At 73.4% G+C, this 57,671-nt stretch carries 41 protein-coding genes (2 of these 41 running past the window's edge); 30 read left to right on the forward strand and 11 right to left on the reverse strand.

Annotated features, from left to right (window positions below; translation table 11 throughout):
• Positions 1-1,062: the 5' portion of a kynureninase gene (kynU, locus tag BM064_RS00880; protein WP_092856910.1), read on the reverse strand. 138 nt of this gene lie to the left of the window's left edge; 1,062 of the gene's 1,200 nt are visible here — the first part of the coding sequence; the start codon lies at positions 1,060-1,062; the stop codon falls past the left edge of the window.
• A 372-nt stretch (positions 1,063-1,434) separates the two neighbouring features.
• Between kynU and BM064_RS00885 the strand changes: the two genes are divergently transcribed.
• Both BM064_RS00885 and BM064_RS00890 read left to right on the forward strand, forming a co-directional pair.
• Positions 1,435-1,884: a thiol-disulfide oxidoreductase DCC family protein gene (locus BM064_RS00885; protein WP_092856912.1), complete on the forward strand. Its 450-nt coding sequence runs from the start codon at positions 1,435-1,437 to the stop codon at positions 1,882-1,884.
• Entirely contained in the window at positions 1,881-3,512 is a 1,632-nt protein-coding gene (locus BM064_RS00890; protein WP_092856914.1) for a saccharopine dehydrogenase family protein, read from the forward strand. The genes BM064_RS00885 and BM064_RS00890 overlap by 4 nt, the downstream gene beginning before the upstream one ends.
• Here the strand turns inward: BM064_RS00890 and BM064_RS00895 are convergent.
• Positions 3,437-4,663: an MFS transporter gene (locus BM064_RS00895; RefSeq protein ID WP_092856916.1), complete on the reverse strand. Its 1,227-nt coding sequence runs from the start codon at positions 4,661-4,663 to the stop codon at positions 3,437-3,439. The two genes, BM064_RS00890 and BM064_RS00895, sit on opposite strands and share 76 nt — an antisense overlap.
• 111 nt (positions 4,664-4,774) lie before the next feature.
• Here BM064_RS00895 and BM064_RS00900 point away from each other — a divergent pair, with 111 nt between their 5' ends.
• Both BM064_RS00900 and BM064_RS00905 read left to right on the forward strand, forming a co-directional pair.
• Positions 4,775-6,181: an aminotransferase-like domain-containing protein gene (locus BM064_RS00900; RefSeq protein ID WP_092856918.1), complete on the forward strand. Its 1,407-nt coding sequence runs from the start codon at positions 4,775-4,777 to the stop codon at positions 6,179-6,181.
• Between the two features lie 81 nt (positions 6,182-6,262).
• Positions 6,263-6,841, forward strand: coding sequence for a TetR/AcrR family transcriptional regulator (locus tag BM064_RS00905; protein WP_092856920.1), 579 nt, complete (start codon positions 6,263-6,265; stop codon positions 6,839-6,841).
• Here BM064_RS00905 and BM064_RS00910 read toward each other — a convergent pair.
• Positions 6,814-7,761 (reverse strand): AEC family transporter, encoded by a 948-nt coding sequence (locus BM064_RS00910; RefSeq protein WP_092856922.1) that lies wholly within the window; start codon positions 7,759-7,761, stop codon positions 6,814-6,816. The two genes, BM064_RS00905 and BM064_RS00910, sit on opposite strands and share 28 nt — an antisense overlap.
• 103 nt (positions 7,762-7,864) lie before the next feature.
• Here BM064_RS00910 and BM064_RS00915 point away from each other — a divergent pair, with 103 nt between their 5' ends.
• The 3 genes from BM064_RS00915 (at position 7,865) to BM064_RS00925 (ending at position 17,149) form a co-directional block, all read left to right on the forward strand.
• Entirely contained in the window at positions 7,865-8,746 is an 882-nt protein-coding gene (locus BM064_RS00915) for a LysR family transcriptional regulator (RefSeq protein WP_092856924.1), read from the forward strand.
• A gap of 129 nt (positions 8,747-8,875) precedes the next feature.
• Positions 8,876-9,583 (forward strand): SDR family oxidoreductase, encoded by a 708-nt coding sequence (locus tag BM064_RS00920; RefSeq protein WP_092856926.1) that lies wholly within the window; start codon positions 8,876-8,878, stop codon positions 9,581-9,583.
• 492 nt (positions 9,584-10,075) lie between these two features.
• A complete protein-coding gene (locus BM064_RS00925) occupies positions 10,076-17,149 on the forward strand; it encodes an autotransporter outer membrane beta-barrel domain-containing protein (protein ID WP_092856928.1) in 7,074 nt (2,357 codons plus the stop codon).
• A gap of 127 nt (positions 17,150-17,276) precedes the next feature.
• Here BM064_RS00925 and BM064_RS00930 read toward each other — a convergent pair whose 3' ends face one another.
• Positions 17,277-18,245 (reverse strand): LysR family transcriptional regulator, encoded by a 969-nt coding sequence (locus BM064_RS00930; protein WP_092856930.1) that lies wholly within the window; start codon positions 18,243-18,245, stop codon positions 17,277-17,279.
• Positions 18,246-18,409: 164 nt separating this feature from the next.
• On the opposite strand from BM064_RS00930, the gene chvE reads away from it, so the two are divergent.
• From chvE to BM064_RS00985, 11 genes are all read left to right on the forward strand, one after another.
• Positions 18,410-19,474: a multiple monosaccharide ABC transporter substrate-binding protein gene (chvE, locus tag BM064_RS00935; protein ID WP_092856932.1), complete on the forward strand. Its 1,065-nt coding sequence runs from the start codon at positions 18,410-18,412 to the stop codon at positions 19,472-19,474.
• Between the two features lie 115 nt (positions 19,475-19,589).
• The gene (gene mmsA / locus BM064_RS00940) at positions 19,590-21,122 is read left to right on the forward strand and encodes a multiple monosaccharide ABC transporter ATP-binding protein (RefSeq protein WP_092856934.1); all 1,533 of its coding nucleotides are present in this window, start codon (positions 19,590-19,592) and stop codon (positions 21,120-21,122) included.
• The gene (gene mmsB / locus BM064_RS00945) at positions 21,119-22,363 is read left to right on the forward strand and encodes a multiple monosaccharide ABC transporter permease (RefSeq protein WP_092856936.1); all 1,245 of its coding nucleotides are present in this window, start codon (positions 21,119-21,121) and stop codon (positions 22,361-22,363) included. The genes mmsA and mmsB overlap by 4 nt, the downstream gene beginning before the upstream one ends.
• Positions 22,364-22,365: 2 nt before the next feature.
• On the forward strand, positions 22,366-23,358 hold the full coding sequence (gene araD1 / locus BM064_RS00950) for an AraD1 family protein (protein ID WP_092856938.1): 993 nt from the start codon (positions 22,366-22,368) through the stop codon (positions 23,356-23,358).
• Between the two features lie 11 nt (positions 23,359-23,369).
• Positions 23,370-25,109: an L-arabinonate dehydratase gene (gene araD, locus BM064_RS00955; protein WP_092856940.1), complete on the forward strand. Its 1,740-nt coding sequence runs from the start codon at positions 23,370-23,372 to the stop codon at positions 25,107-25,109.
• Positions 25,096-26,049: a Gfo/Idh/MocA family protein gene (locus BM064_RS00960; RefSeq protein WP_425426134.1), complete on the forward strand. Its 954-nt coding sequence runs from the start codon at positions 25,096-25,098 to the stop codon at positions 26,047-26,049. The genes araD and BM064_RS00960 overlap by 14 nt, the downstream gene beginning before the upstream one ends.
• Positions 26,050-26,193: 144 nt before the next feature.
• Positions 26,194-27,141, forward strand: a complete 948-nt coding sequence (ytfQ, locus tag BM064_RS00965; protein WP_092856944.1) for a galactofuranose ABC transporter, galactofuranose-binding protein YtfQ — start codon at positions 26,194-26,196, stop codon at positions 27,139-27,141.
• 71 nt (positions 27,142-27,212) lie between these two features.
• Positions 27,213-28,730: a sugar ABC transporter ATP-binding protein gene (locus BM064_RS00970; protein WP_092856946.1), complete on the forward strand. Its 1,518-nt coding sequence runs from the start codon at positions 27,213-27,215 to the stop codon at positions 28,728-28,730.
• Positions 28,730-29,764: an ABC transporter permease gene (locus BM064_RS00975; protein ID WP_092856948.1), complete on the forward strand. Its 1,035-nt coding sequence runs from the start codon at positions 28,730-28,732 to the stop codon at positions 29,762-29,764. Before BM064_RS00970 ends, BM064_RS00975 begins: the two co-directional genes overlap by 1 nt.
• Positions 29,761-30,729, forward strand: a complete 969-nt coding sequence (gene yjfF / locus BM064_RS00980) for a galactofuranose ABC transporter, permease protein YjfF (RefSeq protein ID WP_092856950.1) — start codon at positions 29,761-29,763, stop codon at positions 30,727-30,729. Before BM064_RS00975 ends, yjfF begins: the two co-directional genes overlap by 4 nt.
• Positions 30,726-31,568, forward strand: coding sequence for an SMP-30/gluconolactonase/LRE family protein (locus BM064_RS00985; protein ID WP_092856952.1), 843 nt, complete (start codon positions 30,726-30,728; stop codon positions 31,566-31,568). Before yjfF ends, BM064_RS00985 begins: the two co-directional genes overlap by 4 nt.
• A 96-nt stretch (positions 31,569-31,664) precedes the next feature.
• On the opposite strand, the gene BM064_RS00990 is transcribed toward BM064_RS00985, so the two are convergent.
• Complete coding sequence (locus BM064_RS00990) at positions 31,665-31,859, reverse strand: hypothetical protein (RefSeq protein ID WP_092856954.1); 195 nt, start codon at positions 31,857-31,859, stop codon at positions 31,665-31,667.
• A 1,048-nt stretch (positions 31,860-32,907) separates the two neighbouring features.
• Here BM064_RS00990 and BM064_RS00995 point away from each other — a divergent pair.
• Both BM064_RS00995 and BM064_RS01000 read left to right on the forward strand, forming a co-directional pair.
• Positions 32,908-36,948, forward strand: a complete 4,041-nt coding sequence (locus tag BM064_RS00995; protein ID WP_092856955.1) for a hypothetical protein — start codon at positions 32,908-32,910, stop codon at positions 36,946-36,948.
• The gene (locus BM064_RS01000) at positions 36,945-39,437 is read left to right on the forward strand and encodes a hypothetical protein (protein ID WP_092856956.1); all 2,493 of its coding nucleotides are present in this window, start codon (positions 36,945-36,947) and stop codon (positions 39,435-39,437) included. The genes BM064_RS00995 and BM064_RS01000 overlap by 4 nt, the downstream gene beginning before the upstream one ends.
• 49 nt (positions 39,438-39,486) lie before the next feature.
• Here the strand turns inward: BM064_RS01000 and BM064_RS01005 are convergent, their stop codons facing one another.
• Positions 39,487-40,458, reverse strand: coding sequence for a LysR substrate-binding domain-containing protein (locus tag BM064_RS01005; protein WP_092856957.1), 972 nt, complete (start codon positions 40,456-40,458; stop codon positions 39,487-39,489).
• A gap of 99 nt (positions 40,459-40,557) precedes the next feature.
• Between BM064_RS01005 and BM064_RS01010 the strand changes: the two genes are divergently transcribed.
• From BM064_RS01010 to BM064_RS01045, 8 genes are all read left to right on the forward strand, one after another.
• A complete protein-coding gene (locus tag BM064_RS01010) occupies positions 40,558-41,979 on the forward strand; it encodes an amidase (protein WP_218160907.1) in 1,422 nt (473 codons plus the stop codon).
• Between the two features lie 103 nt (positions 41,980-42,082).
• Positions 42,083-43,378 carry an ABC transporter substrate-binding protein gene (locus tag BM064_RS01015; RefSeq protein WP_092856958.1) on the forward strand — a complete coding sequence of 432 codons (1,296 nt, stop codon included), beginning with the start codon at positions 42,083-42,085 and terminating at the stop codon, positions 43,376-43,378.
• Positions 43,375-44,166 carry an ABC transporter ATP-binding protein gene (locus BM064_RS01020; RefSeq protein ID WP_092856959.1) on the forward strand — a complete coding sequence of 264 codons (792 nt, stop codon included), beginning with the start codon at positions 43,375-43,377 and terminating at the stop codon, positions 44,164-44,166. The genes BM064_RS01015 and BM064_RS01020 overlap by 4 nt, the downstream gene beginning before the upstream one ends.
• Positions 44,159-44,890 (forward strand): ABC transporter ATP-binding protein, encoded by a 732-nt coding sequence (locus BM064_RS01025; protein WP_092856960.1) that lies wholly within the window; start codon positions 44,159-44,161, stop codon positions 44,888-44,890. The genes BM064_RS01020 and BM064_RS01025 overlap by 8 nt, the downstream gene beginning before the upstream one ends.
• 3 nt (positions 44,891-44,893) lie before the next feature.
• A complete protein-coding gene (locus BM064_RS01030) occupies positions 44,894-45,781 on the forward strand; it encodes a branched-chain amino acid ABC transporter permease (RefSeq protein WP_092856961.1) in 888 nt (295 codons plus the stop codon).
• Between the two features lie 7 nt (positions 45,782-45,788).
• A complete protein-coding gene (locus BM064_RS01035) occupies positions 45,789-46,838 on the forward strand; it encodes a branched-chain amino acid ABC transporter permease (protein WP_092856963.1) in 1,050 nt (349 codons plus the stop codon).
• A 3-nt stretch (positions 46,839-46,841) separates the two neighbouring features.
• On the forward strand, positions 46,842-48,422 hold the full coding sequence (locus tag BM064_RS01040) for a GMC family oxidoreductase (protein WP_092856965.1): 1,581 nt from the start codon (positions 46,842-46,844) through the stop codon (positions 48,420-48,422).
• 57 nt (positions 48,423-48,479) lie between these two features.
• Entirely contained in the window at positions 48,480-49,583 is a 1,104-nt protein-coding gene (locus tag BM064_RS01045; protein ID WP_092856967.1) for a class II histone deacetylase, read from the forward strand.
• Positions 49,584-49,620: 37 nt separating this feature from the next.
• On the opposite strand, the gene BM064_RS01050 is transcribed toward BM064_RS01045, so the two are convergent.
• The 5 genes from BM064_RS01050 to BM064_RS01070 form a co-directional block, all read right to left on the reverse strand.
• The gene (locus BM064_RS01050; protein ID WP_092856969.1) at positions 49,621-51,309 is read right to left on the reverse strand and encodes a dipeptide ABC transporter ATP-binding protein; all 1,689 of its coding nucleotides are present in this window, start codon (positions 51,307-51,309) and stop codon (positions 49,621-49,623) included.
• Positions 51,310-51,412: 103 nt separating this feature from the next.
• Positions 51,413-52,054, reverse strand: a complete 642-nt coding sequence (locus BM064_RS01055; RefSeq protein ID WP_092856971.1) for a cysteine hydrolase family protein — start codon at positions 52,052-52,054, stop codon at positions 51,413-51,415.
• Positions 52,055-52,065: 11 nt separating this feature from the next.
• On the reverse strand, positions 52,066-53,541 hold the full coding sequence (locus BM064_RS01060; protein ID WP_092856973.1) for an ABC transporter substrate-binding protein: 1,476 nt from the start codon (positions 53,539-53,541) through the stop codon (positions 52,066-52,068).
• A gap of 60 nt (positions 53,542-53,601) precedes the next feature.
• Entirely contained in the window at positions 53,602-54,459 is an 858-nt protein-coding gene (locus BM064_RS01065) for an ABC transporter permease (protein WP_092856975.1), read from the reverse strand.
• On the reverse strand, positions 54,456-55,373 hold the full coding sequence (locus BM064_RS01070; protein ID WP_092856977.1) for an ABC transporter permease: 918 nt from the start codon (positions 55,371-55,373) through the stop codon (positions 54,456-54,458). The genes BM064_RS01065 and BM064_RS01070 overlap by 4 nt, the downstream gene beginning before the upstream one ends.
• Before the next feature lie 774 nt (positions 55,374-56,147).
• Between BM064_RS01070 and BM064_RS01075 the strand changes: the two genes are divergently transcribed.
• Positions 56,148-57,056: an IclR family transcriptional regulator gene (locus BM064_RS01075; protein ID WP_092856979.1), complete on the forward strand. Its 909-nt coding sequence runs from the start codon at positions 56,148-56,150 to the stop codon at positions 57,054-57,056.
• A gap of 59 nt (positions 57,057-57,115) precedes the next feature.
• Positions 57,116-57,671 carry the 5' portion of an NAD(P)H-dependent flavin oxidoreductase gene (locus BM064_RS01080; RefSeq protein WP_092856981.1) on the forward strand. It continues 431 nt past the right edge of the window, so the window shows 556 of its 987 coding nt (coding positions 1-556); it begins with the start codon at positions 57,116-57,118; the stop codon falls past the right edge of the window.

Raw genomic sequence — 57,671 nt, forward strand, 5'->3', positions numbered from 1 at the left:
CGGCGCGCGGAAGTCCCCGATCACGCCGCGCGCGATCAGCGCCTGCATCACCGCATAGCCCTCCGGGTGGCGGAACGAGACCTGGCTGCCCCGCCGCTCCGGGTCGCGCGGGGAGGCGAGGACCAGGTCCTCCCGCCCCTCCAGCGCCGCGACGAAGCCCTCGGAGAGCGCGATCGAGCGGGCGCGCAGGGCGGCGAGGTCGACGCCCTCCCAGACCTCCAGCGCCGCGTCGAGGGCGGAGAGCGAGAGGATCGGGGGCGTGCCCGCCAGCATCCGGTCCATGCCCGTCGCCGGGACGTAGTCGGGGACGAAGTCGAAGGGCGCCGCGTGGCCCATCCAGCCGGCGAGCGCCGGCGCCGCCTCGGCCTGCAGGCGCGGCGCCGCGTAGAGGAAGGCCGGCGCGCCGGGCCCGCCGTTGAGATACTTGTAGCCGCAGCCCACCGCGAAATCGGCCCCCGCCCCGGCGAGGTCCACCGGCAGCGCGCCCGCGGAATGGGCGAGGTCCCAGACCGTCAGCGCCCCGGCCGCCTGCGCCCGGGCGGTCAGCGCGGCCATGTCGTGGCGCCGGCCGGTGCGGTAGTCGACCTCGGTCAGCATCAGGGCCGCCACGTCGGAGTCGAGCGCGTCCTCCACCGTCTCCGGGGCGACGACGCGCAGGACATGGCCCTGGCCGAGCGCCTCGGCCAGCCGCTGGGCGACGTAGAGGTCGGTGGGGAAGTTGCCGGAGTCGGACAGGATCGTCCGCCGCCCCGGCCGCAGGGCGAGCGCCGCCGAGAGCGCCTTGAAAAGGTTGACCGAGGTGGAATCCGCGGCCCGCACCGCGCCCGGCTCGGCCCCGATCAGCCGGGCGATGCGCGCGCCGACGCGGGCGGGCAGGTCGATCCAGCCGGCCTCGTTCCAGCCGCGGATCAGCAGGCCGCCCCATTCCTGCGCCACCACGTGCGCCAGCCGCTCGCGCGCGGCGCGGGGCAGGGGGCCCAGGGAGTTGCCGTCGAGGTAGATCACCCCCTCCGGCAGCTCGAAGAGGGCGCGGGTGCGGGCGAAGGGATCGGGGGCGGTCATCGGCTCGGGCCTCCTGCGCAGGGGCTTCCTTGTTTCCCGCCGGGGCGCAGGGCGCAAGGGGCCGGGCGGGTTCCCGCGCGCCCGGGCGCCGCCGCGTCGCGGGCGAGCCGGCCAAGCGGCCCGCGCGCCCTCGCCCCCCGACCGACCCGAGGCCCGGTCCCGCGACGGGCCCGGATCGGCGCGAGGCCGGCCGCCGAGCCGGACGCGCGGGGACCCGGGCGGGCGCGGGCGTGCAGAGGGCGCTGGGCGCGCGGGCCGCGACGGCGGCGGCGCGTCGTCGGCGGTCCCGCTCGCGAGAGAAGACGGCGCGGGCGCGCGGCCAGCGACGCTCGGTCCATTGCGGCGGCGCCCGGTCTCGGCGAGAGTCGCGCCATGCGCCCGGCTTATTCCTATCGCGACGACCCGGCGGTTCCCGCCTTCGACGACTCCCGCCCCCTCGCGGTGATGGACGCCGAATGCGCCATCTGCAGCTGGGGCGCGCGGATGATCCACCGCCTCGACCGCAGCGGAGAGGCGCGCATCTGCCCGATCCAGACGCCGCTGGGCGCGGCGCTGCTGCGCCACTACGGGATGGTCCCGACGGACCCGGAGAGCTGGCTGTTCCTCGACCGGGGCGAGGCGCATGTCGACTTCGAGGCGGTGCTCCACGCCGGCCGGCGCTTCGGGGGCTGGGGGCGGCTGACCGGCGCCCTGCGCCTCGCCCCCCGGCCGCTGCGCGGCTGGCTCTACAAGCGGGTGGCGCGCAACCGCTACGCGGTGTTCGGGCGGGGCGACATGTGCGCCCTGCCGGACCCCGCCTTCCAGCGGCGGCTGCTGCGGTGAAGGTGCTGGTGCTCGGCGGCTACGGCGTCTTCGGCGCGCGGCTGGCGCGGCTGCTGGTCCGCGACGGGCACGCGGTGACGGTGGCGGGCCGCAGCCTCGCGCCCGCGCAGGCGCTGGCGGCGGAGCTGGGCTGCGCCGCCCTGCGCATGGACCGCGAGGGCGACCTGCGCGAGCTCGACGGCCACGACGTGGTGATCGACGCGGCCGGGCCCTTCCACGCCTACGGCGACGACCCCCTGCGGCTGCCGCGCACCGCGCTGGCCAGGGGGCTGCACTACCTCGACCTCGCCGACGACGCGCGCTTCTGCGCCGGGATCGCGGCGCTCGATGGGCCGGCGCGCGCGGCGGGACGCTGCGCGATCTCGGGCCTGTCCTCGACGCCTGCGCTGTCGAGCGCGGCGGTGCGCGCGCTGGTCGGGCGGGAGACGCCCCGCCTGATCGACTGCGCCATCCTGCCCGGCAACCGCAGCCCGCGGGGCCGCTCGGTGATGCGCTCGATCCTGGCGCAGGCGGGGCGGCCGATGCGGGTGCGCCGGGGCGGCGCCTGGACCGAGGTCCCCGGCTGGTCCGATCCCGCCGACTACCGCCTGCCGGGCGGGCTCGTGCGCCAGGGCTGGCAGATCGAGACGCCGGACCAGGCGCTGTTCCCCGCCCATTTCGGAGCCGAGACGGCGCTGTTCCGCGCGGGGCTCGAACTGGCGGCGATGCGCTACGGCCTCGCCGCCTTCGCGCGCCTGCGCCGGCGCTGGCCGGTCCCGATCTCGTCGCCGCTGCTGGCCGCCTTCAAGGCGGGGGCCGACCTGCTCGCCCCCTTCGGCAGCGGCGTCGGCGGGATGTCGGTCGGCGTCGTCGTGGGGGCCGAGCGGCGGACCTGGGCGCTGCGGGTCGACGACGGGGACGGCCCCTTCATCCCCGCCGTCGCCGCGCGCGCCCTGCTGCGCCGCGCCTCCCTCCCCGTCGGCGCCCGCCCGGCGCTGGAGGCGGTGACGCTGGCCGAGGCCGAGGCCGCGATGGCCGACCTGAGCGTCCGCGTCGAGCGCCGGGTCGAGCCGTTCGCGCCGATCTTCCCCCGGGTTCTGGGCCCGGCCTTCGAGACCCTGCCGCAGGCCGTCCGGGCCACGCACCTGACGGCCGACGTCTCCCGCTGGCGGGGGCGCGCCTCGGTGACCCGGGGCGAGGGGGCGTGGAGCCGGCTGCTCGCCGCCGTCTTCGGCTTTCCCGCCGCCGCCGAGGACGTGCCCGTCGAGGTGGTCAAGACCGCGACGCCGCGGGGCGAGACCTGGCTGCGCCGCTTCGACGGGCGCGGCTTCCGCTCGCATCTCTGCGCCGGAGCGGATGGGATGACCGAGCGCTTCGGCCCCTTCGCCTTCCGCCTCGGCCTGCGGGTGGAGGACGGCGCGCTGCACTACCCGGTGCGCGCGGGGCGGATCGGGCCGCTGCCGCTGCCGGCCGCGCTGCTGCCGGTCTCGGTCGCCCGGGAATACGCCGACGCGGAGGGCTTCCGCTTCGACGTCGAGCTGCGCGCGCCGCTGACCCGTGGGCTGCTGGTGCGCTATCGCGGGCGTCTCGCGCCGGAGGGGGACGCGGCGGCCGGGGCGGCGGCGGCCGGGGCGGCGGCGGAGGTCTGAGCGCGTCGCGCGCGCAGGCGGCCCGCCCGCGCCATCGCGCCCGCCAGCGCCAGCAGGCAGGCGAGCTGCGCGGCGAAGAACACGCCCATCGCGGGGACCAGCCCGATCCGGTCCGCCAGCGCCCCCGCCGCCACCACCGGCGCCGAGAACCCGCAATAGGCGTAGACGAAGAGCCCCGCCGCCGCGCGCGCCCGGTTTTCGGGCGCCAGCGCCGAGACCTCGGAGAGGGCCGCGAGGTAGACGAAGCCGTAGCTCGCCGCGCTGGTCAGCGCCGTGCCCAGCAGGATCAGCGGGACCGAAGCGGTCGCCGCCCCCGCCAGCAGCCCCGCGAAGCCCAGCGGGATCAGCCCCAGCCCGATGCGCAGGGCGCGCGGGTTGCTGGTCCGCCGCGCCAGCGGCTGGCACAGGAAGCCCACGAAGAGCGCGAGGAAGATCACCGGCCCCGACCAGGAGTCCAGCTCCAGCCGCGCCAGCAGCAGCGGCGTCGCGGCGATGGTCATCCCCGTCGAGGCCCAGGCCAGCGCCAGCGCCAGACCGTAGGGCGCGCTCCCCGCCGGGAACACCGGCAGGCGCAGCGGCGAGACCCGGCGCGGCGGCGCGATCCGGGGCAGGCGCAGGCAGGCCAGCGCCAGCGGCGGCGCCGCGATCAGCAGCGCCCAGAAGCTCGCCGGCGCGAAGCTCGGGCCCTGCGCCATCAGGCTGAGACCGGTGGCGAGCGCCCCGCCGCCGAAGCCCAGCGTGGTCGCCGAGGTCACCATCAGCGCCGCGGGCTTCGCGCGGGCCTCGCCCATCAGCTCGGCCATCCAGGCGGTTCCCGCAGGGGTGGCGAGGCCCGTGCCGATCCCCAGCAGGACCCGCGCCGCCGCCAGCTCCGCCCAGCCGGGCGAGAGCGCCAGCAGCAGCGTCGCCGCGAAGCTCAGCAGCAGGGCGCAGACCAGCGGCGCCCGGCGCCCGACCCGGTCCGAGAGCCCGCCGAGCAGGATCAGCGTCGGCATCAGCCCCGCCACATAGGCCGCGAAGGCCAGCGTCGCCGCCCCGGCGCCCAGCCCGGCCTGCGCGAGATAGGCCGGGTAGAGCGGCGCCTGAAGGTTGACCGCGAAGGTCACGGCGAAGAGGCAGAGGGCCAGCAGCGGCGCGTGCAGAGGCGTCATGGAGATCCCGATCCCTGGAAACCGCGCCAGCCATGGCCCGCGCAGGCTGGCGGCGACAGGGACGCTCCAGTACGATCCGACCGGACCGTACTGGAGCCAGGAGCGGTACAGATGGCGACCTCGCCCCTCTCTCGAACCGACGGCCGGACCCTCGTCGAGCAGGTGATGGAGCGGCTGCGCGGCCGCATCGCCGGGCGGCAGGCGGCGCCGGGGGCGCGGCTGCCCTCGATCCGGGGGCTGGCTGCGCAGCTCGGCGTCTCGCGCTCGACGGTGGTCGAGGCTTACGACCGGCTGGTGGCCGAGGGCGTCGTGCAGCCGCGTCGCGGCTCGGGCTTCTACGTGGCCGCGCATCCGCCGCCCTTCGCGCTCGGCGACGGCGGCCCGCCGCTGGCGCGCGAGATCGACCCCCTGCGCATCACCCGCCAGGCGCTCGACGGCCGCCACGTGCGGGCCAACCCGGGCTGCGGCTGGCTGCCGGCGAGCTGGATGCCCCAGGCCGAGATCCGGCGCGCCCTGCGCAGCCTCGCGCGGTCGGGGGAGGCGGCGCTGACCGACTACGCCACCCCGCTGGGCCTGCCGGAGCTCCGCGGCCTGCTGGCCGTGCGCCTCGCCGACGCCGGGGTCGAAGCGCATCCCGACCAGATCATGCTGACCGAGAGCGGCGCCCAGGCGCTGGACCTCGCCTGCCGCCTGCTGCTCGAGCCGGGGGACCGGGTGCTGGTGGACGATCCGTGCTACTTCAACTTCCTGGCCCTGTTCCGCGCCCACCGGGTCGAGGCGATCGGCGTGCCGCGCGGCCCCTCCGGCCCGGACCTCGAGGCCTTCGAGGCGGCGTTGGCGGCGCATCGCCCGCGGCTCTACGTGACCAATTCCGGCCCGCACAACCCGACCGGCGGCGGGCTCTCGCCCGTCGTGTGCCACCGCCTGCTGCGGCTGGCCGAGGCGCATGACCTGCTGATCCTCGAGGACGACGTCTTCGCCGATTTCGAGGAACGGCCGAGCCCGCGCCTCGCGGCCTTCGCGGGGCTGGAGCGGGTGATCCAGATCGGCAGCTTCTCGAAGACGCTGTCGGCCTCGATCCGCTGCGGCTACGTCGCGGCCCGGCCGGACTGGATCGAGGCGCTGGTGGACCTGAAGCTCGCCACCTCCTTCGGCGGCGGGGCGATGTCGGCGGCAGTGGTGCTGCACCTGCTGAAGGAAGGCGCCTACCGGCGGCACGTGCAGGGGATGCGCACCCGGCTCGCGGCCGCGGCCAGCGCGGTCGCGCCGCGCCTCGCGGCGCTGGGGATCGCGCCCGAGCAGGCGCCCGAGCAGGGCCTGTTCCTGTGGCGCCGCCTGCCCGAGGGGGTGGACGGCGCCGCCCTCTCCCGCGCGGCCTGGGAGGAGGGCGTGGTCCTCGCCCCCGGCGACGCCTTCAGCCTGTCGCGCGCCTGCGGGCGCTTCATGCGCTTCAACGTGGCCCAGATGCAGGAACCGGAGGTGTTCGAGATCCTCGGCCGCCTCCTGGCGCGGGCCTGAGCCTTCCTTGGGGGGCGCGATGGCGCCCGCCTCGCTTTTCATGATAGGCGTCATGACCGGGGTCTGGGCAAGGAGACGGCGATGCGGGTGAGCCGGGATCAGGTGGCGAAGAACCGGGCGGCGATCCTTCGGGCGGCCGGGCGGCTGTTCCGCGAGCGAGGCTGCGACGCGGTCTCGGTGGCCGAGGTGATGAAGGCCGCGGGCCTGACCCACGGCGGCTTCTACGGCCATTTCCGCAACAAGGACGACCTGGTCGCCCAGGCCCTGGCCGCCGCCTTCGAGGAGCTGGGGCCCGGTCCCGCGGACCCGGCCGAGAGCGCGGCGCTCTATCTCTCCGACAGCCACCGCGCCGACGTCGCCGGGGGCTGCCCGATCGCGGCGCTGGCGAGCGAGGCCGCGCGCCTGCCCGGCCCGGCGCGCGCCGAGATGACCCGCGCGATGCGCGGGCGGATCGAGCGCATGGCGCAGACCGCGCCCGGCGCCGATGAGCAGGCGCGCCGGCAGGCGGCGGCGGCGCAATGGGCTTCGATGGTCGGGGCGCTGGTCCTGGCCCGGCTGAGCGACGACCCGGCGCTGTCGGACGAGATCCTGGAGGCGGCGCGCGCCCGTTTCGGGCCCGCGGGACCGGCGCCTCAGGGCGTGCCGGCGAAGGCGAGGTAGGCCGAGAGGGTCACGACCGAAAGCGCGGTGGTCGAGAGCACCACGCTGCCGGTCAGGCGCGCCTCGCGGCCGTAGAACTCGGCCAGCATGAAGGGGCCGGTGCCGGTGGGCAGCGCCGCCAGCAGCACCGCCACATGCACCAGCGGCGCGGGCAGGCCCATCAGCGGCCCCGCGATCGCCCAGGTCGCCGCGGGGTGCACCACCAGCTTCATCAGCGCCAGCCGCCCCGCGGTCCCCGGCCGCGCCTCGCCGCCCTTCTCGGCCGCGTCGCCGGCCAGGAACAGCCCCAGCGCGATCAGCGCGCAGGGCGAGGCCGCGCCGCCGAGCAGGTCGAGGAACCGCTCGACCGGCGCCGGCGGATGGAAGCCGGTGGCGAGCGCCGCCGCGCCCAGCGCGGGCGCGATCAGCAGCGGGTTGCGCACCAGCGACTTCAGGGTCCGCCAGGCGACCTCGTGCGGGCGCGCCCGGGCCTGGAGGCTGCATTCGATGAGGACGATCGCCACGGCGAAGAGCCCGCTGACCGTCAGGATCGTGGCCACCAGCGTCGGGCCCATGCCGGTCTCGCCGACCACGGCGAGGATCAGGGGGAAGCCCATGAAGCCGGTGTTGGCGTAGCTCGCGTTCAGCCCGTCGATGGCGGCGTCGGCCAGCCCGCGGCCCTCGCCCATGCGCATGGCGATGGTCAGGGCGAAGACCACGCCGCAGCCGGCCGCGAAGGCGACGATGAAGTCCGGCCGCCAGATCTGGTCGAGGCTCGCCCCCGCCATGATGTCGAACAGCAGCGCCGGCAGGGCCAGGTAGACCACCAGCCGGTTCACCTCGCGCGTGGCCGCGGGCCCCAGCGCGCCTTTGCGGCGGGCGATCCACCCCACGAGGATCAGGGAGAATATCGGCGCCACGACGAGCAGGTTGGAGATCATCGCGGCGACGCCTCGTGCAGGTGGATCGCCGACGGTGTTGCCACAGCGGACCGATATGCTCCAATGCTGGTTAAGGTCGATATCAATGCACGGAGCGCATCGAATGGACACGCGCCAGATGGCCTGGTTCGTCGCCCTGGGCGAGACCCTGCACTTCGGCCGCGCCGCGGAGCGGGTGCACATGAGCCAGCCCGCCTTCAGCCGCCGCATCGCCGAGCTGGAGCGCGACCTGGGCGCGCGCCTGGTCGAGCGGGATTCGCGCAACGTCTCCCTGACCCCCGCCGGCGCCCGCTTCCTGTTCGACGCGCGCGAGGTGCTGGCCCGCTTCGAGGCCGCCTGCCGGGACGCGCGCCTGGTGGCGCTGGGCGAGAAGGGGGAGCTGCGCCTGGGCTTCATGATGCACGCCGCCCACCGGCTGGTGCCCCGGCTCGCCGGTCTCTACGCCGAGCGTCGCCCCGCCGTGCGCCTGATCCTGGAGGAGACGACCCCCGCCGAGATCGAGGTCCGCATGCGCCGGGGCGAGCTCGACGCGGCGGTGACCTTCCTCGGCCGTCCGGACCCCGCGCTGGAAGCGCTGCCGCTGCTGCGCGACCGCCTGCGGCTGGCGGCGCCCGAGGGCCACCCCCTCGCCGGGCGCGAGCGCATCCGGCCCGCGGACCTGGCGGGCGAGGCGCTGATCGCCGCCCCCGCCTCCACCGCCGCCCCCCTGCGCGAGGCCATCGAGGGCTGGTGCGCCGGCCTCTCCACGCCGCCCCGCTTCGCCTACGAGCCGCGGCTGCAGCAGACGATCCTGCGGCTGGTCGCGGCGGGGCTGGGGGTGGCGCTGGTGCCGGGCTCGATCTGCGACGACCGGATCCCGGGCGTGGCCTCGGTCGCGCTCGAGGCGGCCCCGCAGCTCGACGTCGTGCTGCTGGTCGCCCGCGCAGGCGCCAACCCCGCCGTCGCGCCGCTGGTCGAGCTGGCCGCAGACTTCCGCGGCGGCTGAGGCGTTCCGGGGCGCCGGGCGGGGCTTGACTTCAATCATGACGACCATCATCTAAATTCATACATGATGCTCGTCATCATTGGCTCGTCCGGCCCTCGCCGGGCGGATGCACGAGCCGGAGGACGTCGGATGAAGGTCGAAGGATCGGTGGCCCTGGTGACGGGCGCGAACCGGGGGCTGGGGCTGGCCTTCGCCAGGGCTTTGCTCGCGCGCGGCGCGGCGAAGGTCTATGCGGGCGCCCGGGATCCGGGCTCGGTGACGCTTGCGGGCGTGGTCCCGCTGAAGCTCGACGTGACCTCGCAGGCGGAGGTCGCCGCGGCGGCCGAGCAGGCGAGGGACGTGACGCTTCTGGTCAACAACGCCGGCATCGCGATGACCGGGGCGTTCGCCGAGGCGGGCGCGATCGAGCGGATGCGCGCGCAGTTCGAGACCAACGCCGTCGGCACGCTGCGCACCGCGCTCGCCTTCGCGCCGGCGCTGGCGGCGAACGGCGGCGGCGGCATCGTCAACGTGCTGAGCATCGCCTCGTGGATCAACGGTCCGCTGCTGGCGACCTACGGCGTCTCGAAGGCGGCGGCCTGGTCGATCACCAACGGCCTGCGGCTGGAGCTCGCCGGGCAGGGCACGCAGGTGGTGGGGATGCACGCGGGCTTCATCGACACCGACCTGACCCAGGGCCTCGACCTGCCCAAGGTCACGCCGGAGTCGGTGGCCGAGGCGACCCTCGAGGCGCTGGAGCGCGGCGAGCTCGAGGTCCTCGCCGACGACCCCAGCCGGATGATCCGCGCGGGCCTGGGCGCCGAGCGGGGCGTCTACCTCGACCCGCCCGCCGTCTAGGCCGCCGCCGACCGGCGCCGCCCGACGGGGCGGCGCCCCATCGCCTGCGACACGGGCTTGCGCGGGAGGCCCGCGCGGACGGCCGCGGCGACCCTCGCCGCGTCGCCGCCTGACCCCTCGGGACTGTGGCCGGCGATGCAGGACGCCCGGGGTCCGGCGCTGCGCAGGGGCGGGCGCCTGAGCGCCTCGTCCGGGCGCCCGCGGACATGCCCGTGCAGGCTGCGTCGCGCGCGGGAACGGCCTGCGCCAATGCAACCGGAGCGCGAGAACATATTCAGGAAATTGAGGCGATTATCGACGTTTGTTCCGAGCAGTTATGGCTCGAAACCAAATACATGATGACTTGATGGCTGACGCATGGTCTTCTGCCGGCGGATTCGCGGAGTCGGGGGGCTTTCGGATCTGGTCGCCGCGGTCTTCGGACGGCAGCGCGACCGGGTTTTGAACGGGGCAGGCGCAGGCGTCGCGCCCCGACTGCAGGGGAACTGATTCATGTCGATCTCCCACCGCCACGCCGCGCCGCGGCGGCCGTTCCGTTGCGCGTTGATGGCCACCACCTCCGCGCTCGCCGTCCTGCCCCTTTCGCAGCTCCGCGCCGACCAGATCCTCGCCTGCAGCGCGGGCTACGCGGAGACCTGCACGCTCGAGACCGGCGACACCGGCGCCGCGTTCGTCGGCTCGATCAACGACGACGGCTTCCTCTCCTATATCGAGAACGACGTCGAGATCACCGCCACGGCCGGCTCGCAGCCGATCGTGATCGACGTCAAGGCCACGGGGGCGAACGGGTCGACCAGCGGCAACGACGGCAACCAGGATGCCCGCGGCATCGACGGGGGCGAGTTCATCGTCACCAACCGCGGGTCGCTGACCCTGACGGGGGGCGGCTCGGGCGGGACCGGGCGGCTGTCGGTGGTCGACATGAGCGCGACCGGCGGCGACGGCGCGACGCCCGATTCCAACGGCAACGACGGCGGGCGCGGCGGCGACGGCGGCACCCTGACCACCTTCAACTACGGCTCGATCCTCGTGCGCTCGGACGCGCCGGGCGCGAACACGAGCGAGGTCTTCGGCATCCGCATGACCAGCCGGGGCGGCCAGGGCGCGGACATGAACGGCGGCGCCGGCGACCAGAAGGGCGGCAACGGCGGCGACGCCAAGGAGCTCTCGGTCACCAACAACGCGGACGGGCTGATCCGACTGGGCGACTCGTCCTCGAGCCTGCTCGCGGTTCCCAACGGCGCGCGGGCGATCACGCTGTTCGCGGCCGGCGGCGACGGCGGCTCGGAGAACGGGGCCGGCGGCGCCGGCGGCACGATCAACGTCTTCAACGACGGCGCCATCGAGATGTATCTCGACACCCGCGGCGCGGTCTCCGATCCGCAGACCTCGATCGCCGGCATCTTCGCCCATTCGCAGGGCGGCACCGGCCAGTCCTCCGAGGACAACTCCGATCCCGGCGGGCGCGGCGAGGAGGGGCGGCCGATCTGGCTGCAGAATTCCGGCTCGATCATGATCTACGCGCCGTATCTCGGCTCGACCTTCAAGGAGGGATCGGGGTCGGCGGCGATGTTCGCGTTCTCGGAGGGCGGCGACGGCGGCGCATCGCCCGACAAGAACGTCGGCGGCGCGGGCGCGGCGGCGGCGGTGAACGCCGACGGCTCCAACGGCCAGATCCACCTGCAGAACGACACCGGCACGATCTCGACCTTCGGCTACGGCGTCATGGGCATGGTGGCGCTGGCGCGGGGCGGCGACGGCGGCGACGGGAACGGCGCGAGCAGCTCGCGCGGCGGCGCGGGCGGGCGCGGCGGCGACATCCTGATCGAGATGGGCGCGAACACCTCGCTCGGCACCAACGGGGGCGAGGCCTACGGCCTGGTCGCCCAGTCGGTCGGCGGCGTCGGCGGCGGCGACGCCGACGTCGCGGGCGACGGCGGCGCGGGCGGCGACATCACCGTGACGGCGGCCCAGGGCTCGTCGATCACCACGCAGGGCGCGTTCTCCGGCGCGGTGGTCCTGCATTCGCTGGGCGGCGGCGGCGGGGTCGGCGCGGACTTCACCAACGTGCTCTTCGGCTCGGGCGGCGACGGCGGCAACGGCGCCGACGCGGGCAAGGTCGAGATCACCTCGCAGGGCTCGATCAGCACCCTGGGCGACCATTCCTACGGCCTGCTGGGCCAGTCCATCGGCGGCGGCGGCGGCGCGGGCGGCATCGGCGCGGGCCTGGTGCTGGGGCTCGGCGGCGACGGCGGCGAGGGCGGCCTGGGGGCGGCGGTCACCGTGCAGCACTCCGGCTCGGTCACCACCGCGGGCTACGGGTCGAACGGCATCGTGGCGCAGTCGATCTCGGGCGGCGGCGGCGCGGCCGGCGTGTCGGGGGGCACGCTGTCCATCGGCGGGCAGGGCGGCGCCTCCGGCGTCGACGCCGGCAGCCTCTCGGGCCCGGCCAACGTGAACACCGCCGGCGACGTGACCACCAGGGGCGACGCCTCGATCGGCGTGCTGGCGCAGTCGGTCGGCGGCGGCGGCGGCTCGGGCGCGGGCGCGCTCGGCATCGCCGCGGTGGGCGGCAGCGGCGGGGCCGCGAGCGGCGGCGGCCTTGCGAGCATCTTCGCGGTCGCCGGCACGACCGAGACCTCGGGCGCCTTCTCCCACGGGCTGGTCGCCCAGTCGATCGGCGGCGGCGGCGGGACGGGCGGCGACGCCATCGACCTCTCGGTCGGGCTCGGCCTGGGCGTCGGCGGCTCCGGCGGGGCGGCGGGGGACGCCTTCAGCGCCTGCATCTCCACCGACTACGACGGGTGCACGGTCTCGGGCATCGACGCCGACGACGCTGACGGCGCCCCCTCGGACGCGGGCGTCACCTCGGTGATCACCCGGGGCGACCATGCCATCGGCGTGCTGGTGCAGTCGATCGGCGGCGGCGGCGGCGCGGGCGGCACGGCCTCGGGCGGGGGGGTGCTGGACCTCGCCACCCTCCAGCTCGGCGGGACCGGCCAGTCCGGCGGCGCCGGCTGGGTCGCCGAGGCGCTGTGGCACGGCGCCTACATCGACACCTACGGCCAGAACGCGCCGGGGATGGTGGTGCAGTCGGTCGGCGGCGGCGGCGGCGCCGGCGGCTCCAGCCTCGGCGTGGGCGCCGAGGACGTGGTCGACCTCCAGATCGGCGGCGGCGGCGGCGCGGGCGGCAATTCGCGCGACGTCCTGCTCTCGATGCAGGGCGGCCAGATCCGGACCCGGGGGGCCAGCTCGCCCGCCGCGGTCGTGCAGGGCGTCGGCGGCGGCGGCGGGACCGGCGGTTCGGCCCACGGGATGACCGCGGACGCGGGCTTCGGCTTCACCGTCTCGGTCGGCGGCTCGGGCGGCAGCGGCGGCAACGCGGTGGGCGGCGACGACGGGACCTTCGCCCGGCTGTCGGGCGGGGCGACGCTTCTCACCGGCCTGACCGACGAGGGCGCCCCCGACTACGACGCGACCGACTCGGTCGCCCTGCTGGTGCAGGCGATCGGCGGGGGCGGCGGGCTCGGCGGCTCCTCGGTTGCGGACGCGCTGGTGCTGGCGGTGCCCGTCGACCCCGAGGACCCGACCGCCACGGTCGGGCTCGCGGTCACCACCGCGGTGGGCGGCTCGGGCGGCTCGGGCGGCGCCGGCGGCGTCGCGGACGTCGAGATCTCCGACGACTCGATGCTGGCCACCGGCGGCGACGGCAGCCACGGGATCCTGGCGCAATCCATCGGCGGCGGCGGCGGCGCGGGCGGCGCCAGCCAGGCGATGAGCGCCACCATCGGCTACGGCGAGAGCGCCTCGCTCGACCTCGCGGCCTCCGTCGGGGGCTCCGGCGGGAGCGGCGGGCGCGGGGGCGACGTGACGCTGACCCTGTCCGACACCGCCTCGGTGCAGACCTTCGGCGCCAACGCCAACGCGGTGATGCTGCAGTCGATCGGCGGCGGCGGCGGCGACGGGGGCGTGGGCTCGGCCGCCAATGGGACCAAGGGCGGCGGCTTCGCGGCCAACGTCGACATCGGCGTCGGCGGCACGGGCGGAACCGGCGGCGTCGGCGGCGAGGTCCAGCTCACCGCCGCCTCCGGGACCACGATCTCGACCGCGGGCCCGGGGTCGCGCGCGATCGTCGCGCAATCCGTCGGCGGCGGCGGCGGGACCAGCCAGGGCGGAACCATCGGCGTCGGCCTCAGCTTCAGCACCGCCGGCGAGGAAGGCGGCGAGGGCGAGAGCGAGGGCGGCGAGTATTCCGGCCAGGTCTCCGTCGGCATCGGCGCCTCGGGCGGCTCCGGCGCGACCGGGGCGCTCGCGACCCTCGACATCTCCAGCGACATCGACACCATGGGCGACGACGCCGACGGGATCGTGACCCAGTCCATCGGCGGCGGCGGGGGCCTTGGCGGCTCGGCCGCCAACGATCCGGGCGGCGAGGAGGACGACGAGGGCGTCGACGACGAGACCACCTCCTACGACCTGGCGCTCGAGGTCGGCGGGCGCGGCGGCTCCGGCGGGGTCGGCGGGCGCGCGCAGCTGACCTTCGGGGGCTCGGTCGCCACCCGGGGCGACTGGGCCGAGGCGGCGGTGGTGCAGTCCATCGGCGGCGGCGGCGGCGCCGGCGGGACGGCGACGGCCGAGGGCTCGCAGGCCACGGCCAACCTCACGCTGGGCGTGGGGGGAACCGGCGGGACCGGCGGCGACGGCGGCACGGCGGTGTTCTACGGCAACGCCAGCGGCGCGACGCTCTCCACCCTGGGCTACGGCGCCCATGCGCTGGTGGTGCAGTCGATCGGCGGCGGCGGCGGCCTGGGCGCCGACGGCTCCGACAAGGCGGCGGGCACGCTGACCGTGGGCGGCGCCGACGGCGGCGCCGGCGGGGCCGCGGGCGACGGCGGCACGCTGATCTTCGACGACCAGAACCACGCCCTGACCTTCTCGACCCGGGGCGACGACGCCTACGGCGTGCTGCTGCAGTCGATCGGCGGCGGCGGCGGCCTGGGCGGCGCCGGCAACTCGGAGGCGTCGGAGGACGACGACTCCCACCAGCTGCAGGTCACCGTCGGCGGCCGCGGCGGGGCCTCGGGCGACGGGGCGAACTATTCCATCTCGCTGAAGCAGTCCACGATCATGACCGGCGGAGACCGGGCCTTCGGCCTGGTCGCCCAGTCGATCGGCGGCGGCGGCGGCGTGGGCGGCGCCGCCGACACCGGCTCGCTGGCCTCGGTCACCGTCGGCGGCGCCGGAGGCGCGTCGGGCCACGGCGGGGCGGTGTCCGTCGACTTCGACGTCGAAGCCCAGGTCGCCACTTCCGCCCAGGTCGCCACGTCCGGCGACGGCGCCCACGGCGTGATCCTGCAGTCGATCGGCGGCGGCGGCGGCATCGGCGGCGACGCCTCGGGTCCCAACTTCCAGTTCCGCGGCATCCCCGGGCGCGAGGCCGCGGACGGCGAGGGCGGCGACGTGACCTTCCAGATGTACGGCGGCGCGATCCGCACCACGGGAACCCGCGCCCACGGCCTGATCGCGCAGTCGATCTCCGGCGGCGGCGGCATCGAGGGCGGGCCCCAGGGCGTCAGCTACGGCTCCCAGGCCGGGGACGCGCCGACGGCGGCGACGACGGGCGACGTCACGCTCGACATCGGCGGCACGATCCAGGCCTCGGGCGAGAACGCCATCGGCGTGCTGGCCCAGACCGACGGCGCGACCACGCTGGGCACGGTGACCGTCGACGTCGCCGGCCTGGTGCAGGGCGGCACCGACAGCAGCGCCGCCGGGATCATGGTGATCGACGGCCGCAACCCGGTGGTGACCATCGAGTCCACCGGCACGGTCTCGCTCAGCGGGACGCGCAACGGCTACGCGCTGCGCTACCTCGCCGACGGGACCAGGGACGACGACGGCGCCTACATCCACGCCTACGTCTACGGCCTGCTCGAGGGCGACATCCGCTTCGAGAACGCCGATGGCGTCGGCGGCGCGGCCGGATCGCTGCGCGTCGAGGACGGCGGCAGCTGGACCGGGGTCGACCGCTCCTACGGCGACGTCGTCAACGCGGGCACGGTCGACCTGGTGGCCGAGCCGGGCGTGTTCTCGGGCGGGGGCGGCGCGCCGGGGGGCGGGCCGCGGCTGACCGACGGCACGCCTCCGGCGCCGCCCCGCTCGGGCATCGGCCCGGTGCGGCTGACCGGCGACTTCACGCAGACCCGGGAGGGCACGCTGCGGGTGACGGGCGACTTCGACCGGACGCGGATGGACCTGCTGCGGATCGACGGGACGGCGCGGCTGGGCGGCGAGCTGCTGATCGAGCCGGTCTCGATCTCGCCCGGCGCCCAGGTGCGGGTGATCGCCGCCGACGGCGGCCTGCGCGGGCGGTTCGACGAGGTCACCGGAGTGCTCTTCGACTTCGCCCAGCGGCGCGAGGGCGGGGAACTCGCCATCGAGGTCGTGGACAGCGACTTCGCCGACGCCTCGTTCGGCCTCGACGGGCAGCAGGCCCGTGCGGCGCGCTACCTCGACCAGGTGTTCGACGCGGGCGGCGGCGGCTTCGGCGAGTTCTTCGCCGGGCAGGAGCGGCTGGCCCGCCTCGACACCGCCGCCTACGCGCAGTCCCTTTCGATCTTCGCGCCGGGGGCGACGCTCGCCCCCGCCGCGGCCAACTTCGACCGGGCGCGCACCCGGCTCGACGCGGCGCGTAGCTGCGACGCGCCAAGCGCGGCGGACGGCGGCGGGGTGATGCTGGGCGATGACCGCTGCGTGCGGATGCTGGGCGCGCTCGAGCGGCGCGAGCAGGACGGCGACGCCTCGGGCGCCTTCGGCTACGACGGCTCGGTCTGGACCACCGGCCTCGCCGGTCAGGCCATGGTCGCGCCGGGCTGGGGCGTGGGCGTCGCGGTCGGCTACGAGGGCGCCGACTATTCCGGCGACACCGGAACCTCGGCCGAGGGCGGGACCGGGTTCCTGGCGCTCGCCGCGCGGCACGAGGTCGGGGCCTGGGGCTTCTCGGCGGCGGTCGGCGGAAGCTGGGGCTCGTTCGACGTGAAGCGGCGGCTCGCCGGCGCCACGGCGAGCGCGGAGACCGACATCTGGAGCCTCGAGGGCCGCCTGCACGCCGACTGGACGATGCCGCTGCCCCATGGCTGGCTGCGGCCGTCGCTGGACCTCGACGTGGTGCACTCCGCCGCCGGCGGCTACACCGAGACGGGGGCCGGGGCGCTGAACCTCGCGCTGTCGTCGAGCAGCGAGACCGCGGCGATGATCACCCCGGCGCTGGAGGTCGGCGGCGAGACGCCGCTGACCGAGGCCTCGACCCTGCGGGCCTGGGTGCGGGTGGGGGCGACGCTGTCCACGCTCGACGGCTACGGGGCGGACGGCCGCCTGGCCTCGGCCAACCCGGCGCTGGGCTCGTTCGAGACGGTGGTGGCGGTGCCCGAGGCGACGGCGCGGCTGAGCGCCGGCCTCGCGGTCGTCACGACGGACGAGATGTCGGTCGAGGCGATCTACGACGGCGCCTTCGCCGACGGCTACAGCTCCCACGGCGGCGCGGTGCGCCTGACCCTGCGCTTCTGAGCCAGGCGCGTCGAAAGACCCGACCGCCCCCGTCCGGCCCAGGCCGGGCGGGGGCGGTCCGCATTCGGGGGGGCCGCCCCGCCCCCTGCGCCGCGCCGCGGCGCGTGCGCCCCGGGCGACGGCGGCGCTAGAGGGGCGGAAGCTGCCGCTCGATCAGGCCCAGCACCCGGGCGGCGGGCGGGGAGGCGGTCTCGCCGGCCCGCCGGATCAGCGAGAACGGGGTCACCGCCATCTCGTCGGCGATGCTCAGCAGGTGGATGCCGCCGCCCGGGCCCCCGGCGCCGGCGTAGAACGTCGCCACCGCCCGCGACAGCGGCGCGATGGCGTTGGTGTTGGAGATCAGCGCCAGCGTCAGCAGCACCGAGGAGGTGCCCAGGATCCGGCGGGGCAGGGGGTTGCCGGTCTCGAGCAGATAGCTCTCGACCGTGCGCCGCTGCAGGCCGCCGGGCGGCTGCATCACCCAGTCGAAGGCGAGGCAGTCGGTCAGCAGCACCGGGTCGCGGCGGGTCAGCGGATGCTCCCGGCGCACCACCAGGCTGACCGGCTCCGGCCCGATCGGGCGCATCGAGACGGCGCGCGCGTCCACCTCCTCGGGCAGGCGGCCGATGTAGAAGTCGAGCTCCAGCTTCAGGAGCTGGTCGGCGAGCTTGTCGGAGGTGTCGACCTGCACCGCGATCTCGATCTCGGGGTAGGTCACCCGCAGCTCGCGGATCACCGGCACCACGATCTCCAGCGCCGGGCCGGTCACCGCCCCGATGCGCACCAGGCCGCGGGCGCCGCGGGTCATCTCCTGGATCTCGACATGCCCCTGGTCGAGCTGGCGCAGCACGATGGCGGCGCGGGCGGCCAGCAGGCGGCCCGCGTCGGTCAGCGTCACGCCGCGGGCGTGGCGGTCGTAGAGCTTCGCCTCCACCATCCGCTCCAGCTCGGCCAGCAGGCGGGAGGCGGCGGGCTGGGTGATCGCGACCTGCGCCGCCGCCGCCGAGATCCGCCCCGTCTCGGCGAGCGCGGCCAGCAGGCGGAGCTGGGGCAGGCGCAGGCCGCGGCGCAGCAGCTCGTCGCGGCGGGAGGGGTCCTCGGGCAGGCGGTCGGGCATCGGACATATCCGTTTCGGTATATCTTCGGGCGGAAGACTGATTTGTCCCGCATGTCTGCGCAAGCGTAGCTTTCCCCTCGCCGGGCGCGACCCGGCCCATACGAAGGCGCGCGAGGACGGCTGGGAGGCCTTGGGTCCCCCGCGCGCCGAGAGGGAGGACACCGATGACCCCGATCACGCGCCTGCTCGCGACGAGCGCGCTCGTCGCCATGACCGCTCTGCCCGCGCTTGCGCAGGACAAGGGCTATGTCGGCATCGCCATGCCCACGAAATCCTCCGCGCGGTGGATCTCGGACGGCGACAACATGGTGAAGAAGTTCCAGGAGGCCGGCTACGAGACGGACCTCCAGTACGCCGAGGACGACATCCCCAATCAGCTCGCCCAGATCGAGAACATGATCACCAAGGGCGTCGACGTGCTGGTGATCGCGGCGATCGACGGCACCACGCTGACCTCGGCGCTGGCCAACGCCGATGCGGCGGGGATCGAGGTGGTGGCCTACGACCGCCTGATCCGCGACAGCGCCAACGTCGACTACTACGCCACCTTCGACAACTTCCAGGTGGGCGTGCAGCAGGCCAACACGCTGGTCGAGGGGCTGAAGGCCCGCTTCCCGGACGTGAAGCCGTGGAACGTCGAGCTCTTCGGCGGCTCGCCCGACGACAACAACGCGTATTTCTTCTACAACGGCGCGATGTCGGTGCTGCAGCCGATGATCGACGCGGGCGAGGTCGCGATCCCCTCGGGCCAGATGGGCATGGACACCGTCGGCACCCTGCGCTGGGACGGCGCGGTGGCCCAGGCGCGGATGGATAACCTGCTGTCGGCCAACTACACCGGCCAGGCGATCCACGGGGTGCTGTCGCCCTACGACGGGCTCTCGATCGGGATCATCAGCTCGCTCTCGGGCGTGGGCTACGGGACCGGCGACATGGCGATGCCCATCGTCACCGGCCAGGACGCCGAGGTGCCCTCGGTCAAGGCGATCCTGCGCGGCGACCAGTATTCGACCATCTTCAAGGACACCCGCGCGCTCGCCGAGGTGACGGTGGGCATGGTCGACGCGCTGCTCGCCGGCGGCGAGCCCGAGATCAACGACACCGAGACCTACGACAACGGGGTCAAGGTCGTGCCCTCCTACCTGCTGGAGCCGGTCCCCGTGACCGAAGCCAACTGGGAGGAGGTCCTGATCGGCAGCGGCTACTACAGCCGCGACCAGATCGAGTGAGCCCGCCCGCCCCGCCGCCTGCGGCGGCGGGTCCTCCGCTCCTCCAGACGGGGGCGGGCTCGACTGCCTCGCCGGACGCTCCTCCCCGGCGAGGCCCTTTCTTGCGGGGGCCGAGATGGCCGCGATCCTTGAAATGCAGGCGATCACCAAAGAATTCCCCGGCGTCAAGGCGCTGGACGGAGTGACCCTGGCGGTCGAGGAAGGCGAGATCCACGCCCTCGTCGGCGAGAACGGGGCGGGCAAGTCGACCCTGATGAAGGTGCTCTCGGGCGTCTATCCGCACGGCTCCTATTCCGGCCGGATCCTGTTCGACGGGCAGGAGAAGCGCTTCCAGGCCATCGCCGACAGCGAGCGCGAGGGCATCGTCATCATCCACCAGGAGCTGGCGCTGGTGCCGCTGCTGTCGGTGGGCGAGAACATCTTCCTGGGCAACGAGCGCGCCCGCCGCGGCGTGATCGACTGGCGCGAGACCAACGCGCGGGCCGCCGAGCTGCTGGCCCAGGTGGGCCTGCGCGAGCACCCCGAGACCAAGGTCGACGACCTGGGCCTCGGCAAGCAGCAGCTGGTGGAGATCGCGAAGGCCCTGTCGAAGAACGTGCGGCTGCTGATCCTCGACGAGCCGACCTCCTCGCTCAACGAGCAGGACAGCGACAAGCTGCTGGAACTGCTGGCGGAATTCCGCAGGCGGGGCGTCACCTCGATCCTGATCTCCCACAAGCTCAACGAAATCAGCCGGGTGGCGGACACCGTCACGGTGCTGCGCGACGGGGCGGCGGTGGCGCGGCTCGACTGCGCGGACGGGATCTCGGAGGACGAGATCATCCGGCACATGGTCGGACGCGGGCTCGAGGACCGCTACCCGCCCCGCTCGCCGCGCATCGGCGAGGTGGCGATGGAGGTCCGCGACTGGACCGTGCGCCACCCCCTCCACCCCGAGCGCAAGGCCGTCGACCGCGTCGGCTTCCACGTCCGCCGGGGAGAGGTGCTGGGCATCGCCGGCCTGATGGGCGCCGGGCGCACCGAACTCGCCATGAGCCTCTTCGGCCGCTCCTGGGGGCGGGACGCGACGGGCGAGGTGCTGATCGACGGGGCGCCCGCCGACACCTCCACCGTCGCCCGCGCGATCCGCGCCGGCCTCGCCTACGTGACCGAGGACCGCAAGACCTACGGCCTGGTGCTCGACGAGAGCATCCGGCGCAACGTGCCGCTGGCGAAGCTCGACAGCATCGCCGACGGCTGGCGCGTGGATCCGGCGCGCGAGGCGGCGCTGGCCGAGCGCTATCGCGCCCGGCTGAACATCAAGTCCGCCTCGATCGAGCAGGAATGCGTGAACCTCTCGGGCGGCAACCAGCAGAAGGTGGTGCTGTCCAAGTGGCTGCACGCCGACCCCGAGATCCTGATCCTGGACGAGCCGACCCGCGGCATCGACGTGGGCGCGAAGTTCGAGATCTACTGCGTGATCCGCGACCTCGCCGCCGCCGGCAAGGCGGTGGTGGTGATCTCCTCCGAACTGCCGGAGCTGCTGGGGATCACCGACCGCCTGCACGTGATGAACGAGGGCCGCTTCGTGGCCGAGATGCCCACCGCCGAGGCGAGCCAGGAGCGGATCATGGCCGCCATCGTCAAATCCTCCCGGGAGGCCGCATGACCGAGACCACAGCCCCGGGCGCGGAGCCCTCCCGCGCCGAGCGCACGCGCGCCGACGGCCAGCCGGCCGAGAGCCAGCTGGGGGGCTCGCTGCGCTATCTGCGCCGGCACCTGCGCGAGTTCGGGATCCTGTTCGCGCTGATCGTGATCATGGCCTTCTTCCAGGTCGCGACCGACGGCATCCTGCTCAAGCCCGTGAACCTGACCAACCTGGTCCTGCAGAACAGCTACATCGTGATCATGGCCATCGGCATGCTGCTGGTGATCGTGTGCGGGCACATCGACCTCTCGGTCGGCTCGGTGCTGGGCTTCATCGGGGCGCTGGCCGCGGTGATGATCGTGCAGTGGGAGATCCCGTTCCTGCTCGCGGGCCTCTTGTGCCTGATCGCAGGGGCGCTGATCGGGGCGGCGCAGGGCTACTGGGTCGCCTATTTCGGCATCCCCTCCTTCATCGTGACGCTGGCGGGGATGCTGGTGTTCAAGGGCCTGACCCTTTGGGCGCTGGCCGGCCAGTCGGTGGGTCCGTTCCCCGAGGCGTTCCGCCTGATCTCCTCGGGCTTCGTGCCGGACCTGCTGGGGGGGGAGGAGCTGAACCTCTTCTCGCTGCTGCTGGTGGTCGCCGTCGCGGCGGCGGTGCTGGCGATCGCCGTCCGCACGCGCCGCCGCCAGGTCGCGGCCGGAGCGGCGGACGAGCCGCTGGCATTCTTCGTCGCCAAGAACCTGCTGATCTTCGCGGCGCTCGTCTGGATGGGCTGGCTGATGGCCGATTTCCGCGGGCTGCCCAACGTCTTCATCGTGATGGCCCTGCTGATCGCGATCTATTCCTTTGTCACCTCGCGCACCACGGTCGGGCGACGGATCTACGCCATCGGCGGCAACGCCAAGGCGGCGACCCTCTCGGGCATCAACGCCAAGCGCCTGACCTTCCTGACCTTCGCCAACATGGGGATGCTGGCGGCGCTGGCCGGCGTGGTCTTCGCCGCGCGCCTGAACACCGCCACGCCCAAGGCGGGGCTGGGCTTCGAGCTCGACGTCATCGCCGCGGTCTTCATCGGCGGCGCCTCGATGTCGGGGGGCGTGGGCACGGTGATCGGCGCGGTGGTCGGCGCCTTCATCATGGGCGTGATGAACAACGGCATGTCGATCCTGGGGATCGGCATCGACTGGCAACAGGTCATCAAGGGGCTGGTGCTGCTGGCCGCGGTGATCTTCGACGTGATGAACAAGAAGAAGGGGGCCTGAGCATGCTTCTCTCCCAGATCCGAGGCGCGGACGGCGCCCTGCAGGTCGTCGCCCGCGAAGGGACCGAGGCGTTCGAGCTGAAGTCCGCGGCCAGCCTGCGCGACCTCGCGCTCGACTGCATCGCGCGGGGCGAGAGCCTCACCGACCGGGTCGCCTCCATCGGCCTCGGCGCCGCCGTCGACCTCGAGCGGATCTATGCCGAGGGCCGCCTGCTGCCCCCGATCCTGCACCCCGACCCCGCCCACCTGCACGTCACCGGCACCGGGCTGACGCACCTGGGCAGCGCCGCCACGCGGGATTCGATGCACGCCGACGCGAAGGAGGAGCTGACGGACTCGATGAAGATGTTCCGGCTGGGCATCGAGGGGGGCAAGCCCGCCAACGGCCATGCCGGCGTGCAGCCCGAGTGGTTCTACAAGGGCCAGGGCCACGCGCTGGTCGCGCCGGGGGAGCCGCTGGTCTCCCCCGCCTTCGCCGAGGACGGGGGCGAGGAGCCGGAGATCGCCGGCATCTACGTGATCGGCCCCGACGGCGCGCCGTTCCGCCTGGGCTTCGCGCTGGCCAACGAGTTCTCCGACCACGTGATGGAGCGGCGCAACTACCTCTACCTCGCCCATTCCAAGCTGCGCCCCGCCGCCATCGGGCCGGAGCTGCGGGTGGGTCCGCTGCCGGACTCCGTCGAAGGCGTCAGCCGGGTGCGGCGCGGGAACGAGGTGGTGTTCGAGCAGCCGTTCCTGTCGGGCGAGGCGAACATGTCCCACTCGATCGCCAACCTCGAGCACCATCACTTCAAGTACGAGGTGTTCCGCCAGCCCGGCGACGTGCACGTGCACATGTTCGGCACCTCGACGCTGAGCTTCGCGGCCGGCGTCGTCCCCCGCGACGGCGACGTCTTCGAGATCGAGGCGGCGTCCTTCGGCCTGCCGCTCCGCAATCCCCTGCGCGTCTCGCCCCCGGTCTCGCCCGAGCCGCGGTTCGCCGTGCGCGCGCTCTGAAGGACCTGCCCATGAGCTTCACGCCCGCGCCCTGGCCCCGAAAGCTCCGCAGCCAGGAATGGTATGGCGGGGACAGCCGGGACCACATCTACCACCGCTCCTGGATGAAGAACCAGGGACTGCCGGCGGACCTGTTCGACGGCCGTCCCGTGATCGGCATCTGCAACACCTGGTCGGAGCTGACGCCCTGCAACGCCCACCTGCGCGACCTCGCGCAGCGGGTGAAGAACGGGATCTACGAGGCCGGCGGCCTGCCGCTGGAGTTCCCGGTGTTCTCGCCCGGCGAAAGCTCGCTGCGGCCCTCGGCGATGATGTACCGCAACCTCGCGGCCATGGACGTCGAGGAGGCGCTGCGCGCCAACCCGCTCGACGGCGTGGTGCTGATGGTCGGTTGCGACAAGACCACGCCGGCGCTGCTGATGGGCGCGGCCTCGGTCGACATCCCCGCCATCGCCGTCACCGGCGGGCCGATGCTGAACGGCTGGTTCCGGGGCGAGCGCGTCGGCTCGGGCACCGCGCTCTGGCAGATGTCGGAGGCGATCAAGGCCGGCGAGATGTCCCGCGAGGATTTCCTCGAGGCCGAGCAGGCGATGAGCCGCTCTCCCGGCTCGTGCAACACCATGGGCACGGCGTCGACGATGGCGAGCATGGCCGAGGCGCTGGGCATGGCGCTGTCGGGCAACGCCGCGATCCCGGCGGTGGACAGCCGCCGCCGCGTGATGGCGCAGATGACCGGCCGGCGCATCGTGCAGATGGTCAAGGACGACCTGAAGCCCTCCGACGTCCTCACCCGCGCGGCCTTCGAGAACGCGATCCGCTGCAACGGCGCCATCGGCGGCTCGACCAACGCCGTGATCCACCTGCTGGCGCTGGCGGGGCGCGCGGGCGTGGACCTGACGCTCGACGACTGGGACCGGCTGGGGCGCGAGATCCCCACCATCGTGAACCTGATGCCGTCGGGCAAATACCTGATGGAGGAGTTCTTCTATGCCGGCGGTCTGCCCGTGGTGCTCAAGCGCCTGGGCGAGGCGGGGCTCCTGAACCGCGACGCGCTCACCGTCTCGGGCGAGACGGCGTGGGAGCAGGTGAAGGACGCCCGCAACTGGAACGAGGACGTGATCCTGCCGGTGGAGAAGGCGCTCGCCCGCTCCGGCGGCATCGCGGTGCTGAAGGGCAACCTCGCGCCCAACGGGGCGGTTCTGAAGCCCTCGGCCGCCAGCCCGCATCTGATGAAGCACCGCGGCCGGGCGGTCGTCTTCGAGGACATCGACCACTACAAGGCGCGCATCGCGGACGAGGACCTCGACATCGACGAGAGCTGCGTGATGGTCCTGAAGAATTGCGGGCCCAAGGGCTATCCCGGCATGGCCGAGGTCGGCAACATGGGCCTGCCGCCCAAGGTTCTTCGCAAGGGGATCAAGGACATGATCCGCATTTCGGACGCGCGCATGTCCGGCACCGCCTACGGCACGGTGATCCTGCACACGACGCCCGAGGCGGCGGTGGGCGGCCCGCTGGCCGCCGTGCGCGACGGCGACATGATCGAGGTCGACGTCGAGGCCCGGCGCCTGCATCTCGACGTCTCCGACGAGGAGCTCGCGCAGCGCCTGCTCGCCTGGGCCCCCGCCTGTCCGCCGCAGAGCGGCTACGCCCGCCTTTTCCACTCCCATGTCGAGGGGGCGGACACCGGGGCGGATTTCGACTTCCTCAAGGGCAAGCGCGGAAAGGCGGTCCCCCGTGACAGTCACTGAGGCCATGACCCGCGCCGACGCGATCGACCTCGCGCTGGTGGGGGTGGGCAAGATCGCCCGCGACCAGCACCTGCCGGCGATCGCGGCCGATGCGGGATTCCGGCTCGCCGCCACCGCCAGCCGGTCCGGGGGCGTCGAGGGGGTGGAGAACCACGCCGAGCTCGACGCCCTGCTGGCCGCCCGGCCCGACGTCGCCGCCGTCTCGCTCTGCCAGCCGCCGCAGGCGCGCTACGAGGCGGCGCGCGCGGCGCTGCTCGCCCGCCGCCACGTGATGCTGGAGAAGCCCCCCGGCCAGACGGTGGCCGAGGTGCAGGCGCTGGCCGACCTCGCCGCCGCGCAGGGGGTGACGCTCTTCGCGACCTGGCACTCGCGCCATGCAGCAGGCGTCGCGCCGGCGCGGGACTGGCTCGCCTCCCGCCCTGCCCGGCGGGTGCGGATCACCTGGCAGGAGGACGTGCGCGAGTGGCACCCGGGCCAGACCTGGATCTGGCAGGCAGGGGGGCTGGGGGTGTTCGATCCGGGGATCAACGCGCTCTCGATCCTCACCGCGATCCTGCCGGGGCCGGTGCGCCTGACCGCCGCCGACCTGCACGTGCCCACCAACTGCGAAACGCCCATCGCCTGCGATCTCGTCTTCGCCGGCGCGGAGGGGCTTTCGGTCGAGGCGCGCTTCGACTTCCGCTGGGAGGGGCCGCCGCGCTGGGACATCGAGGTGGAGACCGACGCCGGCCTCCTGCGCCTCGCGAAGGGCGGGGCTGCGCTGGAGCTCGACGGGGCGCCGCAGCGGCTGGAGGACCCGGGCGAGTACCCCGACCTCTACCGCCGCTTCGGCGAGCTGATCGCCGCGGGCGCCTCGGACGTGGACCTCGCGCCCCTGGTGCTGGTCGCCGACGCCTTCCTTCTGGGCCGCCGCCTGCCGGCCGAGCCGTTCCACGAGTGAAGGAAGCGAAGACGCAGGGGGCGCCTCGGCGGCCCCCGCCCCATCCCCCCTCGGGGGAGCCCGCGCGGCAGGGAGGCCGCGCCACGACCAACCGACCCATCGGGCGCCGATAACGCCCGGGATTTCATTAGGGAGGACACCGACATGCTCAAGACCCTGCTGGCCACCGCGGCCATCCTCGCCGTCCCCGCCATGGCGGCGGCGCAGACCGTGGGCTTCGCCCAGATCGGATCGGAATCCGGCTGGCGCGCGGCCGAGACCACCCTGACCCGGCAGCAGGCCGAGGAACGGGGCATCGACCTGCGCTTCTCCGACGCCCAGCAGCGGCAGGAGAACCAGATCGCCGCCATCCGCAGCTTCATCGCCCAGGGGGTCGACGCGATCCTGCTCGCCCCGGTCGTCGCCACCGGCTGGGACTCGGTGCTCGAGGAGGCGAAGGATGCCGAGATCCCCGTGGTCCTGCTCGACCGCCGGGTGGACAGCTCCGAGGACCTCTACCTGACCGCCGTCGGCTCGGATCTCGAGCACGAGGGCGAGGTCGCGGGCCAGTGGCTGGTCGACGAGGTGGCGGGCGAGGACTGCCGCGTGGTCGAGCTTCAGGGCACCACCGGCTCCAGCCCCGCGATCCTGCGCAAGTCGGGCTTCGAGAAGGCGATCGAGGGCCACGACAACATCGAGATCGTGCGCTCCCAGACCGGCGACTTCACCCGCTCGCGCGGCAAGCAGGTGATGGAGAGCTTCCTGCAGGCCGAGAACGGCGGCGCCGAGATCTGCGCGCTCTACGCCCACAACGACGACATGGCCGTCGGGGCGATCCAGGCGATCAAGGAGGCGGGGCTGAACCCGGGCGAGGACATCCTCGTCGTCTCCATCGACGCGGTGCCCGACATCTTCAAGGCCATGGCCGAGGGCGACGCCAACGCGACCGTCGAGCTGACGCCGAACATGGCCGGCCCCGCCTTCGATGCGCTGGCGGCCTACTGGAAGGACGGGACCCAGCCCGCGAAGTTCATCCAGACCGAGTCGAAGCTCTACACCGCCGCCGACGACCCGATGGCGGAATACGAGGCCCGCAAGGACCTCGGCTACTGATCGGCGCGTGACCCGCGGCGCGGGCGGAGGCACGCTTCCGCCCGCGCCCGCCCATTCGGAGCCCGACCCCCGTGCTGCTGACGATCCGCAAGCTGACCAAGACCTTCCCCGGCGCGCGCGCGCTCGACGGCGTGGACTTCGACCTCGCCGCGGGGGAGATCCATGCCCTGCTGGGCGAGAACGGCGCCGGCAAGTCGACGCTGATCAAGTGCCTGACCGGCGCCTACGCCCGCGACGGCGGCGAGATCGTGCTCGACGGCCGGCCTATCGATCCGCGCTCGACGTCCCAGGCGCAGGATCTGGGGATCGGCACCGTCTACCAGGAGGTGAACCTGCTGCCGAACCTGACCGTGGCGCAGAACCTGCTGTTCGGGCGCGAGCCGACCCGCTGGGGCATGGTCGACGGGCGGGCGATGCGGGCGCAGGCGCGCGCGATGCTGGCGGGCTACGGGCTCGACATCGACGTGGGCCGGGATCTCGGCGACCAGTCGGTCGCGGTCCAGCAGATCGTGGCCATCGCGCGCGCCGTGGCGCTGTCGGGCAAGGTGCTGATCCTCGACGAGCCCACCGCCTCGCTCGACGCGCGGGAGGTGGAGATGCTGTTCGACGTGGTCCGCGGCCTGCGCGACCGGGGTCTGGGGATCGTCTTCGTCTCCCATTTCCTCGACCAGGTCTTCGCGCTGACCGACCGCGTCACCGTGCTGCGCAACGGCTGCAAGGTGACGACCGAGCGGACCGCCGACCTCGACCGCCTGCGCCTGATCGAGCACATGCTGGGCCGCGAGCTGGAGCAGGCGGTCGAGGCCGGCGCCCGCGCCCATGCGTCCGTCGACCGCCCCGAGCTGCTGCGCTTCGAAGGCTTCGGGCGCCGCGGCGCGGTGGAGCCCTTCGACCTGTCCGTCGGGCGGGGCGAGGTCGTGGGCCTCGCAGGTCTGCTGGGGTCGGGGCGCACCGAGACGGCGGAGCTGATGTTCGGCGTGCGCGCCGCTCATTCGGGCGAGGCGCGCGACGCCGAGGGGGCGATCCCCCTCGCCACCCCGCGCGAGGCCATCGCCGCCGGCTTCGGCTTCGCGCCCGAGGACCGCAAGACCGACGGCATCGTCGCCGACCTCTCGGTGCGCGAGAACATCGCGCTGGCGCTCCAGGCCCGCCGCGGCTGGGCCCGCCCGATCCCGCGGGAGGAGCAGAAGCGCCTCGCCGAGGACTACATCGCCCGCCTCGACATCCGCACCTCGGACGCCGAGAAGCCGGTGGGCCAGCTCTCGGGCGGGAACCAGCAGAAGGTGGTGCTGGCGCGGTGGCTGGCGATGAACCCGCGGTTCCTCATTCTGGACGAGCCCACGCGGGGCATCGACGTCGGCGCGCATGCCGAGATCCTGCGCCTGATCCACGAGGTGGTGGGGCAGGGCATGTCGATCCTGGTGATCTCGTCCGAGCTCGACGAGCTGGTGGCCGTCGCCGACCGGGTGATCGTGGTGCGCGACCGCCGCCACGTGGCCGAGCTGACCGGCGAGGGCATCTCGGGCGAGACCATCGTCGCGGCCATCGCCCAGGCGCACGAGCCCGGCCGGGAAGGGGAGGCCGCCTGATGCCCGCCGTCCTTCGTCGTCTCCTTCCCCAGATCCTGACGCTGGCGGCGCTGGCCGCGCTGGCGACGCTGGCCTTTCCGGGGTTCCTGAACGTCGAGCTGGTCGACGGCCGCCTGGTCGGCCCGGTGATCGACATCCTCAAGCGCGGCGCGCCGGTGGCGTTGCTGGCGGTCGGCATGACGCTGGTGATCGCGACGCGCGGCATCGACCTCTCGGTCGGCGCGGTGATGGCGATCTGCGGGGCGGTGGCGGCCTCGGCCGTCGCGGGGGGCATGGGGCTCGCGCCGGCGCTGGGGCTGGCGCTGCTGACCGGCCTCGTCGCGGGGCTGTGGAACGGGACGCTGGTGGCGGTGGCGGGCATCCAGCCCATCGTCGCCACCCTGATCCTGATGACCGCCGGGCGCGGCGTCGCGCAGCTGATCACCGAGGGGCGGATCCTGACCTTCTCCGATCCCGGCTTCGCCTTCCTGGGCGCGGGAGACCTCGCCGGCCTGCCGGTTCCGGCCTGGCTGTGGCTCGCGACCGGGCTCGGCGCGACGCTTTTGATGCGGCGCACCGCGCTGGGGCTGCTGGTCGAGGCGGTGGGCGTGAACCGCCGGGCCTCGGCGCTCGCGGGGGTCAACGCGCGGGTGCTGCTGATCGCGGTCTACATGGCCTCGGGCCTCTGCGCCGCGCTGGCGGGGCTGGTGGCGACGGCCGACATCCGCGGGGCGGACGCCAACAACGCGGGCCTGTGGCTCGAGCTCGACGCGATCCTCGCGGTGGTGATCGGGGGCGGCTCGCTGATGGGCGGGCGGTTCTCCATCGCCGCGTCCCTGCTGGGGGCGATGATCATCCAGACCATCGACACCGGCATCCTGCTGGCGGGCTTCCCGTCGGAGATGAACCTCGTCATCAAGGCCGCGCTGGTGGTGGCGATCCTGGTGATCCAGTCGCCGACCCTGGTCCGCGCCTGGCGCGCCCGACGGCTGCGCCTGCGCGAGGGGCCGCCCCCCGCCGCCTCCCTCCTGCCGGCGAAGGAGGCCGGACGATGAACCCGCGTCTCTACCCGCTGGCGGCGACCGTCGCGATCTTCCTCGTCGCCTGCTTTCTGTGCTGGCTGCAGTTCCCCTACATGCTGTCCACCCGGGTGGCGGGCAACCTGCTGACCGACAACGCCTACCTGGGCATCGTCGCGGTGGGGATGACGGTGGTGATCCTGTCGGGGGGGATCGACCTCTCGGTCGGCTCGGTGATCGCCTTCTCGGGCGTGTTCATCGCGGTCGTGCTGCGCGACACCTCGCTGCATCCGCTGCTGGTCTTCGCCCTGCTGCTGGCGATCACCACCGCCTTCGGGGCGGGGATGGGGGCGCTGATCCACCACCTCGCGATGCCGGCCTTCATCGTGACGCTGGCGGGCATGTTCCTCGCCCGCGGGGCGGGCTACATGCTGACCATCGAATCCGTGCCCATCCAGCATCCGTTCTACGACCTGATCCAGGACGCCTACTGGCTGATGCCGGGCAAGGGGCGCTTCACGCTGATCGGCGCGCTGATGCTGGCGAGCGTGCTGGCCGGCATGATCCTCGTCCACCGGACCCGCTTCGGCGCCTCGGTCTTCGCGCTGGGGGGCGGCGAGGCGACAGCCCGCCTGATGGGCGTGCGCGTGGCGCGCACCACCGTCGGCATCTACGCCTTTTCGGGCTTCATGGCGGGGCTCGCGGGGATCGTGTTCTCGGTCTACACCGGCTCGGGCTATCCGCTGGCGACGGTGGGGACCGAGCTGACCGCCATCGCCGCGGTGGTGATCGGCGGCACGCTGCTGACCGGGGGGGCGGGCTATGTCTTCGGCACCCTGGTCGGCGTGCTGACCATGGGCCTGATCCAGACCTACCTCGTCTTCGACGGGAGCCTCTCGAGCTGGTGGACCAAGATCGTCATCGGCGCGCTGCTGCTGCTGTTCATCCTGCTCCAGAAGGGGCTGCTGCGCCTCTCGTCCGGGCGGGGGGCGGCGGCGTGAGCGTCTTCTGCGACCGGGTCTGCCGCCTGGGCGAGGGGGCGCTGTGGCACCCGCTGCGCGGCCAGCTGTTCTGGTTCGACATCCTGGGCAAGCGCCTGATGACCCGCACCGGGGCGGGCCCGGCCGAGTGGCGCTTCCCCGAGCACGCCTCCGCCGCCGCCTGGATCGACCGCGACCACCTGCTGGTCGCGACCGAGACCGCGCTGCGCCGCTTCCACATCCCCACGGGCGAGCACGAGAAGCTGGTCGACCTCGAGGCCGGGAGCCCCGCCACCCGCTCCAACGACGGCCGGGCGGATCCCTTCGGCGGCTTCTGGATCGGCACCATGGGCAAGGCGGCGGAGGCGGGGGCGGGCGCGATCTACCGCTACCACCGCGGCGCGCTGGAGCGGCTGTTCCCCGCGATCACGATCCCCAACGCCATCTGCTTCGCGCCCGACGGGCGGCTCGCCTATTTCGCCGACACGGCGGAGCAGCGGATCCTGCAGGTCGCGCTCGACGCCGAGGGCTGGCCGGCCGGCGAGCCGGAGGTCTTCGCCGACCTGCGCCCCGAGGGCCTGTTTCCCGACGGCGCCGTGACCGACGCCGAGGGGGCGCTGTGGAACGCGCAATGGGGCGCCGGGCGCGTGGCCCGCTACCGTCCCGACGGCCGCTTCGACCGGGCGCTGGCGGTGGGCGGCCTGCACGCCTCCTGCCCCGCCTTCGGCGGCGAGGGGCTGCGGGACCTGTTCGTGACCACCGCCACCCAGGACCTCGCGGCCCCCGACGCCGCGCAGGGCCTCACCTACCGCCTGTCGCCGGGCGTCGCGGGACGCGCGGAGCCGCCGGCCGTCGCGTGACGGCCGCGCTGCCGAAGGCCGGCCGGCCGCCGGCGTGGGACGCAGGATCGGAGGCCGGGTCATGCCGGCCTGTCCCGCAGGACGCGTGGGGGCGGCTCAGCCCCGGACGGGGTGGCCGAAGACCTGGGGGGCGCCGCTGCGCCAGGCGCGATGGCTCTTGCACCGCCGGCAGATGCGCTCGCCCGACCACTCGCTCTCGAAGGGGGCGCGGCAGGTCAGGCAGTCGCGGGTGCGCGCGACGTCGTCGGCGCGGCGCAGGGGGCGGTGGAGCTCGTCCGTCGGATCGGTCATTGCGGCTCATTCTCCTGGATCGGCGAGCGGGCGACGCGCTTGCGCCGGCGGGGGGCTGCGCCTCGGCGGCGGGGATCGTCATCGCGTAGTCGTCATCCGCCCGGGCCGCAGGCATCGACGCGCCGCGCCGGCCGTCCTGACGCCGGCCCCGGCGCGCGATGCGAAAAGCGCATGCTGAGCGTCAACGATATCTGGGGTGAAAGGGGGAGAATTCAATGAAGATGAATGCAATTCATCTGATGACATATGAATCATGGCGAGACGGACGGTGAAATTCAGGGCTCTGATTTCGGAATCTCCAGTTTTATTTTGACAGGTCGCCCCGGCCGGGGTCGCGACCCGAGCATCGAGCGCCCGTCGCGTCGCCCGCGCGGCCCCGGATCCGAGGCGCTCTCGGGCGCCCCGCCGGACGGTCCGCGGCAGTGCTGGCGCGCGGACCGCCGCGCCGGGGCCGCCTGCCGACGGGCGCGCGCCCTTGCGGGGGGCGCGTCCGACGGGGGATGCCGGCGATGTGAGCGGGCCGAGGCTCGCCCCAAGGTTGACGCTGGCGCGGAAGCGGCGTAGCTTTACGTTGCGGCCTCAAGTAGATGAACCGCAGCGTATCGAACGCAGGCCCAGCGTACCAGGGAGGGCTTTAAGTTGATTTCGAACACCGGCTGACGCGCCGTTCTGCGCGCGCGAATTTCAGACAGCTCGTGCGGTTTCACCGGCGCAACCTCATCGCGACAGGATCGAGACAGGGCGGATAGCCGTCGGCCGCGCCCGCGGCCGCCGAGGCCATGCGCGTGGCGTCCCGATCCTCCAGCGGTCCCCCGACCCGCTCCGCACGGCCGCTTCCCGGCGCCGAGGCGAGGGAGCGGGCGTGGGCGGACGCATGCCGGCGACCGCGTGACGAGGGCTTTCCGGGGCCTCCCGGATCGCGCGCTCCGTCGACGCGTGCGTCGACGGCTGATCAGGCGCCGGCCGCCGGCCCTGTTCTCCGATCCGTTTGCGACCCCGTGACAGAGCCGGCCGGCGCCGAGGCGCCCTGTCGGCAGGAGCCGAAACCATGAACATGCTCGTCCCCCTCGCCCCCGTCCGCGACCGCGACCGCGAGCGCAGCCGCCCCCGCCGGGGCCGGCCGCTGCGCTCGCGCGCCGCCATCGGGCCGCGCATCGCCGAAGTCCACGACCTGACGCTGATCCCGATGGAGGACGCCGCCTCGCCGCTCGCGGCCGGGCTGCGGGCCGAGCGGACGCCGACCTCGGTGATCCTGGTGCGCCCGGAGCAGGGCGATCTCGCGGGCGAGCAGCTGTTCATCGACCACGTCCCCGTCCCGCGGGAGAGCTTCCGCTACGACGCCCACGACCGGGTGCTGACCTGGGAGGGGCCCCACGGCGGCGGACGCCTGCACCTGACCCATGACGGAACCGGCGGCGTGGGCACGGTGGGGTCGGCCGAGGCGGTGATCTCGGTGACCGCCGCCGCCACCGCGGTCTTCGACTGCGACGTGGCCCCCGACGCCGGGGTCGCCTACGTCACCTCGGGCGGCCAGGCGGTGGCGCTGGACTGGGACCCGGCCTCCCCCGCCTGGCAGGCCGCCGACTGGGCCGGCGGCAAGGGACGCCTGCGGCTGACCTACACGGTGACGCCGGGCGGGCCGATCGCGCCGCCCACCTTCACCTTCCTCTTCGCCGACAAGCTGACGGGGGACGAGTGGCAGGCCCCGCTCGGCAGCTTCGACGCCTCGCTGCAGCTCGCCGAGCACGACGGCCAGACCGTCTGGGCGCTGGCTTTCAAGAGCCTGGCGGGCCCCGACCCCGACACCGTCCAGCCCGACGGGACCGCGCCCAGCGGCGACCAGCCCGACAGCGTCTTCCCCTACTGGATGATGCTGCGCGAGGACGCGGCCGCCCTGCGCCTCGACGGCGCGCTGGAGGTGGACGCCATCGCCCCCAACGGCACGCTGCTGGGCCTGCGGGGCGAACGCGCCTGGCCGGCGGCGACGGGGATCTACTCTCGCTCGGCCCGGCATGCGCCCTTCGGGGTCTTCGGCGGCCGCCTGCACCTGGGCGGCGAGGCGGTGGAGGCCTCGGTCCTGCGGGGGCGGGAGCTGCGCTGGTCGGGCCTCGACCCCGAGGCGGCGGCCCGCGCGGGCCTTCCGACCGAGGGGCGGATGACCTTCTCGGCCGACGGCGGCCGGGCGCGGGTCGGCGACGACGCCGTGCGCCGCCTCCCCGCCGAGACCGCCCACCGCGCCGTCGAGCGCCACGCCGAGGCCCACCCCGCGCTGCACGCCCGCTTCGCGACGCTGGCCGAGACGGCGGCGGCGGCCGCCGCCTCGCCGCTGACCATCTACGGCCTGCTGGCGATGAACGGCTTCGTGCAGAACGACAAGGGCCAGTGGAGCGACGCGGTGCAGAGCGCCGTGACCGGCGACCTCGGCGAGATCATGAACAGCTTCATCCCGACCGACATGTGGTCGCTGCTGTTCCCCGGCACGCCCCATCCCACCGTCTCCGGCGAGGTCGCCCGCATCGCGGCGAGCCCGGTGCCGGGCGTGGCCGATCCCGGCGCGTGGTACGGGCGCATGGCGACGGCGGTGATGACCCAGGGGCTGTCGTCCTCCACGCTCTCGGCCGCGCAGCAGATGAACGGGCCGCGGGCGGCGCAGTGGCTGCGGACCGAGATCGCCGCCTCGCGCGTCTACAACACCCACAGCCAGCGCCTGTTCGAGTACCGCTGGCAGGAACGCTTCCCCCTGACCGCCGACTACCTGCAGGACCAGATCGACCGCGCGCCCGAGTATGCGACGATCATCGACCAGCAGGTGGCCGCCGACATCGCCGACATCCAGGCCAACGTCACCGTGGACGGCAACTCGCCCCCCGACCTCAAGCAGACGCTGATCGCGGACGTGCAGCAGGCGGGCGACTACGCCAAGCAGCAGAACCTGTTCTGGGCCTTCGCCTTCTACACCTACAACACCGCCCCCGCGGTGCTGGCCAACATCGCCCTGCAGATGGGGATCTCGACCGGCTCCTCGGACGGGATGACGCTGACGCGGCTGTTCCAGCAGAACGCGGCGGTGCTGACGGCGCTGGACCCCTCGGGCGTGTTCTCCAAGAAATACACCGACACGATCAGCGCCTTCCTGTCGACCAACATCGTTCCGAGCATGTACAGCTTCGAGAACGACTCCACGACCTTCGACATCATCAAGCAGTATCTGGAAACCTTCGTCCAGAACAACATCAACAACGAAGACGAGCAGATCCGCGAGGCGGCCGAGAAGCTGGCCACGTTCCTGGCGGACGAGAACGCCGACCAGATGCTGCGCGACTCGATCGAGGCGTTGGTGGGCTTCTCGGAGGCGGTGGACGAGGCGCTGTCCTTCCCCTACGTCGCCAAGACCTTCGTCGCCTGGTTCTCGAAGACCTTCCCCAAGTTCTCCACCGTCTCGTCGATCTTCGGGTCGGTGCTGATGACCGGGATCGCGGGGCTGGCGCTGTTCAACCTGCTGGGCGCCTTCAAGCAGTGGGACAAGCTCGACGCCGCCCAGAAGACCGAAGTGATCCTGAACGCGGTGCAGATGGGCATCCAGTTCCTGGCCGCGGTGGTCAAGCGCGGGGTGCGGATCTACGCGCTCTACTCGGCCGAGGGGCTGACCAAGTGGCAGCGCATCGGCGGCATCAGCCGGGTCTTCGCCCAGGGCGAGTCCGACGCGCTGGAGGCGGCGCTGCAGCGCATCGGCAACACCACCGCCCGCTTCCTCGGCGACACCGAGGGCAGCGTCGGCAAGTTCGCCGAGGACGTGCGCCCGCTGCTGGCCCTCGAAGGGGAGGTGGAGCAGGCGGAGCTGAGCCTCGCGGCCAAGGTCTTCGGGCGCAGTCTCGACGAGTTCGTGGCCACCCGCATCGGGCCGCTGTTCATCCTGGCGGGCATCGGCTTCTCGATCTACGAGATCGCCACCGGCGACCAGGGCGTGGCGCTGGCCTCGGACATCCTCAACATCGTCAGCGGCGCGCTGACCATCTTCGCCACCGTGGGCGCCTGGGCCATCGACGTGGGCTTCATCGCGGCCGAGAGCATCCTCGCCCCGATCATCGCGGTGGCGGGGCCGCTGGCGGTGCTGCTGGCGCTCGTGGGCGTGGGCCTGCTGATCTACCAGATGTTCCGCAAGCCGCCGGATCCGGTGCAGGAGTTCGTGGACGATTACGTGAAGCCCGCGGGGCTGGCGGTCAGCGCCCGGGCCTCGGCGGTCGATTATTTCGTGCCCTTCCTCAACAAGGACAAGAACGACCTCCTGATGGTGGGGACCACCGTCGCCCAGGGGCTGACGCTGCTCGCCGGGGCCGACGGCGCGGCGGGGCTGGGCGCGCCCACCACGCTGCCCGACGCCGTGCAGCAGATCGAGACCGACGGGACCGGCCTGAGCCGGGTGTTCACCGTGGTGGTCGAGGAGGGCGAGACCTATCCGGTCACCCGCTACCTGTCGCTGATGGACGACGGCTCGATCCGCTACGCGCCGCGGCTGAAGCCCAAGGCCGACGGCGACGCCCCGAAGGCCGCCGACGGGGACGGGCCGAAGGTCGTGACCCAGACCTGGCGCTTCGCCGCCATGGGCCACGCCCAGCTCAACAGCGCCGGCCAGCCGCTGTCGCTCGCCTGCGCGATCCAGGTGGTGAGACCCCCGGCGCCGGAGGGCGCCGCGCCCGCCGACGAGGCCCTCGAATTCCTGGTCGCGGGCGAGGGACGGCTCCAGTTCTCGCCGCTCCCCATTCCCTGGCTGCTCGCCATGTCGGGGATGTCGCCCAACTACATGCACCGCCCCGACATCAGCTTCGTGCTCAACAGCCGCCCCGCGGTGCAGGAGTCCTACGCCCCCAGCTTCGGCGTGCTGCCCAGCACGCCCTGGACCGCGGAGCTCTCCGGCGATCCGCTGCCGGCCTTCCTCGGCTTCGACGCGGCCACCGGGCGGATTGCGCCCAACGGCGGGACCGCGACGCCCGAGAGCCGGGCCGCCGTGCATGAGACGGTGACGAACACGCTGGGCTCGGCCACGGTCGACTTCGCGGTGATCGTCAAGGCGCCGGCGACGCCGTCGTGACCTATCCCGAGCTCGAGGAGGCGCTGGCCGACGCCCTGATCGCCGCCATTCCCAATGCAGGTCCCGGGCGCGCCGCCGCGCCCGGGGAGGGACCCGGAGCGGGCGGCCTCGCCGCCCCTCCCCCCGCCGCGGGGCCCGGGCCGGAGGCCGCGCTGCGCGCGGTCCTCGCCTCGCAGGCGCTGGAGGCGCTGATCGACGCGCTGCCCTACTACGCGGACCCGGCCTACGTGAGCCAGTTCCGCGCCGGTCTGGCCAACCTCGCCGAGATCAACCTGCCCAACGACAAGATCGCGCCGCAGCCCTCGGAGTCGGGCTTCGGCTACTACAACAGCTACAGCTACAACGGCCCCTACTCGGGCTATCGCCACGCCTTCTTCACCAACGTGGGGGGGAGCGCGGCGGCCGCCGCCATCGGCCCCGGGCTGCAGGCCGCGAACCCGGGCATCACCGCGGCGTGGTGGGGCGGCTACGGGCTGGCGCTGCTGACCGACGCGGCGCGCGCGCGCGCCGGCTTCGACGTGGACTCGGGCCGGCTCGCCGGGGCGATGGGCGACGCGGACCGCGCCTTGCGGGGATCGATGTGGGCGGCCTCGCTGGGCATGATCCGCGGGGGCTGGGCCCCCACGACGAACGCCTGGGCCCAGCTGCAGGCGGCCGGCGGCCTCGAGGAGGCGCGCGCGGAGCTCGCGGCCGGGATCTGCTCGGCGGGGTTCATCGCCAACATCAACGAGGCGCTGTCGATGGGCGGCGATTCCACCAACGCGGCCGCCTGGTTCCTCTATCACAACTGGATCCTTGTGGCGCTGCTGGGCGGCGACCCCGACGCGGTGATCGCCGCCGCCCAGGCCGCCGGAATGGACGTGCCCGAGGAGCTGGCCCCCGGGACCTGGCGCTCCGGCTACACCGCCTGGTACGCCGCCCTGAACGGCGAGGACGTCGCCGCCCAGGCCGGCGGCCGCCTGGTCGAGGGGATGCCCGAACGCTCGACCCTGATCGTCTCGGGCTCCTATTTCCCGATCGACAGCAATGTGACCGCCGACAAGGGCTATTCCCTCAGCCTCGGGGTCTGGGGGCCGCTGAACCGCTACTACCAGCCGCCGTCGAGCTGCTTCGCCGACGGCGCCGGGGTGCTGATGGCGGACCTCTCGGTCAAGGCGATCGAGACGGTGGTCGAGGGCGACGCGGTCTGGACCCCGCAGGGCCCGCGCCGCGTGGCGCTGGTCGAGCGGCCGCTCAGCCGCCGCGCGCTCGCCCGGATCGCGGGCCTCGCGCTCGGCGCGACCGAGGGCCATCCCCTGCGCCGGCCCGAGGACGGCGGCCCGCGCTACGCCGCGCTGAACGCCTGGAGCCTGCATGACGGCGTGCCCACCATGGCCGAGAGCGGCGTGGTCGAGCTCTCGCCCGGCGTGACGCTGGCGGCCGTCGACCGGCAGGGCCGCCCGCAGCCCTTCCAGGTCGAGGAGATGAGCGTCGAGCCGGCCCGGCCCGAGGGGGAGGAGGTCCGCGTCCACGACCTGCTGCTGGAGAACTGGGAGCGGGACCGGCCGGCCTATTACGTCGGCGGCCCGGACCTGTTCGTGGCGGCGGAGGCGGAGTCCTCCGATCCGCTGCGCGAGCCCAAGGCCTCGCTGACCCTGCTCTCGGCGCTGGCGCACGCGGTTCCGGCGAGCCGGGCGTCGCTCGCCGCGCCCCACCTGCAGGCGCCGGCGCTGGTGCGACGGCTGCCCGCGGCGGACGCCTTCGACGCCGCGCGGCGGGCGGCCTGGTCGGCCGCAGGCGGCGTGCGGGCGGCGGCGCCCTCGATCCCGGGGCCGGAGTTCTACATGACCGACGGCGCCTGGGAGCCGCATGCCACCCTGCTCGAGGCGCAGCTCCTGCGCCGCTTCGCCCGGACCTGGCGGCGGTTCCTCGCCACCGGCTGGCGGGACGAGACGCCGGGGCGGGCGCCCGGCGACCGGCTGACCGTGCTGGTCCACGACCTCGAGCTCGCCGGCGACGCGCCGGTCGAGGCGGGCGCGCCGGCGGTCCTGCGCCTCGCCGTGCAGGACCACGGGCTGCACCCCGAGACCGGTCTCGCGCGCGAACTGAGGGCCGAGCCGCGGGCCGACCGGCGCTGGCATCCGCGGTTCGACGCGCTGCTCGACTTCGGGCCCTTCGCCCCCAGCCCAGACGCGGCGCTGGAGATCGCCTGGATGGTCGCGGGCCGTCCCGCCGCCCGGCTGCGCCTGCCGGTGGGCGGGGCGCAGGCCGGCGCGCCCTCGCGCGAGCATTTCCTGGTCTCGCCGGAGGGCGCGCCGCTGGGGCGGATCGCGCTCGACCTGGGCTGGCGCGGCGCACCGGCCCGCCGGGCCGAGGCGCGCCGCCGGGCGGAATGGACCCCGGCCCGCGCCCGCGCCGCGGCCCTCGCGCTCGGCGACGCGCTGGGCCGGTCCCTGGCCGAGGCCGCCGGGGAGACCCGCGCCCGCGGCCGTCCCCCCGCGGATCCGTGAGACGCGGGCGGGTCCCGGGGGCGGCCCCGGGAACCCGCCCGCGCGCCCGTCAGGACAGGCGGCGTTCGAGGTCCGCCGCGCGCGGCGCGTCGCGGCCGGGGAGGCGGCCGGTCGCGCCGGGCGGCGTCAGGTAGGCGTGCAGCTCGTCCATGAAGGCGCGCACCACCCGCGGCTTCTGATCGCCGTAGTTGTCCACCGCGATCAGCATCGGCGCCGGCAGGTCGTCGGTCAGCGGCAGGCGCAGGCAGCCGGTCTCGACGTCCAGCGGCTTCGGCGGGCGCAGGTTGAGGACCGAGTTCCCGAACCCCGCCGCCACCGCCCGCAGCACCGAGTCGTAGGAGCGCGAGCGGAACCCGATCACCGGCGGCAGCCCCGAGGCGCCCAGCAGCGTCAGCAGGTAGGTCACCGTCAGGGGCTGGCTGAGCAGCACGAAGGGATGCGCCGCCAGCTCGGCGATCGAGACGCTGTCGCGCGCCGCGAAGGGACCGGCGGCCGAGACCAGCGCATGCGGGGGCGAGGGGGTGATCTCGGTCACCCCCGCCTCGAAATCCGGGCCCAGGTCGTAGGCCAGCAGCAGGTCCAGCTCGCCCCGTTCCAGGAACCGTTTCAGCCGCGGCTGGTCCCCCTCCACCAGCGAGACCTTGAGGTTGGGCAGCTTCGCGCGCAGGCGGCTGAGCACCTCGACCACGAACAGCGAGGCGAAGGGCTCGAAGCAGCCGATGCGCAGCTCGGAATGCTGGTCGGCGAGCGCGCTGAGCTCCTGCTGATAGCGCCGCTCGGCCGAGAGCAGCCGGCGCGCGGCCTGCATGAAGCGCTCCCCCTGCGGCGTCAGCCGGGCGCCCCGGCCGCGGCGGCGGTCGAAGACCCGCGCGCCCAGGTCGTGCTCCACCGCCTCGATCGCGGCGGTGATCGAGCTCTGCGCGATGCGCAGGGCGTCGCTGGCGCCCATGATGCTGCCGCTGTCCGCGACTGCGCAAATGTAATGCAGCTGCTTGATGGTTGCCGGCACGATGGGCTCCATTCGCTATCGGGCGCCGATCTGATCACCAAATTATGCATTTTATGGAACTGAATTTGCAATGCAGCATTTGTGCAGACAACCTTGGGAGCCCCCGCCGGAATGCTCGACACGCCGCGCCGCGCCACGCCGATGGACCAGGCGCCCGACCTGTGCCGACTGGGCGCGTCGGCGCTGGCCGACGGCTACGCGCGCGGCGCGGTCTCGCCGGTGGAGGTCGCGAGGGCGGCGCTGGCCCGGGCCGAGGCCTGCCACGACGAGACCAACGCCTTCGTGCTGATCGACGCCGACCGGGCGCTGGAGCAGGCCCGCGCCTCCGAGGCCCGCTGGCGGGCGGGCGCGCCGCTCTCCCCGGTCGACGGGGTGCCCGCCACGATCAAGGACATCGTCGCCGTCGCCGGCTGGCCCGCGCGCTACGGCTCGCACGCGACCGACCCCGCGCCGCAGGCGGCGGACGCCCCGGCGGTGGCGCGGATGCGGGCGGCGGGGCTGACCTTCCTCGGGCTGACCGCCACGCCGGAATTCGGCTGGAAGGCGGTGACCGACGGCGGCACGAGCGGCGGCGTCGTCAATCCCTGGGACCGGGCGCTGACGGCGGGCGGCTCCTCGGGCGGCGCGGGGGCCGCGGCGGCCTTCGGCGCGGGGGTGTTCCACCTGGGCACCGACGGCGGCGGCTCGATCCGCATCCCCTCGGCCTTCTGCGGGATCTGCGGGATCAAGCCGACCTTCGGCCGGGTCGCCGCCTTCCCCGCCAGCCCCTTCGGCACCGTCGCCCATCTCGGCCCGATGACCCGGCGCGCCGAGGACATGGAGGCGATGCTCGCGGTCATGGCGGGCCGCGACCTCGCCGACTGGCTGCAGGGCGAGGGGCGCCTGCCCGCGCTTTCGACGGAGGAGTTCGCCCTCGACGGCGCACGCCTCGGCGTCTGGCGCACGCCCCCCTCGGGCGCGCTCGACAGGGACGTCGCGGCGGCCTTCGACGCGGCGCTGGCGACGCTGGTCGACGCGGGCGCGGAGCTGGTGGAGATCGAGCTGCCCATGGTCTCCGAGCTGCTGGGGATCTTCAAGGCGCACTGGTACGCCGGGGCGGCGGCGCGCCTCTCGACCCTCGACGCGCAGGCCCGCGCGGCGGTCGATCCGGGGATGCAGGCGATCGCGGCCGAGGCCGAGCGCGGGTCCGTCGTCGACTACCTCGCCGCCGTTTCCGCGCGCGCCGCCTTCGGCGCGGCCATGGACCGGCTGGCCGAGGGGCTGGACCTGATCGTCTCACCCGCCGTCGCGGTCCCGCCCTTCAAGGCGGGGGAGGAGGTTCCCCCCGGCTCCGGCCTGCCGCGCTGGATCGAGTGGGCGGGCTTCTCCTACCCGATCAACCTCTCCCAGCAGCCGGCCGCCTCGATGCCCATGGGGCGGACCCGGTCGGGCGCGCCGCTCGGCCTGCAGGCGATCGCGGGGCGCGGGCGCGACGCCCGGGTCTGCGCCTTCGCCCGCGCCTGGCAGGCGCTGCGCCCCGAAAGTTTCCTGTGAGGCGCCGCCCCGCAGGCCCCCCAGCGCCCCGGGTCGCGACCCGGCGCGTCGCCCTCGCCGGACCAGGCCCGGCCAGACGGATCGACAGGAAGGAACGCAGCACATGATGAACAGACGAGCCCTGCTCGGCGGCGCGGCCGCCGGCGGCGCGGCGGGGGCCGCGCTGCTCTCGGGCCTCAACACGGCCCGCGCCCAGGACGGCGAGACGGTGCACGTGGGATCGGCCCTGCCGCTGTCGGGCGCCGCGGCGGCCGACGGGATCGAGTTCCGCAACGGCCTCGAGCTGGCGGTGACCGAGATCAACGCCGCCGGCGGCATCCTCGGCCGCCCGGTCGAGCTGCATGTCGAGGATACCGGCGACATGGGCGCCTCGAACACCTCGCAGGCGATGCAGCGGCTGATCGACCGCTACGAGACGCCGGTGATCGTCAACGGCTACAACGTCGGCACCTCGATGGTCGAGATGGACGTGGCCGCCGACAACGACGTGCTGTTCACCCACTACAACACGGTGATCTCGCACAACACCAAGTTCCTGGAGGACCCGGAGCGCTACTACGGCTCGTTCCAGGGCGATCCGCCGGAGCTCTACTACGGCCTCAACCTGCTGCCCTACCTCAACAGCCTGATCGAGGCCGGCGCCTGGACGCCGGAGAACCGCAAGATCGCGCTGATCCCCTCGGCCAACGAATACTCGATCGTCATCGCCAACGCGGTGCGCGACAAGGCGGCGGAATACGGCTGGGAGGTCTCGCTCTACGAGACCGTGCCCTTCCCCAACAACCAGTGGGGGCCGGTGCTGGCCAAGCTGCGCCAGGACCCGCCGGCGGTGATCGCGGTCACCCACTTCCTGCCGCAGGATCTGGCGCAGTTCATGCAGCAGTTCGTGCCGCAGCCGACCCGGTCGCTGGTCTACATGCAGTACGGCCCCTCGCTGCCGGCCTTCCGCGAGATCGGCGGGGATGCGGTGAAGGGCGTGCTCTACTCGACCACCGTCGCCTGCCTGCCCGACGACTACGCCAAGGGCTTCCGGGACGCCTATCTGGCGGCCTTCGGCGCCAATTCGTCGCCGATGACCGGCTCGCAGACCTACGACGGGCTGTGGAAATGGGCGCTGTCGGCGGCCATCGCCGGCGGCCCCGGCGCGCCCTTCGACAAGGAGCAGGCCCAGAAGATCGCGGCCGTCCAGCGCAAGCTGGTGTTCCGCGGCGTGAACGGCGTCTGCCACGTCGACCCGGAGGGCCAGTCGGCCTTCTCCTACCCGGCGCAGACCCCCGACCCCTCGCTGGGCATGCCGCACCAGTTCCTGCAGCACCAGGACCTGACGGTGCCGCCGATCCTGGTCGGCCCCGCGCTCTACGCCAACGGCGAGTTCCTCACGCCGCCCTGGCTGGGATGAGCACGCAGGCCCTTCTCGCCTGCCACGAGGTGAGCCGTCACTACGGCTCCCTCAAGGCTGTCGACGGCGCCTCGCTGGACGTCTCTTCCGGCGAGGTCCTCGGCATCGGCGGCCCCAACGGCGCGGGCAAGACCACGTTCTTCGACGTGATCACCGGGGTGACGCCGCCCACCTCCGGGCGCATCGAATTCGACGGGCGCGACATCACCGAGGCCGGGGCGGACGAGATCTGCCACGCCGGGATCGCCCGTACCTTCCAGCTCAACGCCGCCTTCGAGCACCTGACCGTGCTCGAGAACGTGCAGGTCGCCGCCCAGTTCGGCCGCCACGCCCGCCGCTTCCCCGGCTTCCGCCTGTCGCGCGCGAGCCGGCAGGCGGCGGAGCGGGCGCTCGACTTCGCGGGCCTTTCCTCCAAGGCGCACATGACGGCGGGGGCGCTGCCGGTGCTCGACCGCAAGCTGCTGATGATCGCGGGCGCCATGGCGACCGAGCCGCGGATGGTGTTCCTCGACGAGCCCGTCGGCGGCCTGAACGCCGAGGAGATCGACCTGATCCAGGGCCTGGTGCGCCGGATGCAGGGGCAGGGCGTGACCATCGTGCTGATCGAGCACGTGATGCGCTTCCTGCTGACCCTCTCGACCCGGGTGCTGATCATGCACCACGGCCAGATCATCTTCGAAGGCCCCCCCGACCGCGTGGCCGAGGACGCGACGGTGGTCGAGACCTACCTCGGCCAGGGCGCCGCGGGCCGGCTGAAGAAGCATTTCTCGGAGGGCGCCGATGCCTGACCCGACCGGAGCGGCCGTCGCCCTGGCGCTGAAGGACGTGCGGGCGGGCTACGGCGGGCCCGACGTCCTCAAGGGCGTCTCGCTGGAGGTGCCGAGGGGCTGCATCGTCACCGTCGTGGGGCCCAACGGCCACGGCAAGTCGACGCTGCTGCGCACCGTCTCGGGCCTCACGCGGCTGCGGGGCGGCAGGATCCTCGCGCTCGGGGCCGAGATCCAGGACCACGCCGCCCACCGCCGCGCCGCCGCCGGCATCGCCCACGTGCCCCAGGGCGACCTGCTGTTCCCCGACATGACCGTGCTCGAGAACCTGCGCATGGGCGCCTATCTCGAGCGCGACGCCGCGCAGGAGAAGCGCCGGCTCGACGAGGTCTTCGCGCTCCTCCCCCGCCTCGCCGAGCGCAGGACGCAGGTCGCGGCCTCCCTCTCGGGCGGCGAGCGGCGGATGGTCGGGATCGGCCGCGGGCTGATGGCCGGCGGTCAGGTCCTGATGCTCGACGAGCCGTCGCTGGGCCTCGCGCCGCTGGTGATCGAGCAGATCTACGAGGTCATCGCCCGCCTGCGCGAGCAGGGCCGCACCATCCTGCTGGTCGAGGAGAACCCCGCCCGCGTCGCCGAGCTGAGCGACGTGATGCACCTGTTCGACGACGGCGAGATCGTGTGGTCCGGCGCGCCCGACGACCTGATGAACCGCGAGGAGCTTCTCGCGACCTACCTGGGAGGCTGAGCGATGCTGGACGTCGTCGTCGCCGTCGTCACGACGGCCCTGACCAACGGCGCGCTCTATGCGCTGGCGACCATCGGGCTGTCGCTGGTCTGGGGCTCGATGGGAATGCTGAACATGGCCCATGGCGGGCTGCTGGCGCTGGGCGGATACGCGGCCTACACCGGCTCGGTCCAGCTCGGGCTGCCGCTGCCGCTGGCCATCGTCTTCGCCATGCTGGCGGGCGCGGCGATGGGCGCGCTGCTCCACCTGCTGGTGGTGCGCCAGCTGCTGCGCAGCTCCGGCGCGGGGTTCGAGACCGCGGTGATGATCGCGACCGTCGGCATCTCGATCGCGCTGCAGAACGCGCTGCTGCTGCTCTACGGCGGGCAGCCGCTGGGCCAGCCCTTCGACGTGCCGGGCTCGATCCCGGTGGGCGCCGGCGCGGTGCCCTGGCTGAACGTGACCATCGTGCTGGTCTCGGTCGGGGTGATGGCCGCGGCCTCGCTGCTGATCGCGCGCACGAAGATGGGCCGGGCGATCCGGGCCACGGCGCAGAACCGCGACGCCGCCCTGCTGATGGGCGTGCCGGTGCAGCGGGTCTACCTGCAGGTGCTGGCGCTCTCGGGCGCGCTGGCGGGGATCTGCGGGGTGCTGGTCAGCTCGATCACCCAGCTGACCCCGACGCTGGGGGCGGACCCGATGCTGAAGGCCTTCATCATGTGCGTGGTGGCGGGCCTGGGGAACCTTCCCGGCGCCATCGCCGCCGCCTTCGGCCTGGCCCTGGTCGAGGCCGCCATGCAGTTCGCCGCCGGCGCCCGCTGGGGCTTCCCGACGCTGCTGCTGCTGGTCATCGCCATCCTGATCTGGCGGCCCGCCGGCCTGTTCGGCCGCGCCCGCATCCAGCGCCTGTGAGGAGATCATGAGCGACGCGACACTCTCCGCCGAGGCGCCCGCGGCCGCGGCCGCGGGCCTGCCGGCCGCCGACCGCTCCTGGACGCGGGACCTCGCGATCGGCCTGGTGGTGCTGGCCATCGCCGCGGCGCTGCCGTTCCTGATCGACAGCCGCTACGTGATGGGCCAGATCATCCTGGCGCTGGTCTGGGCCTCGGTCGCGGTCCAGTGGAACCTGATCTTCGGCTACGCCGGGATCTTCAGCCTGGCGCAGATGGCGATCTTCGCCATCGGCGGCTACGGCTGCGCGATGCTGAGCCACTATTTCGGCTGGTCGGTCTGGGTCTCGATCCCCGCCGGCGCGGGCGGGGCGATGCTGGCCTCGATGGTGATGGGGCTCGCCTGCCTGCGGCTCTCGGGCGTCTACGTGGCGCTGCTGACCTACGCCATCGCGCAGGTGATCTACCTGCTGATCGTCACCGACACCGAGTGCTTCTACTACGAGGGCGCCTCCTGCCGGCAGCTCACCGGCGGGGCCACCGGCTTCGCCCGCTTCGGCAGCTTCGGCACGCGCGAGTGGCTGCGCGGCGACTGGATCATGGGCAACTACGGCATCGTGCTGGCGGGCTTCGTGCTGACCCTGCTGATGAGCTGGTTCATCATCCGATCGCCCATGGGCCTCGCCTTCAAGGCGCTGCGCGACAATCCCGCCTATGCGGTCGCGCGCGGGGTGAACCGCTTCCACACGCAGCTGCTGGTCTTCGCCCTCTCGGCCTTCTTCACCGGGCTGACGGGGGGCCTCTACGCCGTGCACTTCCAGGCGATCGGGCCGGACGTGTTCTCGATGACCAACCTGCTGTTCGTGCTGGCCATCGTGGTGGTGGGGGGCGTCGGGACCTTCTGGGGGCCGGTCGCGGGCGCCGTGCTGCTGATGCTCGCCGACGAGGCGATGCGCGAGACGGGCGAGTTCCGCACGCTGGGCCTCGGCCTGATCATCGCGGCGGCGACCGTGCTGCTGCCCAAGGGGCTCGCCGGCCTCGCCGGCGACCTCGCCAAACGCCTCTCCTCCAAGGGATAAGACATGTACGACGCGATCATCCTCGGCGCCGGCTCGGCAGGCTGCGTGCTGGCCAACCGCCTCTCGGCCGACCCGGCGCGCAAGGTGCTGGTGCTGGAGGCGGGGGGCCAGCCCTCGATCACCTCGCGCATGCCCTCCGACTGGGTGGCGCTGTTCAACACCCATGAGGACTGGGGCTACCACACCGTCCCGCAGGCGGGCTGCCGCGGGCGGCGCATCTTCTGGCCGCGGGGCAAGATGGTGGGCGGCTCCGGCTCGATGAACGCGATGATCTACATCCGCGGCCTGCCCTACGACTTCGACCGGTGGGAGGCGCTGGGCAACCCCGGCTGGGGCTGGAAGGATGTGTTCGAGGACTTCAAGTCCTTCGAGGGCAACAAGGACATCCAGGACGAGTTCCACGGCAACGCGGGCCCCCTGCACGTCCAGCACCCCGAATACCTGCACCCCTACGAGCAGGCCTATGTCGACGCCGGCGTGAACCTCGGCTACCCGCGCAACGACGACTACAACGGCGCCAGCCAGGAGGGCTTCGGCTTCTTCCAGTTCACCATCCGCGAGGGCGAGCGCTCGGGCACCGGGCGCGCCTACCTCAAGCCGGCGATGGAGCGGGAGAACCTGACCCTCAAGACCGGCGTCCTGCTGACCGGCCTGATCGTCGAGAAGGGCCGCGTGAAGGGCGTGCGATACCTCGAGAACGGCGTGCCCGGCTCGGTCGAGACGGACGGCGAGGTGTTCCTGACCGCCGGCGCCATCGGCTCGGCCCAGCTCATGCTGCTCTCGGGCGTCGGGCCGGCGGACGAGCTGAAGGCGGTGGGCGTCGATCCGGTCCATGACCTGCCGGGCGTGGGCAAGAACCTGGTCGACCACATCAACATCCCCTTCTCCTATTACACGAAGGAGAACGAGGGCATCGGCGCCTGGACGGCCGAGGATCTGGCGGCCTCCCAGAAGGAGTGGGAGGAGTCGAAGACCGGCATCCGCGCCTCCGCCTGGGTGGCGGCCTCGGCCCATGTCCGCTCGCGTCCCGACGTCGAGCCGGACCTGCAGTTCTACGGCGCCGTCTCGCCCCAGCGCGACTACGGGCGGTTCCTCGCCTCGAAGGCGGGGTTCACCTTCCACTGCACCCTGCAGCGGCCGGAGTCGGTGGGCGAGATCACGCTCCGCACCGCCGACCCGGTGGCCTATCCGCTGATCGACCCGAAGTATTTCACCTCCGACCCCACGGGTCAGGACATCGCCACCCTGATCCGCGGCATCCGCATCCAGCGCGAGGTGGCGGCCACCGACCCGCTCGCCTCGCTGCTGGACGGCGAGATGCAGCCCTCGGCCGAGTGCCGGACCGACGAGGAGCTGGAGCACTACATCCGCGGCCACTGCACCACGCTCTACCACGCCTCGGGCACCTGCAAGATGGGCCGGGACGAGATGGCGGTGGTGGACCCCGAGACCTTCAGGGTCCACGGGCTGGAGGGGCTGCGGATCTGCGACGCCTCGCTGTTCCCCAAGATGATCTCGGGCAACATCAACACCACCACCGTGCTGTTCGCCGAGCGCTGCGCGCGCGCGGCGATCGGCGGCTGATCCTGGCGGCCCCGGCGCCGCGCCGGGGCCGCTCCGCGACCCAGGGAGGAATAGACCATGGCGCAGGGCAAGACGGGCTTCGTCTTTCACGAGCTCTACCTGTGGCACAACACGGGCAACTACGCCTCGCTGTTCGCGCCCAGCCTGACCATCCAGCCCGGCGAGCACGCCGAGAACCCCGAGACCAAGCGCCGGATGCGCAACCTGCTGGAGGTCTCGGGCCTGCTGGATGAACTGACCTCGCTGAAAGCCGAGCCGGTCGCCGAGGCCGACCTGCTGCGCTTCCACACCCCCGCCCATGTCGCCTGGGTGAAGGAGGAGAGCGCCCGCCTGAAGGGCGGCGACCCCGGCCTCTCGCCCTTCGGCCACGGCAGCCACGAGATCGCGCTGCTGTCGGCGGGCGGAACCTACCGCGCCATCCAGGCGGTGCTGGCCGGCGAGGTCGCGAACGCCTATGCGCTCGCCCGCCCGCCCGGCCACCATGCCGAGCGCGACCGCGCCATGGGCTTCTGCATCTACGGCAACATCCCGGTCGCGGTGCTGAAGGCGCGCGCCGAGCTGGGTCTCGGCCGGGTCGCGGTCGTCGACTGGGACGTCCACCACGGCAACGGCACCGAGCAGGCCTTCTACGACGACCCCGAGACCCTGACGATCTCGCTCCACCAGGACCGGCTCTATCCGCCGGCCACCGGCTTCGTCGAGCACCGGGGAGAGGGCGCGGGAGAGGGCTGCAACATCAACATCCCCCTGCCGCCGGGCAGCGGCCACGGCGCCTATGTCGCGGCCTTCGACCAGGTGGTGGTCTCGGCCATCGCCCGCTTCAAGCCCGACATGATCGTCATCGCCTCGGGCTTCGACGCGGGCGCGAACGACCCGCTGGGGCGGATGATGCTGCACTCCGACACCTACCGGGAGATGACCGCGAAGCTGAAGGCGCTCGCGGCCGAGCTCTGCGGCGGCCGGCTGGTGGGCACGCACGAGGGCGGCTACTCCGCCTATCACGTCCCCTACTGCGGCCTTGCCGTGATGGAGGAACTGCTGGGCGCGCGCACCGAGGTGGTCGATCCCTGGCTCGAGGTGATGGTCGGCTACGGCCAGATGGAGCTCCAGCCCCACCAGCAGGCCGCGATCGACCTGGCGAAAGCCGCCCACGGGCTCTGACCCCCCGGGCCGCCCGCCGACGTCCGCCCTGCGGCCGTCAGGCCCGCCGCAGGGCGGGCTGCTCGGGGGCGGGGGGCGCCGCGCGGGGGGCGGCGCCGGGGATCGCCGCGATCAGCTCGCGGGCGTAGTCGGTCTCGGGGCTCGTGAAGATCTTCTCCGGCGCGCCGCTCTCGACCACGCGGCCGCGGCGCATGACGTGGACGTGGTGGGCGATCTGGCGGACCACGGCGAGGTCGTGGCTGATGAAGAGGTAGCTCAGCCCCAGCCGCGCCTGCAGGTCGGCCAGAAGCTCCAGCACCTGCGCCTGCACGATCACGTCGAGGGCCGAGACCGCCTCGTCCAGCACCACCAGCTCGGGCTCCAGCACCAGGGCGCGGGCGATGGCGACGCGCTGGCGCTGGCCGCCCGAGAGCTCCGCCGGCAGGCGCTTGAGCATCTCCCGGGGCAGGGCGACGGCGTCGAGCGCGTCGAGCACCTTCGTCCGGCGGGAGACGGCGTCGCCCAGGCCGTGGATGCGCAGCGGCTCCTCGATCGAGGCCCCCACCGTCCAGCGGGCGTCGAGCGAGCCGTAGGGGTTCTGGAACACCGGCTGCACCCGGCGGCGGAAGTCGAACAGCGCCCGGCCCTTCAGCCGGGTCACCGCGCGGCCGTCGAAGACGATGTCGCCCGCGGTCGCGTCCTCGATCCTGAGCAGCAGCTTGGCGGTGGTGGACTTGCCCGAGCCGCTCTCGCCCACCACGGCGACGGTCTCGCCGCGGGGGATCTCGAGGGTCATGTCCTCCACGGCGGCGAAGGCGGGCTCGCGGCCGAACAGGGAGCGCCTGCCGGGGTATTCCTTGCGCACGCCCACCAGCTCGGCCAGCACGCGGTCCCGGCGCGGGCGGGGATCGGCGGCCGCGGCGGGGACCGCATCGCCCACCAGCCGGCGGGAGGCGAGCGTGGGCGCCGCGGCGATCAGGCGGCGGGTGTACTCGGCCCGGGGGCTGCGCATCACCTCGGCGGCGCGGCCCCGCTCGACCATGTCGCCGCGGAACATCACCAGCGCCTCGTCGGCCCGCTCGGCGGCGAGCGCGAGGTCGTGGGTGATCAGGATCACGGCCGTGCCCATCTCGGCGGTCAGGGCGGCCATCTCGTCGAGGATCACCTTCTGCACGGTGACGTCGAGGGCCGAGGTCGGCTCGTCCGCGATCAGCAGGCGCGGGCGGCAGGCGAGGCCCATGGCGATCAGCACCCGCTGGCGCATGCCGCCCGAAAGCTCGTGGGGATACTGCTTGGCCCGGCGGCCGGGGTCGGGGATGCCGACCATGTCCAGCAGCTCCACCGCGCGGGACCAGGCGGCGGCGCCGCGCATCAGGCCGTGGACCGACAGCGCCTCGGCGATCTGGCGGCCGACGCGCTGGATGGGGTTGAGGTTCGACATCGGGTCCTGCGGCACCAGCCCGATGCCGCGCCCGCGCACGGCGCGCAGTTCGGCGGGCGTGGCCTGCGCCAGGTCCCGCCCCTCGAACAGGATCGAGCCGCGGGCGATGCGGCCGTTGGCGGCCAGCAGCCCGTTGATCGCCGCGGCCATGGTGGACTTGCCCGAGCCGCTCTCGCCGACCACCGCCACCGTCCGGCCGGGCGCGAGGTCGAGGTCGACGCCCCGCACCGCGGTCACCGGGCCCGCGGGGGTCGCGAACTCGATCGCGAGGTCCCGGATCGACAGCAGGGGCGTTGGCGCGGACATCGGATCCCTCCCGGCGGGGGCGGTCCGGGCGCCGGGCCCGGACGGGGAGACGCGGGAGCGGAGGTCCGCTCCCGCGAGGAAGGCGCGCGGCCTCACGGCCGGCTCACTCGGCCGCCGCGGCGGCGTCTTCGCCGAGCCAGCCCTTCGCCACGTCGGCGCAGGTGGCGATGGTCCCGAACACCCAGCCGATGCCGAACAGCGCGTAGTGGTTGCGCTCCTTGGTGAACTCCGCCACCGCGTCCGAGACGACGAAGGTGCCGTAGTCCCGCTGTCCGGCGTCGCGGGCGGTGGATTCCACGCAGATGTTCGTGGTCACCCCGCAGATCACCAGGTTGCGGATGCCCATCGAGGTCAGGACCGGCTCCAGCCGGGTGCCGTAGAAGGACGAGGGCCGCGACTTCTCGATCACGATGTCGTCGGGCTTCACGCCCAGCTCGGGGATGATCTCGACCTCGTCGGTTCCATGGGCCAGCGACTTCTGGGCCATGCGGTCCTCGGCCTTTGCGCCGCGGTTGGCGCCGAAGTCGACCATGCCGGGCATGTAGACGTATTTGGTGAAGATCACCGGCACGCCGGCCTTGCGGGCCATCTCGACCAGCTTGATCGAGCCGGGGATCGCCGCGCGCAGGGGCGTCACGTCGAGCCCGGCGCGCCCGAGACTGTCGGTCTCGTTGAAGAAGGCGCGCTGCATGTCCACGACCACGAGGGCCGTGTCCTTGAGGGGGATGGAGACGGGTTCGCTCATCGGATCGGTCCTCAGCGGAAGGTCATCATGCCGTCGGGGCGCGGGGTCCACTCGACGTCCTTGGCGACGCCGTAGATGTAGTCGTCGTTGAACAGGGGGGCGTAGATCGTGCGCTCGTAGACGATCTCGCCGACCTGGCCGAGCAGCTCGGCGCGCTTGTCGCCGTCGGTCTCGGCGATCTGCTGGTCCATCAGCGCGTCGATGCGCGCGTCGAAGGTGTAGCCCTGGCCGCCGGTCTTCAGCAGCATGTGGTAGGGCAGGTTGCCGTCGATGACCGAGGGGGCGAAGGCGAAGATGTAGACGCCCGGCAGCTTCGAGGTGAACCAGTTGTTGAGGAAGGTGGTCTGCTCCTGCGCGTCGAACTCCACCTTCATGCCGGCCTGGCCCATGAAGTAGGCGACGGCCTGGGCGAGCTGGTCGACCTGCGGCAGACCCGTGGTGGGGTAGCTGAGCGTGATGGTCGAGCCGTCGTAGCCCGCCTCCTCCAGCAGCGCCTTGGCGGCGTCGAGGTCCTGCTCGGTCGGCTTCAGGTCGGGGTTGTAGCCGAAGGTCACCGGGGCCAGCAGCTGGGCCACGGGGGTCACGGCGCCGTTGAGCAGGTTCTCGCCGATCAGCTTGCGGTCGATCGAGAGGTCGATCGCCTTGCGCACCTTCTCCTCGCCCAGGAACGGGGCGTTGGAGTTGAAGCCCACGTAGATCACCCGGTTCGAGGGCTGGGTGACCACCTCGACCGCGCCGGCCTCTTTCACCGCGGGGACCAGCGAGGGCTCGAGCAGGGCCATCGAGAGGTCCCCCGACTGGACCGAGTTGGCGCGCGTGGTGCCGTCGGGGACGGGCTTGAAGACGACGTTGGGGTACTGGCCCGGCTCGCCGAAATAGCCCTCGTAGCGGGTGGTGGCGATCGAGTCGCCCGCGCTCCATTCCACGAACTTGTAGGGGCCCGAGCCGACGGGGTTCCGGCCGAACGCCTCCTTGCCCATCGCCTCGTACTGCTCCTGGCAGACGATGCCGGCGAGCGTGGTCTGCCGGTCGAAGGGCGCGAACGGGGCCTTGAGCTGGAACACCACCTCGGTCGGCGAGGTCGCCTCGACGCTCTCGATCAGGCCGAAGTAGCCGCCCAGCCGCGAGGTCGTCTCGCTGAGCGCGGTCTTGTAGGTGAAGACCACGTCCGCGGCGTCCATCGGCTCGCCGGTGTGGCAGGTCATCCCCTCGTTGAGGGTGAAGGTCCAGGTCTTCAGGTCGTCCGAATAGGTCCAGGAGCTGGCCATCTGCGGCTGCACCCGGCCCTCGGCGTCGATCGTCGCCAGCCGGTCGTAGATCGCATAGTAGACGTTCAGCGCCGGCAGGTTGGTGTCGTAGATCGGGTCGAGGTTCGACGGCTCCCCGTAGAGGGCGGGGTAGACGGTCTCGACGCCCTGGGCGCCGGCGGCGCCGGCGGCGAGGGCGAGCGCGGAGGCCGCGGCCGCGAGGCGAAGGCTGTGGGTCATGGCGGGTCCCTGTCGGTTTGGTCTTGGTTGAGGCTGCGGGGAAGACGGATCGCGAGGGGCTCAGCGCCCTCCACGCGAGGGCGGGCGAGCGGCGAGGCCCTGTCCGGCGAACTGGATGCCGCCGATCAGGCAGAAGATCGCCAGCGCGGGGAACACGGTCAGGAACGGGTCGGTCTGCAGATACCGCTGCCCCTCGGCAATCATCAGCCCGAGCGAGGGGACGGGCGGCTGCACGCCGAGGCCGAGGAAGCTGAGCGAACTTTCGATGGTCACGATCACGCCGGTGTCGAAAGCGGCGAGGATCAGCACCTTGGGCACGGCGTTGGGCAGCAGGTGGCGCAGGATGATCCAGGCGTCCGAGGCGCCGGCGGTCTTCGCGGCCACGATGAACTCCTGCTCGCGCAGGGTCAGCACGAGGGAGCGGGTCAGCCGCCCGTAGGCCACCCAGTTGGTCAGCCCCAGCAGCACCACCAGCAGCACGGTCGAGGCGCCGAGCGCGGCCACCAGCACGATCAGCAGCAGCACCACGGGGATCGCGAGCTGGGTGTTGCCCACCCCCATCAGCAGCCCGTCGAGCCAGCCGCCCCGCCAGCCCGCCACCAGCCCCAGCGCCAGCCCCAGGCAGGCCGAGATCGCGACCGCGGCCAGCGCGATCAGGATCGACACCCCCGAAGCCCAGGCGAGGCGGGAGAACAGGTCCCGCCCCAGCGGATCCGTGCCGAACGGGTGCGCCCAGTCCTGGATGGGCGGGATCTTGGCGCCGAACAGGTTCTGCGTGTCCGGGTCGAAGCCCGGCCACAGCGGCCCCAGGATCGCCAGCGCGAAGACCGCCGCCAGCATGATCGCCGCGACGGCGACGGTGAAGGTCGGCCGCAGGCGCAGGCGGCGCGGGCGGGGGGCGTCGGCGAGAGCGGTCATGCGAGCCTCACGCGCGGGTCGAGGGCGGCGTAGAGGAAGTCCACCGCCAGGTTGATCACGATGAAGGAGGCGGCGATGGCCAGCACCCCCGCCTGCACCACGGGGAAGTCGCGGTTGTTGACCGAATCGATGATCAGCCGCCCGAGGCCCGGCCAGTTGAACACCGTCTCCAGCACCACCAGCCCGCCGATCAGCACGCCCAGGTTGATGCCCGCCACCGTCACCACCGGCAGCAGCGCGTTGGGCAGCATGTGGCGCAGCACCAGCCGGGGCCGCGACACGCCCTTGGCGCGCGCCGTGCGCACCCAGTCGGCCTCGCGCATCTCGTCGAAGGCCGAGCCGATCAGGCGCAGGTAGAGCGCGATCTCGAAGGTGGAGATGGTCAGCACCGGGATCACGTAGCTGAGCCAGCTGTTGCGCCCGATGGCGGGCAGGAGCCCCAGGTTCACCGACAGGATCAGCACCATCACGATGCCGAACAGGAACGGCGGCGCCGACTGGCGGGCGGTGGCGATCCACAGGAACAGGCCCCGCAGACGCTTCGAGCCGGCGACCTCCGCGGTCGCCGCCAGCGCCACGGCGGCGGCGAAGCCGATGGCGAAGCTGAGGAAGGCGAGCTCCAGCGTCGCCGGCATCCGCTCCAGCACCACCTCCAGCGCCGGGCGGCCCTGGCGCAGGCTGTCGCCGAGCGAGCCGCCCAGCGCCGAGGTCAGGAAATCCCAGTACTGCACGATCAGCGGCCGGTTCAGGCCCAGCGCCTCGCGCACCGCCTCGACCTCGGCCGCGGTGGCCTGGTCGGGCATCATCAGCCGCACGGGATCGCCGGCGAGGCGCACCAGCACGAAGACGAAGGTCAGCACCGCCAGCAGGGTGGCGGCGGCGCCGGCGAGTCGGACGACGAGGTATCGCGTCATCGGGCCGGGGTCCTCCGGCTGCGGCGCAGGCGCGCGAGGGGGCCGTGCACGGCGGAAACGGGCGCCGCGGCGGGCACCGCGGCAGCGGAAGCGTGCGCCGCGGCAGGCGCCGCGGGCGCGAAGACGGAAATCGCGGGGCCGACCCGGCTCGGGTCAGCCGCGCGGGGCGCCCGGCGGGCTCCGGCGGGCGACGCTGGTCCGGACCAGCGGCGCGCCCGGTCGGCGCGGCGGCGGGCCGGCGAAGGGTCTGGCTTGCGCATGATCGCTCCGGCGAAACAGGCACGCCCGGCGTCTCTTCCCTTGGGTCTTCCCTGTGCTCCGGCGCCGACCCGTCGGGACGCCGCCCGGCACGGTCGTTTCCGGCGTCGCCGTCGTTTCGCGCGGCGACGAGGACCGAACGGCCGCCGGGCCCGGCACGGCCCGGCGGCGCCCGTCGAGCGTGGCCCGCCCGGCCCCCTGCGCGGCGGCGCCGCGACCGGCGCGGCCCCCCTCGGGGACCGCCTCCGCGGGGCGCTGCGGCGTCGGGCGCCTGGGCTGGATCGCTCGTTTGTCCATACATCGATGCTGCGCTTCGCACTCGCGGCATGTCAACGAGAAAATTTCGCATATCGCACACAAGATCGGTTCGCGTTCACTATTCAAAATCTTGTTGCGCCGCGGCCGAGCCTCCGGCATCTTCCGATTCGTCGGACGACTTGAGGCGGCGCGCTCCCCGGTCGTGTATGTGCAGGTCGAAGGACCGGCACGGACGGTCGCCAGGAGAGCGGGGAGCGAATGACGCCGAAGGAAGACGACACGAACGGCGAAGACGACGGCGCGCGGCCCGAGGCCGGGCGGGACAAGCCCCGCCGCAAGGCGCCCCAGGGGAGCCAGACCGTGGACAAGGCCATGGGCCTTCTGAAGCTGATCGCCGCCGCCCCCGCCGAGGGGCTGCGCCTGATGGACCTGGCCGAGCAGAGCGGGCTCGACCGGGCCACCGCGTATCGGCTGGTCTCGAGCCTCTCGAACCACAACTTCGTCGACCAGGACACCCTGTCGAAACGCTACACGCTGGGGCTGGAGTTCTTCGCCCTGGCCTCGGCCGCCTCGAACCGCCACGACCTGAGCCAGCGCGCGCGCGAGGCGCTGGAGCGGCTGGCCGAGGCGACCGGCGACACCGCCACCTACTGCCTGCGCTCGGGCCTCGACCTGATCTGCCTGGACGTGGAGACGGGCGACTTCCCGATCCGCACGCTGCCCATGGACATCGGCAGCCGCAAGCCGGTGGGCTCGGGCGCGACGGGGATCGCGCTGCTCGCGGCCCTGCCGGACTTCGAGGTCGACCAGGTGCTCGAGCGCTCTGCCGCGCGCCTGTCCAAGACCCCGGGCCAGACGCCCGAGGCGATCCGCGAGCAGGTGCGCCTCGCCCGGGCGCTGGGCTACGCGCTCGCCCCCGACGAGCCGCAGGGCCGGATCATGGGGCTGGCGCTGGCGCTGACCGCGCGCAACGACCGGCCCATCGGCGCGCTGTCGCTCAACGGCATCCCCGAGCGCTTCGCCCCCGACCGGGTCCCCGGCCTCGCCGCCCTGCTGCGCGAGGAGGCCGACCGCCTGGCCGACCGCCTCAACCGCCTGCCCGACTCGGAACGGCACCGCACCCGCTGGGCGGGCGAGCGGACGCCGCGCCCCCGCAACGGGTCCTGACCGGGGCCGCGCGCGGCGCGGGGCCTCGGGGGACCTTTTCTGAAAGGATCCACAAGCGAATGTCCGTCCCCGACTTCCTCCGCGGCCGTCTGCGCCTGCCCGTCATCGCCTCGCCGCTGTTCATCATCTCGGGGCCCGAGCTGGTCATCGCCCAGTGCAAGGCGGGCATCATCGGCTCCTTCCCCGCGCTGAACGCCCGCCCGCCGGAGCTGCTGGACGAGTGGCTGTTCCAGATCGAGGAGGAGCTGGCGGCCTACAACGCGAAGCACCCCGACCGCCCGGCGGCGCCCTTCGCGGTCAACCAGGTGGTCAACAAGATGTCGGCCCGACTCGACCGCGACATGGAGGTGTGCGAGCGCCACAAGGTGCCGCTGATCATCACCTCGCTGGGCGCGCGGGAGGACGTGAACGACGCGGTGCACCGCTGGGGCGGGCAGGTCTATCACGACGTGACGACCTCGTTCTTCGCCCGCAAGGCCATCGAGAAGGGCGCCGACGGCCTGATCGCGGTGGCGGCGGGCGCCGGCGGCCACGCCGGCGAGATGTCGCCCTTCGCGATGATGCAGGAGATCCGCAGCTGGTGGCACGGCCCGCTGGCGCTGTCGGGCTGCATCT

This window comes from Albimonas pacifica (genome assembly GCF_900113695.1).
Classification (GTDB): Bacteria; Pseudomonadota; Alphaproteobacteria; order Rhodobacterales; family Rhodobacteraceae; genus Albimonas; species Albimonas pacifica.

What these genes read in the sequence shown, in the direction of transcription:
- BM064_RS00885 (WP_092856912.1), top strand. Translation starts at nt 1,435, where the DNA reads ATGCGCCCGGCTTATTCCTATCGCGACGACCCGGCGGTTCCCGCCTTC.
- BM064_RS00895 (WP_092856916.1), bottom strand. Translation starts at nt 4,663, where the DNA reads ATGACGCCTCTGCACGCGCCGCTGCTGGCCCTCTGCCTCTTCGCCGTG.
- BM064_RS00900 (WP_092856918.1), top strand. Translation starts at nt 4,775, where the DNA reads ATGGCGACCTCGCCCCTCTCTCGAACCGACGGCCGGACCCTCGTCGAG.
- BM064_RS00905 (WP_092856920.1), top strand. Translation starts at nt 6,263, where the DNA reads ATGCGGGTGAGCCGGGATCAGGTGGCGAAGAACCGGGCGGCGATCCTT.
- BM064_RS00910 (WP_092856922.1), bottom strand. Translation starts at nt 7,761, where the DNA reads ATGATCTCCAACCTGCTCGTCGTGGCGCCGATATTCTCCCTGATCCTC.
- BM064_RS00915 (WP_092856924.1), top strand. Translation starts at nt 7,865, where the DNA reads ATGGACACGCGCCAGATGGCCTGGTTCGTCGCCCTGGGCGAGACCCTG.
- BM064_RS00920 (WP_092856926.1), top strand. Translation starts at nt 8,876, where the DNA reads ATGAAGGTCGAAGGATCGGTGGCCCTGGTGACGGGCGCGAACCGGGGG.
- BM064_RS00925 (WP_092856928.1), top strand. Translation starts at nt 10,076, where the DNA reads ATGTCGATCTCCCACCGCCACGCCGCGCCGCGGCGGCCGTTCCGTTGC.
- BM064_RS00930 (WP_092856930.1), bottom strand. Translation starts at nt 18,245, where the DNA reads ATGCCCGACCGCCTGCCCGAGGACCCCTCCCGCCGCGACGAGCTGCTG.
- chvE (WP_092856932.1), top strand. Translation starts at nt 18,410, where the DNA reads ATGACCCCGATCACGCGCCTGCTCGCGACGAGCGCGCTCGTCGCCATG.
- mmsA (WP_092856934.1), top strand. Translation starts at nt 19,590, where the DNA reads ATGGCCGCGATCCTTGAAATGCAGGCGATCACCAAAGAATTCCCCGGC.
- mmsB (WP_092856936.1), top strand. Translation starts at nt 21,119, where the DNA reads ATGACCGAGACCACAGCCCCGGGCGCGGAGCCCTCCCGCGCCGAGCGC.
- araD1 (WP_092856938.1), top strand. Translation starts at nt 22,366, where the DNA reads ATGCTTCTCTCCCAGATCCGAGGCGCGGACGGCGCCCTGCAGGTCGTC.
- araD (WP_092856940.1), top strand. Translation starts at nt 23,370, where the DNA reads ATGAGCTTCACGCCCGCGCCCTGGCCCCGAAAGCTCCGCAGCCAGGAA.
- ytfQ (WP_092856944.1), top strand. Translation starts at nt 26,194, where the DNA reads ATGCTCAAGACCCTGCTGGCCACCGCGGCCATCCTCGCCGTCCCCGCC.
- BM064_RS00975 (WP_092856948.1), top strand. Translation starts at nt 28,730, where the DNA reads ATGCCCGCCGTCCTTCGTCGTCTCCTTCCCCAGATCCTGACGCTGGCG.
- yjfF (WP_092856950.1), top strand. Translation starts at nt 29,761, where the DNA reads ATGAACCCGCGTCTCTACCCGCTGGCGGCGACCGTCGCGATCTTCCTC.
- BM064_RS00990 (WP_092856954.1), bottom strand. Translation starts at nt 31,859, where the DNA reads ATGACCGATCCGACGGACGAGCTCCACCGCCCCCTGCGCCGCGCCGAC.
- BM064_RS00995 (WP_092856955.1), top strand. Translation starts at nt 32,908, where the DNA reads ATGAACATGCTCGTCCCCCTCGCCCCCGTCCGCGACCGCGACCGCGAG.
- BM064_RS01005 (WP_092856957.1), bottom strand. Translation starts at nt 40,458, where the DNA reads ATGGAGCCCATCGTGCCGGCAACCATCAAGCAGCTGCATTACATTTGC.
- BM064_RS01010 (WP_218160907.1), top strand. Translation starts at nt 40,558, where the DNA reads ATGCTCGACACGCCGCGCCGCGCCACGCCGATGGACCAGGCGCCCGAC.
- BM064_RS01015 (WP_092856958.1), top strand. Translation starts at nt 42,083, where the DNA reads ATGATGAACAGACGAGCCCTGCTCGGCGGCGCGGCCGCCGGCGGCGCG.
- BM064_RS01020 (WP_092856959.1), top strand. Translation starts at nt 43,375, where the DNA reads ATGAGCACGCAGGCCCTTCTCGCCTGCCACGAGGTGAGCCGTCACTAC.
- BM064_RS01025 (WP_092856960.1), top strand. Translation starts at nt 44,159, where the DNA reads ATGCCTGACCCGACCGGAGCGGCCGTCGCCCTGGCGCTGAAGGACGTG.
- BM064_RS01030 (WP_092856961.1), top strand. Translation starts at nt 44,894, where the DNA reads ATGCTGGACGTCGTCGTCGCCGTCGTCACGACGGCCCTGACCAACGGC.
- BM064_RS01035 (WP_092856963.1), top strand. Translation starts at nt 45,789, where the DNA reads ATGAGCGACGCGACACTCTCCGCCGAGGCGCCCGCGGCCGCGGCCGCG.
- BM064_RS01040 (WP_092856965.1), top strand. Translation starts at nt 46,842, where the DNA reads ATGTACGACGCGATCATCCTCGGCGCCGGCTCGGCAGGCTGCGTGCTG.
- BM064_RS01045 (WP_092856967.1), top strand. Translation starts at nt 48,480, where the DNA reads ATGGCGCAGGGCAAGACGGGCTTCGTCTTTCACGAGCTCTACCTGTGG.
- BM064_RS01050 (WP_092856969.1), bottom strand. Translation starts at nt 51,309, where the DNA reads ATGTCCGCGCCAACGCCCCTGCTGTCGATCCGGGACCTCGCGATCGAG.
- BM064_RS01055 (WP_092856971.1), bottom strand. Translation starts at nt 52,054, where the DNA reads ATGAGCGAACCCGTCTCCATCCCCCTCAAGGACACGGCCCTCGTGGTC.
- BM064_RS01060 (WP_092856973.1), bottom strand. Translation starts at nt 53,541, where the DNA reads ATGACCCACAGCCTTCGCCTCGCGGCCGCGGCCTCCGCGCTCGCCCTC.
- BM064_RS01065 (WP_092856975.1), bottom strand. Translation starts at nt 54,459, where the DNA reads ATGACCGCTCTCGCCGACGCCCCCCGCCCGCGCCGCCTGCGCCTGCGG.
- BM064_RS01070 (WP_092856977.1), bottom strand. Translation starts at nt 55,373, where the DNA reads ATGACGCGATACCTCGTCGTCCGACTCGCCGGCGCCGCCGCCACCCTG.
- BM064_RS01075 (WP_092856979.1), top strand. Translation starts at nt 56,148, where the DNA reads ATGACGCCGAAGGAAGACGACACGAACGGCGAAGACGACGGCGCGCGG.